Source organism: Methylobacterium nonmethylotrophicum, assembly GCF_004745635.1.
Lineage (GTDB): Bacteria > Pseudomonadota > Alphaproteobacteria > Rhizobiales > Beijerinckiaceae > Methylobacterium > Methylobacterium nonmethylotrophicum.
Genome location: NZ_SRLB01000039.1, coordinates 1 through 57671, shown reverse-complemented (window position 1 = coordinate 57671; position 57671 = coordinate 1). Strand labels below are relative to the sequence as shown.

The following is a 57671-nucleotide window of genomic DNA, read 5'->3' as shown; positions in this document are numbered from 1 at the left end:
CATCTGGCCGGGAGGCTGGCCGTAGGACCCGCCGCGCGGCGGGCCGCCGAGGAACTGGTCGAGCAGGCGCTTGGCGTCGAACATCGGCGGGCTCCTCTTGCGTTGGCAATCGGAGATGGTGTGGCCCGCCGCTCCCGCAAGGGCAGGACGGATACGGCGACGCCGAAAATTTTTCTTCCGCTCTCAAGTCAAGCGCCTTCCCCTCTCCCGTGTGGGAGAGGGGTCAGGGGTAAGGATGGCGACGGTTCCAAGAAAAGCGCCGAACATCGCGCTGTCAGCGGGACGGGTCAGGACATGCCTAAACCGTCGCCACCCTCACCCCTACCACTCTCCCACACCGGAGAGGGGATCCCGCGACTTCCTGGTCTCGGGGCTCGTCAGGCAGACATCGTCACCCCGGCCGCCGCTCCGCCCCGGCCCAGCGCCGGCGCGCGCTCCAGGCGTAGCGGGCGTCGCCCTCGAGAAGGTGCAGGTGGTCCTGCAGCCGGTTGCGCTCGAGCCAGGCGAGCGCCGCCTCGAGCTCCTCGGCGGTCATGGCGGCCCGGCTCTTGTTGTTGAAGAGGCGCTTGAGCACCGCGTTGTAGCGGTGGGGCAGGGGCCCGCCGCGGGGCAGGCGCAGCTCGGCCTCGTCCTCCACCGCCTGCGCCGTCACCATGGCGGCGACCCGGGCGCGCAGGGCCCGCTCGACCCGCGAGGGCGGGACCGGTGCGGGCTCCGCCGCGTCCGCTTGGGGCCCCAGTCGCGCCATCGCGACGGCGGGGCCGGGCCGCAGCATGGCGTAGCGCAGGCCCAGGGCATTGCTCTCGAGCGGGACGATCCCCTCGTCGGTCTCGCGCGCCAGCGGCGTCGGCTCGGGCGAGGCGGCGCCGACCGGGCGCTTGCGCGGCCGCGTCGCCGTCGCCTGCTCGGTCTCGATCCGGGCCCGGAAACGGGCGAAGAGCGGGTCGTCCGGGTGGAAGACCAGGGCGTGCTGGTCGGCATAGTCGCCCGCATGCGGGTCGACGCGGGTCGCCCGGGCGATCATCTGCTCGAGCCAGGGCCGGGAGCGGATGTGGGTGAGGGCCGCCACGACCGCGACCTCGGGAGCGTCGAGCCCCTCATAGGCCATCGCCACCGTCACCAGCACGGCGGGCTCGGGCGTCAGCCGGAAGGCGGCGAGCGCCGCGTGGGCGTCGGCTTCCGCCGAGGTGGCGATGCGCACGTCCCGTTGGGCCTGCTCCTCGGGCATCCAGGCCTGCAGCATGGCGTGGTAGCTCTGGGCGCTCGCCTGGTCGGGCGCGACGACCAGGAGCTTGCCGAGGCCCCGCACGGCTTGCGCCGGCCCGAGGCCGAGGCGGCGGCGCCGCTCCGCCCGCAGGCGGCGGGTGGCGTGGAAGGCCTCGCGCAGGAGGTCGCGGGCAAAGCCCGTGCGCAGCGCCGTGAACAGGGCCGGCCGGGTGGTGGCGCTGGGCCCCGGGCCCGAGAGCCGGTGCGGGCCGACCCGGGCCTGGCCGGCCGTCCGCCCGCCCTCGAGCCAGCTCGCCTCGCCGTCGAGAGCGCCGAAATTCACCGGCAGCACCGCCTTCTCGGCGAGCGCCTCGGCGCGGGAATAGCCGATCACCGCCCAGCCCGGCGCCTCGATGTCCGGCACCGGTGCACCCTCGACCGTGCGGTAGGGCAGCCACAGGATGCGCCGCCCGTCCGCCCGCTCGAGGGTGCCGGAGAGGAGCAGGCGCAGGCGCGCCTCGCGGAACAGCGGCAGCAGGGCCCGGCTCCACGACGCTGCTTCGTTCGCCGCCCCGTCCGCCTCCCCGTCGGCGAGGGCCGGCAGGTGGTGCACCTCGTCGACGACGAGGAGCGTGCGGTGGCGGCGCATTTCGGACAAGTGCAGGGCGGGCGCCGCCGCCACCGCCTGGTAGGTGGTGACGTAGCCGGACAGCCCCCGGCTCGGGTCGGGCGCGTTGTCGGCCGCCCGCACCGCGAGGGCGTGGCCGAAAGCCGCCCGCCAGGCCGGATCGGCGAAGGCCTCCTCGGCCTGGAGGCGCAAGGAGTCCCGCGGCACGACCCAGACCACCCGGTCGACGAGGCCCGCGCCGATCAGCTTCGAGGCGGCGATGACGGGCAGCAGCGACTTGCCGCCCCCCGGCGTCACCGCCGCCAGGATGTCGGCGATGCCCGACGCCTCGCCGCGGGCGAGCGCGGCCACGAGCTCGAACAGGCTGCGCTGGTGGCTGCGCAGGGGACGGGACGGAGCGCTCACGCGGAAAAGGAGTCGCGAACCATGGCCGGACCATGCCGGAGCCCGGCCCGGTTGTGAATCCCGGGGACGGCCCGGAATTCGCGCGTTCCCCACAGGGATCCTCTTCCGGGGGACTTGACGATCCGGGCCGGCCCCCGAGGCGGCGCCGACGGACCGGTCCGGAGTCCTGGCCCGCGGCTTGCCGCTCAGCCGACTTGCGTCGGCAGGCCACACGGTAACGACGCTGGGAGTTTTACCGCGGCATTGTCCTTTCCCACCCACGCCTTCATCCTGAGGCGACCGGCGATCTTCGATCGCTCGGCCTCGAAGGAGACCTCCAGGGATCGCGAGGTTTCTGGAACCCTCCTTCGAGGTCAGCCGATCTCTGATCGACTGACACCTCAGGATGAGGTTTGCGGCTAGGAGACATGAAAGCCTGCGGCCTTCATGCCGTGCCGTGCAGCGTGGGCGGGCCAGCGCTTCGTCCGCTTGGGCTTTTTGTCGTGTCGCGGGGTTTTATCCCAAAACCGGCGGCCACTTTTGCGAACCCTGCTCAGCGCCGCACCCGGCGGCGGCTGGCCTCCTCCGCCGAGGCGGTCTCCTGCGCCCGCAGCCGGTCGACGAAGATCGTCGCGGCCCGGGCGATGTGCTGGCGCGAGAGCCGGTCGGCGGCCTCAGCTTCGCCCGCCGCCACCGCTTCGAGGATCGCCGCGTGCTCCTCCCAGATGCGGTGCGGCATCGCCTCGTCCTCCCGCAGCACCTCGCCCATGATCCGCTGCAGGTGGTTGAAGTGGGGCGCGGCCGTCTCGACGATGATCGGGTTCTCGGCGATCTCGCCGAGGAAGCGGTGGAAGGCGATGTCGGCGGCGATCAGCTGCGCGACCGACCCGTCCCGCACCGCCTCGCGCCCCGCTGCGACGAGGGCCGGACCCTCACGCCCGGCGCGGGCCGCATTGCGCTCGGCGGCGAGCCGGCTCGTCAGCCCCTCCAGCACGCCGCGCACCTCGTACAGGTTCCGGACGAACGAAGCCTCGAGCGGCGCCACCACCAGCCCGCGGCGGGGCGCGTCGCGCACGATGCCGTGGTTGCGCAGGAGCAGGAGCGCCTGCTGCACCGGCTGTCGCGACACCCCGTAGGCGTCGGCCAGCTCGTCCTGGATCAGCCGGGTGTTGGGCGGCAGCCGCCCCTCGGTGATCTCGCTGAAGATCGCGCCGTAGACCTGCTCGACGAGCCGGTGGCGCGTCAGGCTGCGGCTGTCCGTCTGGCCGGCCATGGCCGGGTCCCCCTCACGCAGAACTCTCGACAGAGATGTTGCGCAAACCGGACACCCGTGCAATACCGAATTCCAAATTCGAATTCCGAATTCTATAGCCGCAGCGGCGGGACGGACCCGGATCGACGGCGCCGGGATTCTCTGAGGGAGGAACGCCATGATGGGTCTTCACCGGCGGCACCTGCTCGCCACCGGCCTCGGTGCAACGACCGCGCTCGCCGCCGGTGCCTTCCCGCGTCCGGCCCTGGCGCAGGGGCAGAAGCTCACTTTCAAGCTCGGCACCGACCTGCCGGTCCCGCACCCGCTGAACGTCCGCCTCAAGGAGGCGATCGCGGCGATCGCCAAGGACACCAACGGCGCGGTCGAGATCAGCCTCTTCCCGTCGAACCAGCTCGGCAGCGACTCGGACATGCTGTCCCAGATCCGCTCCGGGGCGCTGGAGCTCGCGACCTTCCCCGGCACCGTCGTGTCGACCCTCGTGCCGGCGACCTCGCTCACCGGCATCGGCTTCGCCTTCACGAGCTACGACAAGGTCTGGGCCGCGATGGACGGCGAGGTCGGCGGCTACATTCGCCGGGCGATCGAGAAGGCGAACCTCGTTCCCTTCGAGACGACCTGGGACAACGGCTTCCGCCAGATCACCACCAGCACCAAGCCGATCCGGACGCCCGACGACCTCAAGAACTTCAAGATCCGCGTGCCGGTGGTGCCGCTCTGGGTCTCGATGTTCTCGGCGCTCGGCGCCGCCCCGGTCAGCATCCCGCTGAGCGAGGCCTATTCGGCGCTGCAGACGAAGATCGCCGACGGGCAGGAGAACCCGCTGGCGCTGATCAACTTCGCCAAGTTCTACGAGGTGCAGAAGTTCTGCTCGCTCACCAACCACGCCTGGGACGGGTTCTGGATGATGGCGAGCGGCCGGGTCTGGCGCGGCGTGCCGGCCGACGTGAAGGTAATCCTGGAGAAGCACCTCAACGCCGCGGCGTTGAAGGAGCGCGATGACATCGCCCAGGCCAACCGCGACACCCAGAAGGAGCTGGAGGGCAGGGGGCTCACCTTCAACGCCGTCGACCCCAACGCCTTCCAGGCCGCGCTCAAGGCGACGAAGTTCTACGGCCAGTGGCGCGAGAAGTTCGGGCCGGAGGCCTGGGCGCTGGTGCAGAAATATGCCGGGGATATCGGCTGAGGGGCCGAGCCGCAGTCGTTACGGCCGGTTCCGGCAGTCTCCGCCATCCTACCCTCGACCTCATCCTGAGGTGCTGGCGATCGAAGATCGCTCGTCAGTGGGCCTCGAAGGAGGGCTCCCGGGATCGCACAGACATCTGGAGCCCTCCTTCGAGGCCCGGCGATCGATGATCGCGTGCGATCTCCGATCGCCGGTCACCTCAGGATGAGGTCGCGGGTGGAATGGACCGTTCGAAGATCGACACGCACGCCTGAGCAGGACGAAAGCAGCGAGGACCGCCACGATGAGGGATGTGCTCACGCCCGGGCAGATGCTCGCCGTCCAGGCCCGCCTGCAGCCCGACCGGATCGGCGCGCGCGACCTCGAGCGCGCGATGACGTTCCGCCAGTGGAACGCCCGCGCCTGCCGCCTCGCCAACGGCCTGCTCGGCCTCGGCCTGCGGAAAGGCGACCGGGTGGCGGTGCTGGCCTACAACTGCGTCGAGTGGCTGGAACTCTATCCGGCCATGGCGAAGGCCGGCCTCGTCGCGGTGCCGATCAACTTCCGGCTGGTCGGGCCGGAGGTGCGCTACATCCTGGAGGATGCGGAGGTCTCAGGCCTCATCCTCCAGGACGAGCTGGCCGGCACGATCGAGGAGATCCGCGCCGACCTGCCGATCGCGGAATCGCGGGTGGTGTGGTTCGGGCAGGCATCCTGCCCGGCCGGCTTCTCGTCCTACGAGGACCTGATCGCCAAGGCCCGCGAGGACGAGCCCGGGATCGCCGTCGATCCGGCGGATCCCTGGATGCTGATGTACACCTCGGGCACGACCGGCAAGCCGAAGGGAGCGATCCGCAGCCACCGCGGCGCCGCCATGCTGTCGCTCGTCACCGAGATCGAGCTCGGCATCCACCGGCGCGATACGGCGCTGCTGGTCATGCCGATGTGCCACGCCAACTCGCTCTACTTCTTCGGCGCCTTCAGCTATTGCGGCGGCGTCACCTCCGTCTACTCGCGCAAGAGCTTCGACCCGGAGCATTGCGTGCGGGCGCTCGCCGAGGGCGGCGCCAGCTTCACGTCCCTCGTGCCGACCCATTACGCGATGATGTTGGGTCTGAGCCGGGACGCGCTGGCGCGCCACGACCTCACCCGCATCACCCGCCTGATGATCTCCTCGGCCCCGGCCCGGCCCGACACGAAGCGGGCGGTGATGGAGCTGTTTCCCAATTCCGGGCTCTACGAGCTCTACGGCGCCACCGAGGTCGGCTGGGCGACGATGCTGCACCCGCCCGAGCAGTTCACCAAGCTCGGCTCGGTGGGCCGCGAATGCGTCGGCTCGGCGCCGATCCGGCTGCTCGACGAGGCCGGCAACGAGGTGCCGGACGGCGAGGCCGGCGAGCTGTTCTGCTCGAACCCCTACCTGTTCGACGGCTACTGGAAGCTGCCTGAGAAGACGAAGGAGGCCTTCCGCGGCGAGTACTGCACCGTCGGCGACATGGCCCGGCGCGACCAGGACGGCTTCATCCACCTCGTCGACCGCAAGAGCAACATGATCATCTCCGGCGGCGAGAACATCTATCCCTCCGAGGTCGAGGCCGTGCTCGGCGGCCACCCGGCGGTGCACGACGTCGCGGTCGTCGGCCTGCCGGACGAAACCTGGGGCGAGCGCGTCCACGCGGTGATCGTGCTGCGCGACGGCGCCTCGGCCACCGAGGCCGAGATCCTCGGCTGGTGCAAGGACCGGCTCGCCGGCTTCAAGCGCCCGCGCACGATCTCCTTCATGGCCGACGCGGCGATGCCCCGCACCGCGACGGGCAAGAACCTGCACCGCAAGCTGAAGGAGCGGCTGGTGCGGGGGGAGGGGTAGTGGGCGTCGTCTGCTGACGCATTCCCACGATTGTGAGGCGTGGGATCCCCTCTCCCACTCGGGAGAGGGGAGAGACGCCGCGAAGGCGCGAATGACAACACAGGGAGGAAAACCCCATGAGCCAGCCGGCCGACACCGTCCAGGACCTCAACGCGGATTCGCACTCCTGCGCCGCCTGGATCGCCCGGTTCCTGAAGGCCCGGGGCGTCGACCGGGTGTTCGGGCTCCAGGGCGGCCATATCCAGCCGATCTGGGACCATTGCGCCCGCCTCGGCATCCGCATCATCGACGTGCGCGACGAGGGTGCCGCCGTCCACATGGCCCACGCCCATGCCGAGCTGACGGGGGAGCTCGGCGTCTGCATGGCGACGGCCGGGCCCGGCGTCACCAACTGCGTCACCGGCATCGCCAACGCCTCGCTCGCCCGCGTCCCCGTGCTGCTGATCGGCGGCTGCACCTCGCGGCCGCAGGCCAATCTCGGCCCGCTCCAGGACATCCCCCACGTCGACATCCTGCGGCCGGTCACGCGCCAGTCGCGCACGGCCCGGGTCGCCGACCAGGTGATCCGCGAGCTCGACGAGGCGGTGGCCCGCGCCATGGGCGATCTGGCTGAGCCCGGCCCGGTCTATGTCGAGATCCCGACCGACGTGCTGCGCGCCCACGTGCCGCCGCAGCTGGTGCTCGACGACTGGATGCGCCCCAAGGCGCCCCGTGTCCTGCCGCCCGATCCGGCCGCGGTGGCGCAGGCTGTCGACGTGCTCTGGGGCGCCAGGCGCCCGCTGGTGGTGAGCGGCCGCGGCGCCAGGACCGCGGGGCCCGCGCTGGTGCGCCTCCTCGACGCGCTCGGCGCGGTCTACCTCGACACCCAGGAGAGCCGCGGCCTCGTGCCGCCCGAGCATCCCTCCACCGTCGGCGCCATGCGGGCCGCGGCGATGACCGAGGCCGACGTGGTCCTGATGATCGGGCGCAAGCTCGACTACCAGCTCGGCTACGGCTCGCCGGCGGTGTTTCCGAATGCCCGCTTCGTGCGCATCGCCGACACCGCCGGCGAACTCGTCGACAACCGCCGCGGCGAGCCGGAGCTGCTCGCCACCCCGGCGCTCGCCCTGTCGGCGATCGTCGACACCGCCGGCAACCGGGCTCCCGCCCTCGACACGGCCTGGGCCAAGGGCCTGAGGGAACGTCACCGCCAGCGCTCGACCGGGGGCAAGGTCCAGCAGACGGGAGCCGACGGCCGCGTCCACCCGGCGGCGATCTTCGACGCGATCCGCAAGGTCGCGGCGCCGAACTACATCGCGGTGGCCGACGGCGGCGACCTCCTGAGCTTCGCCCGGGTCGGCCTCGAGGCGCGGACCTACATGGATGCGGGCGCCTTCGGCTGCCTCGGCGTCGGCGTGCCCTACGCCACCGCGGCCTCGCTGGCCTATCCGGACCGGCAGGTGATCTGCGTCACCGGCGACGGCGCCTTCGGCATCAACGCCATGGAGATCGACACGGCGGTCCGCCACGGCGCCAAGCCCGTCATCATCGTGTCGAACAACGCCGCCTGGAACATCGAGCGCTACGACCAGGAGTTCAATTACGGCGGCCGCGTCGTCGGGACCCTGCTGGCCGATTCCGACTACGCCGCGATGGCGCGGGCACTCGGCGCCCACGGCGAGCGGGTCGAGCGCCCCGAGGACCTTCCGGCGGCGATCGAGCGGGCCCTGGCCAACGCCCCGGCGCTCATCGACGTCACCACCTCGCAGGCGGCGGTGTCGTCGGATGCCCGAAAGGGCCTTGGCTTCGTGCCCGATTACCAGCCGCTCACCGCGTGGGACGACGCGGAGCGCAAGCGGCGGGGCGAGCAGGTGGCGTAGCCCGTCTTGGCGTAGCCCGTCTTGCGCCGCTTGCTTCGACAGAGCCTGCTCGACGGGTGCGGACCGATCCGAGACCCACGGGGTCGATCCGGAGCCGCGCGGCGACGCCCGGAAGCCAGAGGCGCGGGTGTTCCAGAACCGAGCGGGCGCCGCTGCGCCCGGTTCTCGCGGACCCGGGTCGTTCGGCATCCGGATTCCGCGGATCGGTAGCGCCACCCTGCGTCCGGCGGACGTCGGGACGCCCCCGGGCGACCTCGTCGCGCTGCTCCTGGCCGCACGGCAGGCGGCATTCGGGGGAGGACGGGCGCAGGAGCTGCTCGGCGTCACGGCCAATTAGTTGGTATGCCTACCAACTTGACACGATGCCAAGACTCCGCAAGCATCGCCGAAGAGCCCGCAGCAAGCGGCGCCGTTCCGGGAAGGAAACCCCATGATCGCCCTGTCGGCCGAGCCGCGCCCGCCTGCGCGGCGTCCTGCCACCCGGTGCCGGAGGGAGGCGTCGGCATGACCCGGACCGGCCCCGCCGCCGATATCGGCGAGATCCTCGATACCGGGCCGTGGACGGCCGTGCAGAAGACCGCTGCGCTGCTCGCCGCCCTGTCGATCGTCATGGACGGGTTCGACGGCCAGCTCATCGGCTTCGCCATTCCCGTGCTGATCCGGGAATGGGGCATCACCCGGGGCGATTTCGCCCCGGCGCTCGCGGCCGGCCTCGTCGGCATGGGGATCGGCAGCGCCTGTGCGGGCCTGTTCGCCGACCGGTTCGGCCGGCGCTGGGCGGTGATCGGCAGCGTGCTGCTCTTCGGGCTGTCGACCTGCGCCATCGGGCTGTCCGGCAACCTGTGGGAGATCGGGATCCTGCGCTTCGTCGCCGGGCTCGGCATCGGCGGCGCCCTGCCGAGCGCCACCACGATGACGGCGGAATTCACCCCGGCGCGGCGGCGCACGCTCGCCATCACGGCGACCATCGTGTGCGTGCCCCTCGGCGGCATGCTGGCGGGGCTGTTCGCCGGCCATGTCCTGCCGGCCTTCGGCTGGCGCGCCTTGTTCTTCCTCGGCGGCCTGCTGCCGGTCGTGCTCGGGCTGGTGCTGATCGTGGCGCTGCCCGAATCGCCCCGCTACCTCGTGCGCCGGCCCGGGCGCTGGCCCGAGCTGGTGCGCCTCCTCGGCCGCATGGCACGCCCGACGCCCGCCGGCACGGCCTTCACCGATGCGCGCGAGCAGCGCGTCGAGACCCGCGAGGGCGTCGCCGCCCTGTTCGAGCGGGGGCGGGCCCGCGACACCCTGGCGCTGTGGTTCGCGTTCTTCCTCAACCTGCTCGCCGTGTACAGCGCCTTCAGCTGGCTGCCGACGATGCTGGTCGCCGAGGGGCTCGACGTCGGCGTCGCCGGGTCGGGGCTCACCGCCTACAACCTCGGCGGCGTCTTCGGCGCGCTCCTCTGCGCGGTCGCGATCACCCGCCTCGGCTCGCGCGGGCCGCTGCTGGCCTGCTGCATCGGCGGTGCCGCGACGGCCTTCGCCCTGATGGCGGTGGACATCCGGCAGGCGACCGGGCTGCTGATCGCCGGCTTCGCCCTGCAGGGGTTCTTCGCCAACGCGACGCAATCGACGATGTACGCCGTCTGCGCCCACGTCTATCCGACCGCGGTGCGGGCGACCGGCACCGCCGCCGCCCTGGCCTTCGGCCGTCTCGGGGCGATCCTGAGCGCCTTCGCGGGCGCCGCCATCATCACGGCGGGGGGAGCGGCCGGCTACCTGGTGATGCTCGGCCTCGCCATGGCGGGCGTCGCGGTCGCCCTCGCGGTGGTCGGCCGGCACATCCCTGCGGCGCCCCGGGCGTCGGACGCGGTCGGGGCCCGGAGCGCGGTGGCCGGGTCGTGAGGGCGAACGCGGTGGAGCGGGCCGGTTCCGGTTTGGCGACGGCGACGCCGGCGGGTATGGCCGGGACGAGAACGGGACGGCCCCTGCCGTCCCCGCCGTCCCGCGCCGGATCTCCCCCGATGTCGAAGCCAGACGCCGCCCCCGACGACGCGCGCCCCGACGAGGCGGCGCCCTGTGCGGAGGTTCCGGCCGACGGCCCGGTCCGCCTCGGCTGGCTCGGCGACGCGATCGGCTACAACCTGCGCCTCGCTCAGGATGCCTCGTTCCAGGCCTTCAGCGCGCTCGCCGGCGAGACCGGCCTGCGCCCCGGCCGCTACGCCCTGATGCAGCTCATCGGCGACAACCCGGGCATCGGCCAGACGGCGCTCAGCGCCGCGGTCGGCCGGGACAAGAGCACGCTCACGCCGCTGTTGAACGACCTCGAGCGCCGCGGCCTGATCGCCCGCGCGCCGGATCCGCACGACCGGCGCGGCCGCCGCATCGCCCTGACCGCGGCCGGCCGGGCGAAGCTCGCTCAGCTCGCCGCCTGCGCGGCCCGGCACGACGCCCGGCTGAATGCCGTGTTCGCGCCCGACGAGCGGGCGCAGTTCCTGAACCACCTCAAGCGGCTGACCGAAGCCCTGACCCGCGACGCGTCTCCGGTGGCGCCTTCCCGGCCGGCGGACGAGGACTGACAGCCGAGGACCGAGACCATGTACACGACGAGCAGCGCCTTCCTCGATGCCCTGGTGGAGGCGAACGTCTCCTTCGTCTTCGCCAATGTCGGCAGCGACCATCCGGCCCTGATCGAGGCGATCGCCGAGGCGCGGGCCGCCGGGCGACGTATCCCCGAGATCGTCACCTGCCCCAACGAGATGGTCGGCATGAGCGCCGCCCACGGCTACTGGCAGGCGAGCGGCGAGCCGCAGGCGGTCGTGGTCCATGTCGAGTGCGGCACCCAGGCCCTGGCCGGCGCCGTGCACAACGCCGCCAAGGGCCGCGCGCCGGTGATCGTCTTCGCCGGCGCCTCGCCGTTCACGCAGGAGGGCGAGCTGAAGGGCAGCCGCAACGAGTTCATCCAGTGGATCCAGGACGTCCACGACCAGCGCGGCCTCGTGCGCGGCTACATGAAGTACGATGCCGAGATCCGCACGGGGAAGAACGTCAAGGACCTGGTCCACCGGGCGCTGCAATTCGCCAGGTCCGACCCGAAGGGCCCGGTCTACCTGATGGGCGCCCGCGAGGTGATGGAGGAGGCGGTGGAGCGCAAGCCGGACACCTCGGCGTCCTGGCGTCCGATCGCGCCGGGCGCCTTGAGCGAGCCGGGGCTGCGGCAGATCGCGACCGCCCTCGCGGCCGCGCGCCGGCCGCTCCTCGTCACCTCCTTCGCCGGCCGCAACCCGGAGGCGGTGGCGCCGCTCGCGGCGCTCTGCCGGCGCATCGGCATGGGGGTGCTGGAATCGGTGCCGAACGCGCTGAATTATCCCCACACCGATCCGCTCTACCAGGGCAACCAGTGGAATCATCCGCGCCAGAACCCGGTGCTGGCGGAGGCCGACGCGATCCTGGTGGTCGACAGCGACGTGCCGTGGATCCCGACCGTGTCGAGGCCGGCCGACGGGGCCCGGGTCTTCCACATCGACGTCGATCCGCTGAAGAGCCAGATGCCGCTCTGGCACATCCCGGCCGAGGGGGTTTTTGCCGCCGATGCCGCGACCGCGCTCGCCCAGCTGGATGCCTGGTTCGCCGCCAGCCCGGTCGATCCCGCCGTCGTGGCGGAACGGGCTGCCCATTACGCAAGCCTGCACGAGGCGCGCGCGCGAGACCTGCGCGAGCGGGAGGCCATTCCGCCGGGGGGGGCGGTGACGGCCGAGCACCTGCTCGCCCGCCTGCGGGCGCTGGCGGGCGAGGACGCCCTGTTCGTCAACGAGGGCATCTCGCACTACCACACCGTGTTCGACCACCTGGCGCCGGAGCGGCCGGGCTCGATCCTCACCAGCGGCGGCGGCTCGCTCGGCTGGAACGGCGGCGCGGCGATCGGCGTCAAGCTCGCGCGGCCCGACCGCACCGTCGTGGCCCTGACGGGGGACGGCTCCTACATGTTCACCGTCCCGTCCTCGGTGCACTGGATGGCGCGGCGCTACCGGACGCCGTTCGTGCAGGTCATCTTCAACAACCGCGGCTGGAAGTCGCCGAAGCTGTCGACCCTCGCGGTCCATCCCGACGGCTACGCGGCCCGGGCCAACCACCTCGACACCTCGTTCGAGCCGGCACCGGATTATGTCGGGATCGCCGCGGCGGCGGGCGGGGCCTGGGGACGCCTGGTCCGGACGGCGGAGGAGGTGGACGAGGCTCTCGCCGAGGCGCTGCGGGTCGTGCGCGAGGAGGGACGGTGCGCCGTGCTCGACGTCATCCTGCCCCACCATTGAGGGGATGGGCGCCCCCGTCCGGCTCAGGCGCCGCCGGCGCTCGCGGTTCCGACGCGCCTCGCGCTCTCGCCCGACCGCGCGCCGCAGCGAGTCGACGAGCTTCGGCAGGACGGGCGTGCCCGCCCGGACCGCCTCGCGCGCCGCGATGCCGAGATCGGCGGGCCGGTCCAGGGGAGGCTGGGCCGGGCGCGACGGCAGGCCCGTGACGCCCTCGCCCCCAGATGCGACCCATGCGACGCTGGTCACTCCCGGGGGTGCCGTCAGAACCGGCCGGCCAGGGTCAGCCGCACGGCGGTGGGCTCGACCGGATGGATGTGCCGGCCGGCGCTGCCGGCGGCTTCCCCGGGCAGGCGGGACGCGTAAAAGTAGGCGATCTGGTCGGCCCGGGCATTCGTCAGGTTCAGCACGTCGAGGGACAGGCTGGTGCCGGTGTCGAAGGCGTAGCCGATCCGGCCGTTCAGCAACGCGGTTGGCTTCGAGCGCACCGAATCGTCCTCGATCAGCGGCCGCGGGCCGAAATAGCGGAAGCGCAACGCGCCGAACCAGCCCCGGCCCTCGCCGAAGGTGAGGCCCGCCGACGCGATGCTGGTCGGCGCCTCGGGGATCCGCCGGCCGATCGGATCGCGGTCGGAGAAGCGCGCATTGGTGATCGTCAGGTCGCCCTCGAGGCGCAGCCAGGGCGTCACCGCGTAGTGATTGCTCCACTCGATGCCGAAGCGGCGGGTCGGCCGGCTCGGCTCGGTGGTGCCGGTATCGCCCTGGAACAGGGTCTCGGAGGCGAAGTCGAGCCGGAACAGGGCGAGGCTGGTCTCCAGCCCGGCGACGGAGCGGTTGCGGATCCCGACCTCGTAGCCGGTCGAGGGCACCAGGAACGGCGCGCGGCTGACGGTGAACAACGGGCTTGCCGGGTCGACCGTCGCGGTGACGCCGCGGGCATCGTTCGAGTGGAAGCCGCCGCCGTAATTCAGGTATATCTCGGTGTCGGCGAAGGGCCCGAACACCGCGCCGAGCTTCGGGGTGACGATGCCGTCGCGGGCGCGCCCCGAATTCGCCGGCGTGTCGGAGCGGACGTCGGCCGTGTAGCCGTCGGCCCGGACGCCGAGGCTGGTGCGCAGCCAGTCGGTCCAGCGCACCCGGTTCTCGTAGTAGAAGGCCGCGCTCGCCTCCAGCACCCGGTCGTCGAGCACCGTCGAGCGGTAGCGCCGCGCCGTGGTGTTGAACAGGCCGACCCGGATGGCGTCGGTGCGGGTCTGGACGCCGACCTCGTTCTCCATCGGCAGCCCGAACAGGTCGCCCTGGATGACCCGTGAGATCTCGCCGCCGCCGAGCACGCGCGCGTCGCGCTGGCGGAACTGGTCGCCGGTGACAGGGTCGTTGAGGACATAGGTAAAATCGTTCCAGAGGTTCATCCGGTAGCGGATCACGTAGGCCGAGGCCCGGGTGATCCCGCCCGCATCCGACTGGCTCCAGCGCCCCGAGAGCGAGAACCGGCCGGTCTCGCCGCCATCGGTCGGATCAAGCGTCCCGTAGCGGCCGATGATCCCCTCCGCCACCGCCCGCTCCGGGATCTGGTTGGTGGCGTTCCACTTCGCCCAGTAGGCCATGCCGGTGACGGCGAAGCCGTCGGTGGCGGTGCCCTGGCTGTAGCGGGCGACGCCGTTGAGCTTGCGCAGGGCATCGGGCACGACCCAGGGCCCGTCATAGGCCTGCGCCTCGCCGGCGACGAGCAGGGTGCCGGCGCCGAGCGGCACCGAGGCGGCCGAGAGCCCGCGCCGGAAGCCGAAGCGGCCGAGGGTGGTGAGCGCGATGTTGCGGTCGAGCTTGTCGAGGTAGTCGATCCGCACCGATCCCGCGGAGGCGAAGTCGCCGTCGCGGACGAAATACGGTCCCTTGTGGAACGCGACCGCGCCGACGAGTTCGGGGATCAGGAAGTTGAGGTCGGCGTAGCCCTGGCCGTGGGCGTGGGTGCGCATGTTGACCGGCATGCCGTCGACCAGGATGGCGATGTCGGTGCCGTGGTCGAGGTTGAAGCCGCGCAGGAAGAACTGGTTGGCTTTGCCCTCGCCGGAATGCTGGGTGACGATCAGGCCCGGCACCGCCTCCAGCACCTCGCCCGGGCGGGTGACCGGGCGGCTGTTGGCCTCCGCGCCGCCGATGATGCCGGCGCTCGCCGCCTCGACCGGCCGGAGCCCGCCGCCGATGCCCGCGACGCCGCCCGGATAGCCGGCGCTCGCGGCCGCGCCCGGCGGGGCGGTCACCTCGATCTCGTCGAGGCGGATCTCGCCCTGGGCGAGGACCGGGGCAGGCAGGCCGAATGCGGCGACGGCCGCGAGGAGCGACGACCGGGAGACGGCGGGCAGGGGAGGAACCTCGCGGCGGTCGCCCCGGGGCGCCGCGCGGCCCCGGGCGGGTGGAGGAGGGGATCGCCGGTGGCTGCTCAGGCCGCCTCGTCGCGCTTGCCGAGCCGCTTGTCGAGGTAGGTCTCGACCGTCTGGGTCAGCTCGTCGACCTTGCCGTCGAAGAAGTGGTTGGCGCCCTCGACGATCTGGTGCTCGATGACGACGCCCTTCTGGGTCTTCACCTTCTCGATCACCGGCATCACCTCGCGGGCCGGCGCGACCCGGTCCTCGGAGCCGTGCACGAACAGGCCCGAGGAGGGGCAGGGGGCCAGGAAGCTGAAATCGTAGCGGTTGGCCATCGCGGCGATCGAGATGAAGCCCTCGATCTCCGGGCGGCGCATCAGCAACTGCATGCCGATCCACGAGCCGAACGACACGCCGGCGATCCAGCAGGCGCGGGCCTCCGGGTTGACCGCCTGCACCCAGTCGAGGGCGGCGGCCGCGTCCGACAGCTCGCCGACGCCGTGATCGAAGGAGCCCTGGCTGCGTCCGACGCCCCGGAAGTTGAACCGCAGGGCCGCGAAGCCGCGATTCGCGAACGTATAAAACAGGTTGTAGACGATCTGGTTGTTCATCGTGCCGCCGAATTGCGGGTGCGGGTGCAGCACGATGGCGATCGGGGCGCCCTTCTGCTTCGGCGCCTGGTAGCGCCCCTCCAGCCGACCGGCCGGACCGGCGAAGATGACCTCGGGCATGAACGAACCTCTTTAGCCTTCAAGGGTGCGTGAGCGCGGCACAGGAACGGACGTTTGAGCGCGGGGCCGAACCTTGACTCGGGTCCCGTCTCCCATAAAAGCACCCTTAGAACCGTTCTAGGTCACTAGAACAATTCTAAACTACGTGGTGCCGCAGTCCCGGGTCCAGTGCCGGCGGGCACGTACCATCTGATTACGCGTGTCCCGGGCGGGCCTTAGCACGGCACCCAGGGGGAAAGGCAAAGGAATTCAGCGCATGGAGCGCGCGCGCGCCTATCTCGACCATAACGCGACCTCGGCCCTGCGGCCGGAGGTGGCGGAGGCCGTCCTGCGCGCGCTCGTCGAGCTTCCGGGCAACCCGTCCTCGGTCCACCGCGAGGGACGGGCGGCCCGTGCCGCCGTCGAGGCGGCGCGCGCGCCGGTCGCGGCCCTCGCCGGGGCGGCAGCGTCGCGGGTGGTGTTCACCAGCGGCGGCACCGAGGCGGCGAACGCCGTCCTGTCGGGCGCGCTGCGCCGGCGCGGGGTGCCGGCCCCGACCCGGCTGCTGATCGGCGCGACCGAGCACCCGTGCTGCCTGCAAGGGCACGGCTTCCCGGCGGAGGCGACGGAGATCCTGCCGGTCGACGGCGACGGGGTTCTGCGGCTCGACGTGCTGGAGGCCCGGCTCTCAGGCCTCGCCGCGCGGGGGGGCACCGCCCTGGTCTCGATCCAGGCCGCCAACAACGAGACCGGCGTGGTCCAGCCTCTTTCGAGGGTTGCGGCGTTCACATGCCAGTACGGCGCCCTGCTCCACAGCGACGCCGTCCAGGCGGCTGGACGGGTTTCGATCGCGCGCAATATCACAGGAATCGACGCGCTGACGCTGTCGGGCCACAAGCTCGGAGCACCGAAGGGCGTCGGCGCCATCGTGCTCGGGGAGGACGCGACCCTGGAGCCCGGCCTCATCCGTGGCGGCGGGCAGGAGGCGCGCCTGCGGGCCGGGACCGAGAACGTGGCGGGCATCGTCGGGTTCGGCGTCGCTGCGGAGGCCGCGCTCGCCGCCCTGCCGGCGGAGGCCCTTCGCCTCGGGGCCCTGCGTGACGCGATCGAGGCGGGCGTGCGGGCCCGGGCGCCGGACGCCGTGGTGTTCGGGGCGGGGGCCGAGCGCCTGCCGAACACCCTGTGTTTCGCGGTGCCGGGGCTCAAGGCCGAGACGGCCCTGATCGCCCTCGACCTCGACGGGATCGCGGTGTCGTCCGGGGCGGCCTGCGCCTCGGGCAAGGTTTCGCGCTCCGGCGTGCTCGCGGCGATGGGGGTCGATCCGGCCCTGTCCGCGGGGGCGCTGCGCGTGAGTTTGGGGTGGAACAGCCGGGAAGAGGACGGGGAAAGGTTCCTCGCGGCCTTCGATCGGCTGGTTTCGTCCCTATATAAGCGCCGGGAGCGGGCGGCGTGAAGGCGCGCCCGGCCCCGGCCGTGTCATCACCTCGCGGCCCTTGAAGCCGTCAGCGGTAGGAGACGGGTATGCCTGCAGTGCAGGAGACGGTCGATCGCGTCCGTGCCATCGACGTCGATCAGTACAAATACGGTTTCGAGACCACGATCGAGATGGAGAAGTCCGAGAAGGGCCTCTCCGAGGACGTGATCCGCTTCATCTCGGCCAAGAAGGACGAGCCCGAGTGGATGCTCGAGTGGCGCCTCGACGCCTATCGGCGCTGGCTGACCATGAAGGAGCCGAACTGGGCGCGGGTCTCCTACGACAAGATCAACTACGACGAGCTGTACTATTACGCCGCGCCGAAGCGCAAGGCGGCGCAGTCGCTCGACGAGATCGACCCCGAGATCCTGAAGACCTACGAGAAGCTCGGCATCCCGCTGCGCGAGGTCGAGGTGCTGGAGGGCATCGCCCCCGAGCGCCGCGTCGCGGTGGATGCGGTGTTCGACTCGGTCTCGGTCGCCACAACCTTCAAGGCCGAGCTGGCCAAGGCCGGCGTCATCTTCATGCCGATCTCGGAGGCGGTGCGCGAGCATCCCGACCTGGTGAAGAAGTACCTCGGCTCGGTCGTGCCCGTCACCGACAACTACTTCGCGACGCTGAACTCGGCGGTGTTCTCCGACGGCTCGTTCGTCTACATCCCGCCGGGCGTGCGCTGCCCGATGGAGCTGTCGACCTATTTCCGGATCAACGAGCGCGATACCGGCCAGTTCGAGCGCACGCTGATCATCGCCGACAAGGGCTCCTACGTCTCGTACCTCGAGGGCTGCACCGCCCCGCGGCGCGATGACAACCAGCTCCACGCCGCGGTGGTCGAGCTCGTCGCCCTCGACGATGCCGAGATCAAGTACTCGACGGTGCAGAACTGGTACCCGGGCGACGCGGAAGGCCGCGGCGGCATCTACAACTTCGTGACCAAGCGCGGCGATTGCCGCGGCGTGAACTCGAAGATCTCGTGGACGCAGGTCGAGACCGGTTCGGCGATTACCTGGAAGTACCCGTCCTGCATCCTGCGCGGCGACAACTCCCGCGGCGAGTTCTACTCGATCGCGGTGTCGAACGGCATGCAGCAGGTCGATTCCGGCACCAAGATGATCCACCTCGGCAAGAACACGACGAGCCGGATCATCTCGAAGGGCATCTCCGCCGGCCGGTCGCAGAACACCTACCGGGGCCTCGTCTCGGCGCACAAGAAGGCCAAGGGCGCGCGCAACTTCACCAATTGCGATTCGCTCCTCATCGGCGACCAGTGCGGCGCGCACACGGTGCCCTACATCGAGTCGAAGAATGCCTCGGCTGTGTTCGAGCACGAGGCCACGACGTCGAAGATCTCCGAGGACCAGAAGTTCTACTGCCAGCAGCGCGGCCTCTCCGAGGAGGAGGCGACCGCGCTGATCGTCAACGGCTTCGTCCGCGACGTGCTGCAGCAGCTGCCGATGGAGTTCGCCGTCGAGGCCCAGAAGCTGATCTCGATCAGCCTGGAAGGCTCGGTGGGCTGACGCCATGGCCGAGCCAGACAACATCGTGCTCGAACATTTGCGGGCGATCCGAAGCGACATCTCCGGCATCAAGGACGACATGCGCGGCCTGCGGGCCGAGATGACGTCCATTCGCCAGCACCTCGCGGGCGTCGTGACGCTGCAGGAATTCGATCACGGCGACATCGCTGCGATCAAGCATCGGCTCGAACGCATCGAACGGCGGCTCGAACTCGTCGACTAATCCGATTTCAAAAACATTCCGACCGGCGGTCATCCCGCAGGATGACCGCGTGGTCCGATAGGACTCATCACCATGCTCGAGATCAAGAACCTGGTCGTCAACATCGAGGACAAGCGCATCCTCAACGGCCTCAGCCTGACCGTCAACGACGGCGAGGTCGCCGCCATCATGGGGCCGAACGGCTCCGGCAAGTCGACCCTGTCCTACGTCATCGCCGGCAAGGAGGATTACGAGGTCCTCGACGGCGAGATCCTGCTCGACGGCGAGAACATCCTGGAGATGGAGGCGGATGCCCGCGCGGCGGCCGGCATCTTCCTGGCCTTTCAGTACCCGCTGGAGATCCCGGGCGTCGGCACCATGACCTTCCTCAAGGCGGCGATGAACGCCCAGCGCAAGACCCGCGGCGAGGAGGAACTGACCACCCCCGACTTCATGCGCCAGGTCTTCGCGGCGGCCGACAAGCTCGAGATCAACCGCGAGATGCTCAAGCGCGCCCTCAATGTCGGATTCTCCGGCGGCGAGAAGAAGCGCATGGAGATCCTGCAGATGGCGCTCCTGTCGCCGCGCTTCTGCGTCCTCGACGAGACCGATTCCGGCCTCGACATCGACGCGCTGCGCATCGTCTCGGAGGGCGTGAATGCCCTGCGGGCGAAAGATCGCAGCTTCCTGGTCATCACCCACTACCAGCGCCTGCTCAACCACATCGTGCCCGACACCGTGCACGTGATGGCGCAGGGCCGGGTGGTGAAGTCCGGCGGCAAGGAGCTCGCCCTCGAGCTCGAGGCCTCGGGCTACGCCGAGTACCGTGCGAGCGAGGCCGCGTGACCATGGCCGACGTCACGACCCTCCGCACCGCCGCCGAGACCGGGCTCTCGAAGCTGTTCGAGGTCCAGCGGCTCAAGCTCCCCGGGGCGGCCATCGCCCGCGAGGAGGCGTTCCGCTACTTCGAGGCGGCGGGCCTGCCGCATCGCCGCGTCGAGGCGTTCAAGTACACCGACCTGCGCGCCGCTCTCCGCGAGGCCGCGCCGCCGGCCGACGCCCCCGACGCGGAGACCGCCCGCAACGCCGTCAAGACCGCCCGGGGCTTCGCCGGAATCGAGGCAGCGCGCCTCACCTTCGTCAACGGTCACCTCGTCGCGGCCCTCTCCGACCTCGCCGGCCTGCCCGAGGGCCTGGAGGTGGTGCCGTTCGCGCGTGCGATGGCCGAGGGGCACCCGCTCCTCGACCATCTGGCGCCGGTCGAGCAGACCCGCGAGAACCCGATCTACCAGCTCAACGCCGCCTTCATGGCGGATGGGGCGGTGATCCGGGTCGCCGACGGCGCCAGGATCGAGCGGGCCCTGCACCTGCGCTTCGTCGGCACCGGCTCCGCGCCGTTCTCGACCGCGACCCGCGTGCTCGTCGTCGCCGGCGACGACGCCGAGGTCACGATCCTCGAGAGCCACGAGGGCCCGGACGGGATCGCCTACCAGCCCAACGACGTCCTCGACGTCGTGGTCAGCGACCGCGCCCGCGTGCTGCACAGCCGGCTCAACCTCGAGGGCGACGCCGCCATCGCGCTCTCGACCGTCTCGGCCCGCCTCGGCGCCGGCTCGCATATCGAGACCGTCAACGTGGTGACCGGGGCGGTGCTGTCGCGCCACCAGCTCTACCTGCACTTCGCAGGGGACGATGCGACCGCCACCGTCAACGGCGCCGCGATGATCCGCGACGGCCAGCTCGCCGACTCGACCCTGCTCGCCGACCACGCCGCCCTCGGCGGCGTCAGCCGCGAGCAGTTCAAGACGGTGATCGACGGCGACGCCACCGGCGTGTTCCAGGGCAAGATCATCGTCCGCCAGGTCGCCCAGAAGACCGACGGCAAGATGAAGTCCGACTGCCTCCTCCTCACCGACGAGGGGCAGATGATGAACAAGCCGGAGCTGGAGATCTTCGCCGATGACGTGGCCTGCGGCCACGGCGCGACCTGCGGCGCCCCGGACGACGACCTGCTGTTCTACCTGATGGCCCGCGGCCTGCCGCGGGCGCAGGCCGAGAGCCTGCTGGTCCAGGCCTTCCTGGGCGAGGCGATCGAGGCGGTGACCCACGCGGGCGCCCGCGAGGCGATGATCGCCGAGATCGAGGCCTGGCTGTCCCGCCGCGGCTGAACCAACGCACGGTCGGGCCGGCCCGCGGGCCGGCCCCTCTCTCACGCCCTGCACGAGAGCCCGCCATGAACGCACCCGTCCTTCAGACCCCCTACGACGTCGAGGCGATCCGGGCGCAATTCCCGATCCTGTCGCAGCAGGTCTACGGCAAGCCGCTGGTCTACCTCGACAACGCCGCCTCGGCGCAGAAGCCGCGGGCGGTGATCGACGCGATGTCGGGCGCGATGGAGACGGCCTACGCCAACGTTCATCGCGGCCTGCACTTCATGGCGAACGCCGCCACGGAGGGGTTCGAGGGCGCCCGCGAGACGACGCGCCAGTTCCTCAACGCCCGCTCCACCGACGAGATCGTCTTCACCCGCAACGCCACCGAGGCCTATAACCTGGTCGCGACCTGCATGGGCTGGGCCGGGCTGATCGGCGAGGGTGACGAGATCATCCTGTCGATCATGGAGCACCATTCCAACATCGTGCCCTGGCACTTCCTGCGCGAGCGCCGTGGCGCCGTGCTGAAATTCGCCCCCGTCGACGACGAGGGCAACTTCCTGGTCGACGACTTCGAGAAGCTGTTCTCGCCCAAGACCAAGATGGTGGCGATCAGCCACATGTCGAACGTGCTCGGCACGGTCACGCCGGCCGAGGAGATCGTGCGCATCGCCCACGCGCACGGCGTGCCGGTGCTGCTCGACGGGGCGCAGAGCGCGGTGCACCAGGCGATCGACGTCCAGGCCCTCGATTGCGACTTCTTCGTCTTCACCGGTCACAAGGTCTACGGCCCGACCGGCATCGGCGTGCTCTACGGCAAGAAGGAGTGGCTGGAGCGCCTCCCGCCCTACCAGGGCGGCGGCGAGATGATCGAGATCGTCGAGGAGGAGCGCATCACCTACAACGCGCCCCCGCACCGCTTCGAGGCCGGCACCCCGGCGATCGTCGAGGCGGTCGGGCTCGGGGCGGCGCTCGAATTCATGATGAGCCTCGGCCGCGAGCGCATCGCCGCCCACGAGGCGCACCTTCTCGCCTACGCGCAGGAGCGCCTGCGCGGCATGAACAGCCTCAGGATCATCGGCACGGCGCGCCACAAGGGTGCGGTGATCTCCTTCGAGATGAAGGGGGCGCACGCCCACGACGTCGCGACCGTCATCGACCGCCAGGGCGTCGCGGTGCGGGCCGGCACCCACTGCGCCATGCCGCTGCTGAAGCGCTTCGGCACCACATCGACCTGTCGCGCCTCGTTCGGCCTGTATAATACGACGGCGGAGATCGATGCCCTCGTCTCCGCCCTGACCCGGGCCGAGCGGATGTTCGCGTGAGGAACCGCGCATGACCGACACCCCAGCCGCCGCAAGCGGCGCGAATACCCCGCAACGGAATGCCCAAGTGAACGCCTCGGCGATCCCGCCGGAGGAGATGGACCGCCTGACCGACGGCATCGTGGCGGCGCTCAAATCCGTCTACGACCCGGAGATCCCGGCCGACATCTACGAGCTCGGCCTGATCTACCGGGTCGACATCGCCGACGACCGCAACGTCGCGATCGACATGACCCTGACCGCCCCGGGCTGCCCGGTGGCCGGCGAGATGCCGGGCTGGGTCGAGAACGCCGTCTCGGCGGTGCCGGGCGTCGCCGGCTGCAGCGTCACGATGGTGTTCGATCCGCCGTGGGACCAGAGCCGGATGTCCGACGAGGCCCGCATCGCGCTCGACATGTGGTGAGCCGGGTCAGCGCATCGCGTCGGTGATGCGCGACGGGAAGGTGAGTCCGTCGCAGATCTCCGCGAGCGCGAGCCGCGCGCCGATCTCGGGCAGCGCGATGACGGCCTCCAGCCCCTCGAACAGCTCCGGTTGCCAGGCCTCGTCCGCTCGACGGTAGAGCAGGGCGACCGGCGCCACGGTCTCGAGGAGCAGGATGTACCGGAGGGTCGGGTGGCGCTTGTACTCTTCGAGCTTCACGGTCCGGTCGACGGCGGTGGTGGAGGGTGAGGCCACCTCGACGACGAGACGCGACTCGCGGGCCTCGTGCGTATCGTAGACCAGCTCGCCGCACTCGACCGTGACGTCGGGCCGCCGGATGGTCGTGATGCTGGTGCGCAGCGAAACGTCGTCCGTGGTCGGCCGGCAGCGGGAGCCGCGCAGCTGATTGCCGAGGCTGACGATGACGTTCACCGTCACCCGGTCGTGCTGGACGCTGGCTCCGGTCATCATCCGGTGTTTCGGCACCGGAACGCCGTCGACGAGTTCGAACGGCTCGTCCTGGTGCTCCTGCCAGGCAAAGAACTCTTCCGGCGTCATCCTCCTTCGTGCCGCGTCCGCTATCGCCGTCTCCGCCACGAAGCCCTCATCCCATCCTATCACGTCCCGCCGGTGGACCGCAGGCAACGGGATGCTTATCTTCGCATCGTAACGTCACGCCTCAACCGCCCGGGCCTTGAACCCGGCCGTCGGAGAGAGTTTTGAACATGGCACCAAGCTTCAAGGTGATGTCGCTGACCGACGCCGCCGCCGCGCGGATCAAGGGCATCATGGCCGACGCCGAGCGCCCGATCGCGGGCCTGCGCGTCGGGGTCAAGAACGGCGGCTGCGCCGGGATGAGCTACACGATGGAATACGCCGAGGACCGGAAGCCCGGCGAGGACGTGGTCGAGGACAAGGGCGTGCGCGTCTTCATCGACCCGAAGGCGGTGCTGTTCCTGCTCGGCACCGAGATGGATTTCCAGACCACGAAGCTGGCGTCGCAGTTCGTGTTCAACAATCCGAACCAGACCTCGGCCTGCGGCTGCGGCGAATCGGTCGCGATCACGCCCGCCGACCCGGCCTCGCTGACGGGTGCCCACGCCTGACGGGCAGCGCGCCGGCCCCGTGTTCAGGCATGGGGCCGGCATCAGGCGACGTCGTTGACCATTTCGGCCGGCACGCTGTCGTCGACGACCTGGTTGCGGCCGGCGCGCTTGGCCGTGAACATGCAGTGGTCGGACCGCTCCAGCAGCGACACGGCCGTGTCGCCGCGCCGGTAGGTGGCGAGGCCGATCGACACCGTGATGCGTCCCAGGCTCTCACCGGTCGACCGCTTGACCAGCTCTCGGCCCATCACGCTGGTGCGGACCTTCTCGGACACCTCCCGCGCTTCGTCCCGGCCGCAATCGGGCAGGATGATGCCGAACTCCTCGCCGCCGAATCGCGCGATGGTGGTGCGCGGCTCGACGCATTCGCGCATGGTCATCGCCACAAGCCGCAGCACCTGGTCGCCCGTGAGGTGGCCGTAGAGGTCGTTGAACCGCTTGAAGTGATCGATGTCGAGCACGACGAGGCAGAGCGGCTGGCCCTGCACCGCGGCGTGGTCGACGGCCTTGCGCAGCATCTCCTCGAAGTGCTTGCGGTTGCCGATGCCGGTGAGGGGATCGGTCAGGGATTCGACCCGTACGGCTTCCAGGGTCTCGCGCAGGGTCTCGATCTCGTTGCGGCTCTCGCGCATCCGCGCCTCGAGGGTGCGGTTGTTCGCGGCAACGTCGCGGGTGGTGACGACGAGCGACGAGACGATCTCCCGCACCCGGGCGCGGTTGACCGCCGGACCCGCCAGATCCTGGCTGAAGGCCTGGAGCGAGGCACCATAGCGTGCCGTGGAGCCGAGCGCGGCGTCGAGCATCTCCATGATCTGCTCGATCTCGGTGAGCACGCCCGCGCTCGCCCGCTCGGTCTCGGTCGAGAGCCGGCGGCCGTCGATATAGGTCTCGAAGAGGAGGTCGACGCTGTTGTCGGTCAGGGCGCCTTGCTCGGCGGTGATCCGCTTGATCGCCTCGTTCAGCTGGGCATTCAGCCCGGCAACGTAGGTGTACCAGACGGCGTAGCCGCGCGGCGTGGCCGGCGACCGGTACGCCTTCATCAACTCCATCGCCCGCTGACCGAACAGGAAGCTCCGATCTAGCTCGGCGCTGCTCAGGTCAGGCATCGAACGTCTCCGCGCTGGGCGTCGGCTTCGTGCCGGCGCCTGCCTCCACCTCTAAGGTCGGTCCGTGGAGAAGCAGTTAAAGCGTGGCCGCGCGAGGCGCTGACAAATGTGGAATTTGCGGTCTACTCGCTCTCGCGGCGCTTCTTCAACACAACCGGCCGTAGCAGGAACGCCGGGACATGCGCGCCCATGCCGATCTCGGCCTCGGGCATCGCGTCGTCGTCCCGGGAGCGGCCGCGGTCGGCGCGCCGGGCGGCGGGCCGCCCGCCCGAGGGACGCCGATCGTCCGAAGGGGGTCGGTCATCGTGAGGACGCGGCGATGCCTCGCCGTTGTGGCGCGGGGAGGGGGTCTCCTCCGGGCGCGCGCCGCGGGCACGGCGACGGCGGGTCTCGTCACGACGACTCTCGTCGCGGCTCCCGTCGTCCCGGCGGCCGTCCTCCCGGCGCGCCTCGCCGCGGCGGCCGCGAACGCTCCGGCCGCGCCGCTCCGGCTCGCCCGCCTCGTCCTCCGGCAGGCTCGCGAGGTCGCCGTCGGCCCAGGCGATCGGCTGACCGATCAGGGTCTCGATCGCCGCGAGCGATTTCTCGTCGCCCCGGCCGACCAGGGTGAAGGCGGCTCCGCTGCGACCCGCCCGGCCGGTGCGCCCGATGCGGTGGACGTAGTCCTCGGCGTGGTGCGGCACGTCGAAGTTGAAGACGTGGCTCACCGCCGGGATGTCGAGGCCGCGGGCCGCGACGTCGCTGGCGACGAGCAGCGGCACCTCGCCGGAACGGAAGGCGTCGAGCGCCGCCATGCGGGCGCGCTGGTCCATGTCGCCGTGCAGGGCCGCGACGTTGAAGCCGTGGTTCGACAGCGACTTCTGCAGCTGCGCGACGTCGCGCTTGCGGTTGCAGAAAATGAGGCCGTTGTTGAGCTCCTCGGCGCCGCGGATCAGCTTGCGCAGGGTCTTGCGCTTCTGGTGCCCTTCCGCGCCGGTCGCGACCAGCCGCTGGGTGATCGTCGAGGCCGTGGAGGCCGGGCGCGCCACCTCGATGCGGACCGGATTGTGCAGGAAGTCGTCGGCGAGGCGCTGGATCTCCGGCGGCATCGTCGCCGAGAAGAACAGGGTCTGGCGGGTGAACGGCACCAGCTTCACGATCCGCTCGATGTCGGGGATGAACCCCATGTCGAGCATCCGGTCGGCCTCGTCGATGACGAGGAGCTCGACGCCGGTGAGGAGCAGCTTGCCGCGCTCGAAATGGTCGAGCAGCCGCCCGGGCGTCGCGATCAGCACGTCGACGCCGCGGGTGATCTTGAGGTCCTGGTCGGCGAACGAGACGCCGCCGATCAGCAGCGCGACGTTGAGCTTGTGGTTCGTGCCGTACCGCTCGAAGTTTTCCACGACCTGTGCGGCGAGCTCGCGGGTCGGCTCGAGGACCAGCGTGCGCGGCATGCGGGCCCGGGCGCGGCCCTGCTCGAGCAGGGTGAGCATCGGCAGCGTGAAGGCCGCCGTCTTGCCGGTGCCGGTCTGGGCGACGCCCAGCACGTCGCGCCGGGCGAGCACGTGCGGAATGGCCTGGGCTTGGATCGGGGTCGGCGCCGTGTAGCCCGCGGCCTCGACGGCCTGCTGAACCTTCTCGCTTAAACCCAGTTCGGCGAATGACATCCTGAAGAGAACCGTTGCGCGCGGGCGGATCGGGCGGGCGCGTAAGACACCGTCGCGGCAACGGCCGGGGGGCAAAGTCGTTTCGAAGCCCGTTCGCGCCGGCTGAACCGGGGCGGGACGTTCACGCCATTGCTCCGTCGCGTCGGGCACGCGACCGCCCGGAGGACACGCCCGATGCGGGCCCATTTGTCAAGTGCTGTCCGGGATTTGTCGGGGGGCAAGGCAGGGTCGGCCGCCCCGCGACCGCCGCTGCCGGGCCCGGAAAGGCCGGGTCACGGGCGCGGGGCCGCGGCGCAGGGATCGAGCCGGGTGCGCGCCGCGCTCCCGGCAATCGACCCGGTGGTCTCGGGCTCGGCCGCGCCGCGCAGGGCCGCGGTCGGGCCCGGGCCGGTGCCGGACGGCGTGCTGCGCGAGGCGAGATAGTGGGTGGTCGCCAGAGAGGCCGCGACGGCGATCAGGGCGAGTCTCCAGGTGCGCTGGAGAACGGAGAGCGGCGCCTTCTCGCGCCCTGACAGCGGCATCTCGGTTCCTCGACGGACGGTGCAGGCTTGAGGTGTGGGGCCTCATGGTTAATGCCAAGTGACCGATTTCGCTCGTTTTTTTTCGCTGGCGGTCGCGGAGGATTCACGGTTCGTTGACGGGTGGAGGGGTAAACCCAGGCCTCGTTGCAGGAATGCGACAGACCGGGTGACCGACCGGGGATAGAAGCGCGCCGGCTCTCGCCAATCAGGACCAGTCAGAGAATGAAGAAGATCCTCCTCGCCTCCGTGGCCCTCGTCGGCCTGTCCGCGGCTGCCTCGGCCGCCGACCTGCCGCGCCGTGCGGCCCCGCCGCCGGTCTTCACGCCGGTGCCGGTCTTCACCTGGACGGGCTTCTACGCCGGCTTCAACGCCGGCTACGGCTTCAACACCGCCGACACCCGCGCCCCGACCGTCGTCGGCGTGCCGGCGGGTTACGGCATCTTCGTCACCTCCGCCGCTCCGGTCGTGCCGGCCAACGGCGTGGTGGCCTTCGGCAACCGCAACAGCAACGACGGCTTCGTCGGCGGCGGCCAGATCGGCTACAACTACCAGTTCACCCCGGGCTCGGGCGTGGTCGTGGGCATCGAGGCCGACGCCCAGTACGTCGACTTCGGCCGCAACCGCAACCGCTTCGCCTTCGCCACCGTGCCGGGCGGCAGCGTCGCGCCGGGCGCCCTGGTGTTCAACCCGAACGGCATCTCGGGCCTGGACTTCTTCGGCACCGTGCGCGGCCGCCTCGGCTACGCCTGGGACCGCACCCTCGTCTACGCCACCGGCGGCTTCGCCTACGGCTCGGGCGGCGGTCGCGACTTCGGCCTGCCCAACAGCTCGCGCGACGACTTCCAGACCGGCTGGGTGGTCGGCGGCGGCGTCGAGTACGCCCTGCCCACCGACTCGTTCCTGAACTTCTTCCGTTCGTCGGCCGTGACCGTGAAGGTCGAAGGCCTGTACGTGAACCTGGACCAGGGCAACCGCAACAACGGCGTGTTCGCGCAGAACGCGGCCGGCGGCCAGGTCTCGGTGTTCTCGCCGGGCGTGGTGTCGGTCGGCCCGGCCAACCTGTACCGTCGCGAGACCGAGTTCGCGGTCGTGCGCGCCGGCCTGAACTACAAGTTCGGCGGCTTCTAAGACCTGACGATCCCTCACGGCGAGGGAGAAGAGCCCGGCCTCACGGCCGGGCTCTTCGCGTGACGGGGCCATGTTCGGCACCGTCCCGGGCGACAGCGATCAACGCAAAAAAGGCCCAGCCGCTCGCGCGGCTGGGCCTTTCGCCTTGAGTTTACGCAGGGGACGGTTGGCGCCGTCCCCGGATCCACGCGCCCCTCAGATGTCGAGTTCGATCTCGTCGGCGAAGACCGCCCGCTCGGAGATGAAGGCGAAGCGCGCTTCGGGCTTGTTGCCCATCAGGCGCTCGACCGTGTCGCCGGTCTCGGCCTTGGCCTCCTCCACCACCTCGACCCGCAGCAGCGTGCGCTTCTTGGGGTCCATGGTGGTTTCCTTCAGCTGGCCGGGCATCATCTCGCCGAGGCCCTTGAAGCGGCCGATCTCGACCTTGCCCGACTTGAACGTGGTCTTGAGCAGCTGCTCCTTGTGGCGGTCGTCGCGGGCATAGGCGCTCTTCGCCCCTTGCGTGAGACGGTAGAGCGGCGGCACCGCCAGGTAGAGGTGGCCGCCCTCGATCAGCTTCGGCATCTGCCGGTAGAAGAAGGTGATGAGCAGCGAGGCGATGTGGGCGCCGTCGACGTCGGCGTCGGTCATGATGATGACCTTCTCGTAGCGAAGGTCGTCGTGCCGGTACTGGTTGCCGATGCCGCAGCCGAGCGCCTGGATCAGGTCGGAGAGGAGCTGGTTCGCCCCGAGCTTGTCCCGGCTCGCCGAGGCGACGTTGAGGATCTTGCCGCGCAAGGGCAGGATCGCCTGGGTGGCGCGGTCCCTCGCCTGCTTGGCCGAGCCGCCGGCCGAGTCGCCCTCGACGATGAAGATCTCCGACCCCGCGGCACCGGCCTTCGAGCAATCGGCGAGCTTGCCCGGCAGGCGCAGCTTGCGGGTCGCGGTCTTGCGGGCGACCTCCTTCTCCTGGCGCCGGCGCAGGCGCTCCTCGGCCCGGTCGATCACCCAGTCGAGGAGCTTGTTGGCCTGGGCCGGGGAGGCGGCGAGCCAATGGTCGAAGGCGTCGCGCATCGCCGCCTCGACGATGCGGGAGGCCTCGAGCGTCGCCAGCTTGTCCTTGGTCTGACCCTGGAACTCGGGCTCGCGGATGAAGACCGACAGCATCGCCGCGCAGGTCGCCATCACGTCCTCGGCCGTGACCGCCTGCATCCGCTTGACCTGGCCGACCCGCTCGGCGTGGTCGCGCAAGGCCCGCAGCAGCGCCACCCGCATCCCGCTCTCGTGGGTGCCGCCCTCGGGCGTCGGGATGGTGTTGCAGTAGGAGGACGAGAAGCCGTCGTCGTTGGCCAGCCACGCCACCGCCCATTCGAGGGAGCCGTGGCTGCCGGGCTTGGTGATCTTGCCGGAAAAGACGCCGTCGGCGACGAGCTCCTTGCCGTCGATCTCGCGCGCGAGATAGTCCTTCAGGCCGGCCGGGAAGCGGTGCACGGCCTCGGCCGGCACGTTCTCGACGCCCTCCAGAAGGCTCGGCGCGCAGCGCCAGCGGATCTCGACGCCGCCGAACAGGTAGGCCTTCGAGCGCGCCATCTTGAACAGGCGGCGCGGGTCGAACCGGTGCTCGCCGAAGATCTCGGCGTCCGGGTGAAACCGCACCCTGGTGCCGCGACGGTTCTGCACCCGTCCGACGGTCTCGATCGCACCTTGCGCATGGCCGCGGGAGAAGGTCTGGCGGTAGAGCGTCTGGTTGCGGGCGACCTCGACCTCGAGGAGGTCCGACAGCGCGTTCACCACCGAGATGCCGACCCCGTGCAGGCCGCCGGAGGTCTCGTAGACCTTCGAGTCGAACTTGCCGCCGGCATGCAGCGTGGTCATGATGACCTCGAGCGCCGACTTGCCGGGAAATTTCGGGTGCGGGTCGACCGGGATGCCGCGGCCGTTATCGGTCACGACGAGGCAGCCGTTCTCCTCCAGCTCCACCTCGATGAAGCTGGCATGGCCCGCCACCGCCTCGTCCATGGCGTTGTCGATCACCTCGGCGAAGAGGTGGTGCAGGGCCTTCTCGTCGGTGCCGCCGATATACATGCCGGGCCGGCGCCGCACCGGCTCCAGCCCCTCCAGCACCTCGATCGCCGAGGCGTCGTAGCCGGCCTCCGCGGCTTGCGCGGGCAGCGGCACGGCGACGGGCTTCAGCCGTTTGAGCGGGTCCTTGAGGGTCGGCTCCCCGGGCGGCTTGCCCCCCGGTCCGAACAGGTCTCGTGCGGCCTCGCTCACGCGACGGCCTCGCGGTGGGGGAAGGGCTCTGGCAGCATTCGAGGTCATCCTCTCCCTATACCGGAACAAATGCGGAACAAAAAGGGGGTTCGGGCGGCTTCCGGGTGTGGCGAACGGGCATGGGCGGTCGGCGGCGCCGACTCGCCGCGCAGCAGAACCCGTACCAGAGTCACCGAGACGTAAACAAATTCCCTTAAAGCCCCGTGACGAGGCCGGGTCCTCCGGAACCTCGGCAGTGACCGCCCGTTGTCGAAGCGGCCGCTCCTGATGCCGAGTGGGAGGCCCGCGCCGCAGGAGCGTTCCGACGATGAAAGCCGTCAACCGCCACGCCCGCCACCTCTCGCTGGCCCGCGCCGAGCAGGCCGCCGGCCAGGCCTTCGGCTTCGCCGAGGAGAGCGTCGAGGCGGTGACGGCGGGGTTCGGGCGCATGGCGGTGACCGCCGGCGGGGCCGCCTTCGCGGTGGCGTTCGCCGCGACCCTCGCCTGGGCGCTCTGAACGGCGCGGCACGCACAACGGCTCTCTCGACGGCATCGACCCACCGGCTCCAGGCGGGGGTGGACGCGCCTTTGCTCGCGCCTCGACCGGGGTTTCGCAGCGCGGAACCTGGCCACGTCGACCGAATTTCCTGAGCGGCGCCCCACGCCGTACCCAGACCCACGCTTTCGAAGGATGGTGGCCCGATGCGGCGCGCCCACAGCATGCCATTCGGTGCGGAGATCGGACCGGAGGGCGTGCGATTCGCTCTCTGGGCGCCGACCGCGAAGCGGGTCGCCCTGGTTCTCCAAGGCACTGAGAAGGATCCGGGATCCGAGCATGATCTGCCCGACCAGGGCGAGGGCTGGCGACGCGTCACCGTGCCGGGCGTGCGCGCCGGGGCGGCTTACGGGTACCGGATCGACGGCGACCTCGTGGTGCCCGACCCGGCCTCCCGCTTCCAGCCGGAGGACGTCTCGGGTCTGAGCCAGGTCGTCGACCCCGCCGCCTTCGCGTGGACCGATCAGGCCTGGGCCGGCCGGCCGTTCGAGGAGACGGTGATCTACGAGTGCCATGTCGGCACCGCGACGCCGGAGGGCACCTACGCGGCTCTGGCCGGCAAGCTCGAGGCCCTGCGCGACCTCGGCGTCACCGCGATCGAGCTCCTGCCGCTGGCCGACTTCAAGGGAAGCCGCAACTGGGGCTATGACGGCGTGCTGCCCTACGCGCCCGATTCGGCCTACGGCACGCCCGACGACCTGCGCCGCCTCGTCGACCGGGCCCATTCCCTCGGCCTGATGGTCTTCCTCGACGTCGTCTACAATCACTTCGGCCCGGCCGGAAACTACCTTCACGCCTACGCCAAGACCTTCTTCACCGAGCGCCACCAGACGCCGTGGGGCGCCGGCATCAACTTCGACGGCCAGACCAGCGGTCAGGTGGTGCGGGACTTCTTCGTCCACAACGCCCTGTACTGGCTGGAAGAGTTCCACGTCGACGGCCTGCGGTTCGACGCCGTCCATGCGATCCTCGACGACTCCGAAAAACACTTCCTCGGCGAGCTGGCCGAGCGCATCCGCGGGGCGTGTCCCGACCGACCGGTCCACCTGATGCTCGAGAACGAGGCCAACCAGGCCTCCTGGCTGGAGCGGGACGAGGCCGGCCAGCCGCGATTCCACAGCGCGCAATGGGCCGACGACACCCATCATGGCTGGCACATCCTGCTGACGGGCGAGGATGCCGGCTATTACGAGAGCTTCTCCGACAAGCCTGCCGCCCACCTCGCCCGCAGCCTGGCCGAGGGCTTCGCCTACCAGGGCGAGCCGTTCAAGACCCTCGACAACCATCCCCGCGGCGAGCCTTCCGGCCACCTGCCGCCGTCCGCCTTCGTCGCCTTCCTGCAGAACCATGACCAAGTCGGCAACCGGGCGCTGGGCGAGCGCCTGAGCCACCTCGCGGACCCCGACAGGCTGGCGCTCGCCCGGGCCGGGCTGCTGCTCAGCCCGCAGATCCCGATGCTGTGGATGGGCGAGGAATGGTCGGCCTCGACCCCGTTCCTGTTCTTCGTCGATTTCGCCCCCGACGAGGCGTTGAACAAGGCGGTGCGCGATGGCCGCCGGCGCGAGTTCAAGAGCTTCGCGGCCTTCGCCGACGAGGAGAAGGCGAAGACGATTCCCGATCCGACCGCCGAGGAGACGTTCCGGCGCTCGACGCTCGACTGGGCGGAAGCCGCCCGCTCGCCCCACCGCGAGGTCCTGGCCGACACGACCGCGCTCCTTCACCTCCGCCAGCGCGAGGTGGTGCCGCTGACGAAGACCGCGTGGCAGGGCGGGCGCTATTCGCTGCCGCGGCCGGACGTGATCGACGTGACCTGGGCCTATGCCGGCGGCACCTTGCGCTTCGTCGGCGCGTTCGGCGGCGAGCCGCACGACATCGGCCAGGCGCCCGGCCGCGTCATCTGGCGTTCGCCGTCCGTGTCGCAGGACGAGCCTGGTTCCCTGATCCTGCCCGCCTGGTCGGGCGTCTTCCTGAAAGAGGTGGTTTGAGATGGCCGTGACCGAGGACGTCGTCGCGCGGCTCGCCGATGAGGCGGGGATCGCCGCGGACTACACCGACGCCTTCGGCCAGCGCGTCGAGACCCCGCTCGACGTGCGCCGGGGGCTGCTCGCCGCCCTCGGGCTTCCCGCCGGCAGCGAGGAGGAGGCGCGGGCGAGCCTCGCCCGCATCCATGCGCTCCGCCACGGCCTCGTGCCGCCCCTTGTCCCGGTCGAGGCGCGCCGCGCCGCGCGGGTGCCGGTCCGGCCCGGCGAGGCCTCCGGCACGGTGAGCTGGCGGATCGTCGACGAGCGGGGCGCCGCCCGGGACGGACGCGTCGCCGTCGCGGGCGAGGGCGAGGGCGCGGCGATCGATCTGCCGCCCCTCACCCCCGGCTACCACCGCCTCACCGTCACCCTCGGCGAGAAGCGCGCCGAGGCGACGGTGATCGCCGCGCCCCAGCGCTGCTGGCGCCCGCGGGCGCTCGGCGACGAGGGCGCCCGGGACTGGGGCCTCGCCGCGCAGCTCTACGGCCTGCGCTCGGAGACCAATCTCGGCATCGGCACCTACGCGGATGCCGGCCGGGCCGCGGCGGATGCCGGCGCGAAGGGCGCCGCGTTCCTGGGGTTGAGCCCGGTCCACGCCCTGTTCGCGACCGACCGGCACAAGGTCTCGCCCTATTCGCCGTCCTCGCGCCTGTTCCTCGAGACCCTCTACATCGATCCGGCCTCGCTTCCGGGCCTTGCCGGCAGCCGGGCCGAGCGCCTGCTCGAGGACGCCGCCCCCGAGATCGCGCGCCTGCGCGACGCCTCCCTCGTCGACCATGCCGGAATCTGGCAGGTGCTGAGCCCGGTGCTCGAAGCGCTGTGGCAGGATTCGCCCGCCCGGGCCGGGCGCGACACCGAGTTCCTGGCGTTCCGCGCCGCGGGCGGTGAGAACCTGGAGGCGCACGCCACCTTCGAGGCCCTGTCCGAACATTTTTCGGGACAGGGCGCCCACTGGCTCGGCGACTGGCCGGAGGCCTACCGCCGCAACGGCACCCCGGAGGTCTCGCGCTTCGCGGCCGGGCACGAGGAGCGCGTCGCCTACCATGCCTGGCTGCAATTCCTCGCCGACCGGCAGCTCGCCCGCGCCGCCGCGCAGGGCCTCGCCTCGGGGATGCGGCTCGGGCTCTACCGCGACCTCGCGGTGGGCGCCGATCGCGGCGGCTCGGAGATCTGGTCGCATCCGGAGCGGTTCGCCGCCGGTCTGTCGATCGGCGCGCCGCCCGACATCCTGGCGCCGAACGGCCAGGATTGGGGCCTGCCGCCCTTCGATCCGCTGGAACTGGAGCGCGACGGCCTCGCGGCGTTCCGGGCCCTCGTCCAGGCCAACATGCGCCATGCCGGCGCGATCCGGATCGACCACGCCTTCCAGCTCGCGCGGCTCTTCCTGATCCCGGTCGGACAGGGCGCCAAGGGCGGCGCCTACGTGGCGATGCCGTTCGACGCGATGCTGGCGGTCCTGCGCCTGGAGAGCCACCGGGCGAAGTGCCTGGTGATCGCCGAGGACCTCGGCACGGCGCCGGCGGGCTTCTCCGACGCGCTGATGCAGGCCGGCATCCTGAGCTACCGCATCCTGTCCTTCGAGCGGGGGGAGGGCGGCGTGTTCAAGCGCCCGGCCGAGTACCCCCGCGACGCGCTCTGCGCCATCACCACCCACGACCTGCCGACCTTCGTCGGCTGGTGGCGCGGGGTCGACACGGAACTCCGCCAGTCCCTCGGCCTCTACGACGCCGAGCGGGCCGGGGCCGAGCGCGAGGAGCGGGTGCACGAGCGCCGGCGCCTGGCCGAGGCGCTGAACCAGGAAGGCCTGATCGCGACGAACGAGGTTCCGGGCGAGCCGCCCTTCGAGGCCGCGGTGCGCTTCCTCGCCCGCGCGCCCTCGGTGCTGACGGCGGTGCAGTACGAGGACATCCTCGGCGAGGTGAGCCAGGCCAACATGCCGGGCGTCACCGAGGGCTACCCGAACTGGCGCCGCAAGCTCGACCGCGACCTCGCGGCGATCGCGGCCCCGGGCGGACCGCTCGCCAAGCTCGCCTCGTCGCTCTCCTCCGAGGCGCGCGGGCCGCGCTCGGGCGCGGCGCGCCTCGCCTCGCCGCCGCCGCGGGCGACCTACCGGCTGCAGTTCCACAAGGACTTCACCTTCGACCACGCGGCGAAGATCATTCCGTACCTGGCGAAGCTCGGCATCAGCCACGTCTACGCCTCGCCGATCCACAAGGCGCGGCCGGGCTCGATGCACGGCTACGACATCGTCGACCATCGCGAGATCAACCCGGAGCTCGGCGGCGAGGAGGCCTTCGTCCGCTTCAGCGACACGCTGAAAGCGCACGGGCTCAAGTTCCTGCTCGACATCGTGCCCAACCACATGGGCGTCGGCGGCGCCGACAACCCGTGGTGGCTCTCGGTGCTCGAATGGGGGGCGCTGTCGCCGGCGGCCGACGCGTTCGACATCGACTGGGGGCGGCTCGGGGCCCGCAACAAGCTCGTCGTGCCCTTCCTCGGCGACCGCTACGGCGAGGCGCTGGAGAAGGGCGACCTGAAGCTCGCCTTCGATCCCGAGGAGGGCTCCCTCAGCGTCTGGCACTTCGAGCACCGCTTCCCGGTCAACCCGCTGAGCTACCCGATCGTCCTCGACCGGGCGCTGGCCGCCCTGCCGGTGGTCGGCGACGAGGCGTCGGCGGAAGTCCTGTCGATCTCCGAGCGCCTGCGCCGGATGGGCGACGAGACCCATCACGAGCGCCTCGCCGCCTTCCCGGAGGAGACGGAGGGGCTGAAGCGGCGCCTCGCCCACGCGGTCTCCGCCTCGTCCGAGCTGAAGGGAGCGATCGACCGGGCGGTGACCCTCGTTAACGGCTTCAAGGGCCATCCCGACAGCTTCGGGGCGCTGCACCGCATCCTGGAGGCCCAGGCCTACCGCCTCGCCCATTGGCGGGTCGCGGCGAGCGACATCAACTACCGCCGCTTCTTCGACGTGAACTCGCTCGCCGGCCTCAAGGTCGAGGACCGGCGGGTGTTCGAGGGCGCCCACGCGATGCTCTTCCGGCAGATCCGCGAGGGGCGGATCGACGGGCTGCGCATCGACCACATCGACGGCCTCGCCGATCCGGCCGGCTACGCGCGGGCGCTCCAGGCGGCTTTGGGCCCCGGCTTCTACATCGTGGTGGAGAAGATCCTGGAGCCCGGCGAGAAGCTTCGCCCGTGGCCGATCGCCGGCACCACCGGCTACGACGTGCTCAACCAGATCGACGGGCTGTTCGTCGACCAGGGCCAGCGCGACGCGGTAGCGAGGCTCTATGCCGGCGCGACCGGCATGGACGAGCCCTATGGCTGGCTCCTGCGCCACGTGAAGGGCGAGATCCTGGAGACGAGCTTCGCCAGCGAGCTGGAGGTGCTGACCTCGGACCTCAAGCAGATCGCCGATGCCGACCGGCGCACCCGCGACTTCTCGGTCAATGCCCTGCGCCAGGCCCTGTCCGAGATCATCGCCCGGTTCCCCGTCTATCGCAGCTACCTGCCCCAGGAGCTCGACGAGAACGAGATCGAGGCGGAGGACCTGAAGCTCATCGGCGACACGGTGCGCAAGGCCAAGCGCCGCTCCAGCCTGCCCGACCGGTCGGTGCACGATTTCGCCGAACGCGTCCTCCTCGGGCGGCTCGACACAGAAGGGCCGGGCCGGCCCGACCCGGAGGCGGTGCGCCGCTTCCGCCGCCGCTTCCAGCAGCTCACCGGCCCGGTGATGGCGAAAAGCCTGGAGGACACGCTGTTCTACCGCTTCGTCGAGCTGCTGGCGCTCAACGAGGTCGGAGGCGATCCCGGCGAGTACGGGCTGACGGCGGAGCACTTCCACGCGCTCCAGGCCGCCCGCGCCCGCGACTGGCCGAACGCGATGATCACCACGGCGACGCACGACACCAAGCGCGGCGAGGATGCGCGCACCCGGCTGCTGGCGCTCTCCGAGATCCCCGACGAGTGGGCGGAGGCCTGGGCCCTCTGGGGCCGGCTCGTCGCCCCGCATCTCTCCGAGGTGGAGGGCGAGGCGGCGCCGGACGCCAACGACCAGTGGATGTTCCTGCAGGCGATCCTCGGCGCCTGGCCGCTGGAGCTGCTGACGCCCGATCCCGACCCGACGGACGTCGAGGCCTTTCGCAAGCGCCTCGGCGCCTATGCAGAGAAGGCGATGCGCGAGGGCAAGCGCCGGTCGAGCTGGGTCAATGTCGACGAGGCCTATGAGGGCGCGGTCGCCAGGCTCTTCGACGTCCTGATCGCGCCGGGCTCGGACTTCCTGCGCGAATTCCGTCCCTTCGCCGAGCGCCTGGCGCGGGCCGGCATGGTGACGGGCCTCGCCCGCTCGGCGCTGAAATGCACCCTGCCGGGCCTGCCCGACATCTACCAGGGCACGGAGTTCTGGGACTTCTCCTTCGTCGATCCCGACAACCGCCGCCCGGTCGACTACGCCGAGCGCGAGGCCGCCCTCGGGCAGGACGCGTCCCTGGAGGACCTGCTGGCGTCCTGGCCGGACGGGCGGATCAAGCAGCGGGTCCTGGCCCGGCTGCTCGCCGACCGCGCCGCGCATCCGGGCTTCTACGCCGAGGCCGACTACGCGCCGGTGGCGGCGGAGGGAGAGGGGGCGGAGCGCGTCATCGCCTTCCTGCGACAGGACGCGACCGCGGGCTCCGAGGCCGGCGACCTCCTCGTCGCGGTGCCCCGCCGCGTCGCCCGGCCGGGCGATCTCGCCGGGTCCTTCGCCGGCACCGCGCTGCCGGTGCCGGAGGGCAGCGTCTGGCGCGACCTGGTGACGGGCGAGGCGATCCGCGCCGAGGGCGGGCGCCTGCCGGTCGAGCGACTCTTCGCGCGTCTGCCCCTGGCGGTTCTGCGCCACTCCGCCAGTTGAGACCCCGGGCTCGCCCGCACCCCGAGGGTGCGGGCGAGCCCGCCTGAGATGATCGAGAAAGAGCAGGCAGGATCGGGCCGATGAACGTACCCCGCACCAGCACCAAGCCGGCGAAGCGCACCCGCGAGGTGACGCCGCTGCCGGCCACCCTGGCGCCGCTGGCGGCCGGACCGCGGATCTACAACCTGTTCCCCCTCCTGGTCGGCCGGGTCTCGGCCTGGACCGCGGAGCTGCCGCGCATCGCCGAGCTCGGCTTCGACTGGGTCTACCTCAATCCGTTCCACGAGACCGGCGGCTCGCGCTCGCTCTACGCCGTCGCCGATCCTGACCGCCTCGACGAGCGCCTGCGCGACCTCGACGGCACGCCGGACGACGAGCAGATCCGCCGCTTCTGCGCGGCGGCGGCCGGGCACGGCCTCAAGATCATGACCGACCTGGTGGTGAACCACGCCGCCAATGACGGGAAGCTCGCCCACGAGCGCCCGGAGCTGTTCGTGCGCGACGCCTCCGGCGCGCCGGTGAGCCCGCACGCGGTCGATCCGGACGATCCCAGCAAGATCACCGTCTGGGGCGACCTCGCCGAGTTCGACTACGTCGAGGCCGGCCCGCGCACGGCGCTGACCGAGCTGTGGAACGGCTACATCGCGCGGCTCCAGGGCCTCGGGGTCGCGGGGTTCCGATGCGACGCCGCCTACAAGGTGCCGCCGGACGTCTGGCGCAGCCTGATCGGCGCCGCCAAGGACCGCGATCACGCCGCCCTCTTCGCCGCCGAGACCCTGGGCTGCACCTTCGAGGAGGCGCGGGCGACGGCGGAAGCCGGGTTCGACTACCTGTTCAACTCCTTCGCCTGGTGGGACCTGAAGGCACCCTGGGCCCTCGAGCAATACGAGCGCCTGCGCATCCTGGCGCCCTCGATCGCCTTCCCGGAGAACCACGACATGCCGCGCCTCGCGGCCGCCCTCCCGGGCGGGCCCGAGGCGGTGGCGAACGAGCTGAAGACCCGCTACGCGCTCGCCGCCTTCTTCTCCGCCGGCGTGCTGATGCCGGTCGGCTACGAGTGGGGCTACGCGAAGGCGCTCCACGTGGTGGACACCACCCCGGAGAGCCGCGAGCACCACACCGGCATCGACATCTCGGGCTACATCGCGGCGGTCAACCGCCTGCGCGCCGACCTGCCGGCGGCCAATGTCGAGGGCGCGCAGTGGCGCCTCTCGGCCCCGGACGCCGCTTACGTGGCGCTGATGCGGATCGATACCGGCCATCCCGGCTCGGCCGAGAACGCCGTGATCGTGCTCCACAACCCGACCGACCGCCCCGTCGCGGTCGATCCGGCGCCGCTGATCGCCGGCACCGGCGGCGAGTTCGGGCCGTTCCAGGACCTGACCCCGGAGGTCGCGCCGCTGGTCTTCCGGGCCGACCAGTCGGTCAGCCTGGAGCCTCGCACCGTCCGCATCCTCGCCGCCCGCCGCATCGGCGCCGTGCGCCGGCCGCGCCGCTCGACCCCGAACGGCGAGGGGCGGGTGATCATCGAGGCCGTGAGCCCGGAGATCGACGGCGGCCGCTCGGCGATCAAGCGCGTCGTCGGCGACCAGGTCCATGTCGAGGCGGACATCTTCACCGACGGGCACGACGTCATCAACGCCGCTGTCCTCTCACGGCTCGCCGGCGAGACCGAGTGGCGCCGCGACCCGATGCTGTTCGTCGACAACGACCGCTGGCACGGCCATTTCCCGCTCACCCGGAACGCCCGCTACGAGTACACGGTCGAGGCGTGGCGCGACGACTTCTCGTCCTGGCTGCGAGGTCTGGAGAAGAAGCGCAATGCCGGTGTCGACGTGCGGCTCGAGACGCAGGAAGGCGTCGGCCTCGTCCGGCGCGCCGCTTCCCTGGCGGAGGGCAGCGACGCCGCCGCGCTGAACGCCCTCGTGGCGGCTCTCGAAGCCGACGAGCCCGGATCCGCCGCCCAGCTCCACCGCCTTCTGGAGCAGACGGCGCTGATCCACCGCAACTCGGAGCGGGCGAACCTCTCGCGCTACCCCGTGGTGCTGGAGGTGGTGGCCGACCGCTTGGCGGCCCGGTTCTCGGCCTGGTACGAGATCTTCCCGCGCTCGCAATCCGGCGACCCGAGCCGCCACGGCACCTTCGACGACGTCATCGCCCGGCTGCCCGAGATCCGCGAGCTCGGCTTCGACGTGCTCTACTTCACGCCGATCCACCCGATCGGCCGCACCAACCGCAAGGGCAAGAACAACTCGCTGAAGGCCAAGGAGGGCGATGTCGGCTCGGTCTACGCCGTCGGCGCGGAGGAGGGCGGCCACGAGGCGGTGCATCCCGAGCTCGGCACCCTCGACGACTTCCGGCGCCTGGTGGCGGCGAGCCACGCCCACGGCATGGAGGTGGCGCTCGACTTCGCGATCCAGTGCTCGCCGGACCATCCCTGGATCAAGCAGCACCCGGAATGGTTCGACTGGCGGCCCGACGGCAGCATCAAGTTCGCCGAGAACCCGCCGAAGAAGTACGAGGACATCGTCAACGTCGATTTCTACCGCGAGGGCGCGCTGCCGTCCCTGTGGGTGGAGCTGCGCGACATCGTCGTCGGCTGGGTCGAGCTGGGTGTGAAGATCTTCCGGGTCGACAACCCGCACACCAAGCCGATCCCGTTCTGGGAATGGATGATCCGCGACGTCAACGACCGCTACCCGGACGTGCTCTTCCTCGCCGAGGCCTTCACCCGGCCCAAGATGATGAAGAAGCTCGCCAAGGCCGGCTTCCAGCAGAGCTACACGTACTTCACCTGGCGCAACACCAAGGACGAGCTGGCCGCCTATTCGACGGAGCTGGCCGGCGAGATGGGCGAGTATTATCGCCCGAACTTCTTCGCCAACACACCGGACATCAACCCGGTCTTCCTCCAGACCAGCGGCCGCCCGGGCTTCATCATCCGCGGCACGCTGGCCGCGACGCTGTCGAGCGTCTACGGAATCTATAACGGCTTCGAACTGTGCGACGCCGCGCCGGTGCCCGGCAAGGAGGAGTACCTCGACTCCGAGAAGTACGAGCTGAAGGCCTGGGACTATTACCGCCCCGGCAACATCCGCGACCACATCATCGCGCTCAACCGCATCCGCCGCGAGAACCCGGCCCTGTGGGATTTCCGGAACGTAGTCTTCACCCCGGCCTGGAACGACCAGATCCTGGCTTACCTGCGGATGACCCCGTCCGGCGACAACGCGGTGTTCTGCATGGTCAACCTCGACCCGCGCAGCCGCCAGGAATGCACCTACGAGGTGCCGCTCTGGCAATTCGGGCTGCCGGACGACGGCGCCGTCGAGGTCGAGGACCTGCTCCAGGGCTACAGGTTCGAGCTGCGCGGCAAGACCCACCGCATCGCCCTCGATCCGGCCGAGCGCTCGGTGGTGATCTGGCGGCTGCGCCGCCCCGACCGGCTTGCGGCGGCCGGCGGCGCGTGGCAGCACGGGGGCGCCTCGTAGAGCTCTCCCGGTGCGGGCGGTCCGCCCGCCCGCACCGGCGGGCTTCGAGGCCCCGAACTCTTCCCCGGCGCCCCGCGTTGAAGCTCAAGCACCGCGACAGCCGCCAGCCCGGCGCCACGACCCGATCGAATGAGGCTTTGACGCGATGATCGATCGCAGCGATCCGCAATGGTACCGTGACGCCATCATCTACCAGGTCCACGTCAAGTCCTTCTTCGACGCGAACAACGACGGCATCGGCGATTTCGACGGCCTGACCGCGAAGCTGGACTACATCCGCGACCTCGGCGTCACGGCGATCTGGGTGATGCCGTTCTATCCCTCGCCGCTGCGGGACGACGGCTACGACATCGCGGATTACCGCGACATCAACGCCTCCTACGGCACGATGGACCAGTTCCGCACCTTCGTGCACGAGGCGCACGAGCGGGGCCTTAGGGTCATCACCGAGCTCGTCATCAACCACACCTCGGACCAGCATCCCTGGTTCCAGCGCGCCCGCACCGCTCCCAAGGACTCGGAGTGGCGCAACTTCTACGTCTGGTCGGACACCGACGAGAAGTACACCGACACCCGCATCATCTTCCTCGACACCGAGGCCTCGAACTGGACCTGGGACCCGGTCGCCAAGGCGTATTACTGGCACCGGTTCTACTCGCACCAGCCCGACCTGAACTTCGACAACCCGCAGGTGCTCGAGGCGGTGATCGAGGTGATGCGCTACTGGCTCGACATGGGCGTCGACGGGCTTCGCCTCGACGCGATCCCGTACCTGATCGAGCGCGACGGCACCAATTGCGAGAACCTGCCCGAGACCCACACGGTCATCAAGAAGATCCGCGCCGCCCTCGATGCCGGCTATCCCGACCGCATGCTGCTCGCCGAGGCCAACCAGTGGCCGGAGGAGACCGCGCAGTATTTCGGCGACGGCGACGAATGCCACATGGCGTTCCACTTCCCGCTGATGCCGCGGATGTACATGGCGATCGCGCAGGAGGACCGGCACCCGATCACCGACATCATGCGGCAGACGCCGGAGATCCCGGAGGGCTGCCAGTGGGCGATCTTCCTGCGCAACCATGACGAGCTGACGCTCGAGATGGTGACCGACAAGGAGCGCGACTACCTCTGGACCTTCTACGCCGCCGACCGGCGCGCCCGCATCAATCTCGGCATCCGCCGCCGCCTCGCGCCGCTGCTCGAGAACGACCGGCGCAAGATCGAGCTGATGAAGTTCCTGGTCCTCTCGATGCCCGGCACCCCGGTGCTGTATTACGGCGACGAGATCGGGATGGGCGACAACATCTATCTCGGCGACCGCGACGGCGTGCGCACCCCGATGCAGTGGTCGCCCGACCGCAACGGCGGCTTCTCGCGCTCCGACCCGGCCCGCCTGTTCCTGCCGACGATCCAGGACCCGATCTACGGCTTCGACGCCGTCAACGTCGAGGCCCAGGCCCGCGCGCCGACGAGCCTGCTCAACTGGACCCGGCGGATGATCGCGATCCGCAACAACCACGTCTCGCTCGGGCGCGGCACCTTACGGTTCCTGTATCCCGACAACCGCAAGGTCCTGGCCTGGATCCGCGAGCACGACAACGAGCGCGTGCTCTGCGTTGCCAACCTGTCGCGGGCGCCCCAGGCGGTGCAGCTCGACCTGTCGGACCTGCGCACGGCGGTGCCGGTGGAGCTGACCGGCGGCACCTCGTTCCCGCCGATCGGCGACCTGCCGTACCTGCTCACCATGCCGGCCTACGGCTTCTACTGGTTCTCGCTCTCCACCGCGCATGCCGGCGCGATGGGTCCGGCGCCTGAGGCGCCGGAATTGTTCACGCTCGTCCTCACCGGCGGCGTCGAGACCCTGATCCGGGGCCGCGAGCGCCAGGCCTTCGAGCGCACGGTCGCGCCGCGCTTCATCGGCTCGCGGCGCTGGTTCGGCGCCAAGGGCTCGCGCATCCGCGGGGTGGAGGTCGTCGACAGCGCGATCCTGCCGCGGCTCGAGGGCTCGAACGGCTTCCTGCTGCCGCGCCTCGCGGTCTCGCTCGGCAACGGCGAGACCCAGGACTACTTCGTGCCGCTTGCCGTCGACGAGGGCCGCGAGGACGAGTCGCTGATGGACCACGCGGTCGCCCGGGTGCGCCGCGGCCCCCGGATGGGCCTCCTCTACGGCGCCGCCTCCTCGCCCGACTTCGCCCTCGCGATCGTCGACGCGATCCGCCACAACCGCGAGATCGCCTCCGAGAAGGGCCGCATCCGGTTCCAGGCGACCTCCCTGTTCGACCCCGAGCTGGAGCTCGACCCGGCCGATATCCGCCGGCTCTCGGCGGAGCAGAGCAACACCTCGATCGCCTTCGGCTCGCGGGCGATGCTCAAGCTCCTGCGCCGGCTGCAGCCCGGCGTGCATCCGGAGATCGAGGTCGGCCGCTTCCTCACCGAGCAGGCGGGCTTCAGGAACACGCCGGCCCTCCTCGGCGTGGTCGAGCATGTCGGGCCGGACGGCGCGACGACGGCGCTCGGCCTGCTCCAGGCCTTCGTGCGCAACCAAGGCGACGCGTGGACCCTGATGCTCGAATACCTGCGGCGCGACCTCGACGCGATCGTGCTGGTGCCCGAGAGCGAGGCTCCGGCGCCCGCCGACGCCTTCGCCACGCACCTGCGCTGGGCCGGCCTCCTGGGCCAGCGCACCGCCGAGATGCACCGGGCGCTCGCGACCGAGACCGATGACCGGGCCTTCGCGGCCGAGCCGTTCACGGCCGACGACCTCGCGGCGCTCGCCGCCGACACGCGGCGCCAGGCCGAGAAGGCGCTCAGGGCCTGCGGGGCCCTCGGCTTCACGGCGCCGGAGAGCGCGCAGGAGGCGGCGGCCGCGATCGTCGCCGCCAAGGCGGAGATCGAGGCGCTGATCGCGTCCCTGAGCCGGGGCGAGCCGGCGGGCGCCCACCGCACCCGCATCCACGGCGACTACCATCTCGGCCAGGTCCTGGCCTCGCAGGACGACCTCATCATCGTCGACTTCGAGGGCGAGCCGTCGCGGCCGGTCGACGAGCGGCGGGCGAAGACGACGCCGCTGCGCGACGTCGCCGGCATCCTGCGCTCGCTCGCCTATGGCGGCGAGACCGTGACCCGCGAGGTCTCCTCGCGCTTCGCCGAGGCCGGCGAGCGGGCGAAGGCCGCCGTCGCGGCCTGGCGCGAGATGGTGAGCGGCGCCTTCCTGGAGGCCTACGCCGCCACGGTGCGGGGCAGCCGTGCCGCCGTCACCGACGAAGGCACGCATGACCGCCTGCTGCGCCTCTGCCTGCTGCAGAAGGCGCTCTACGAGATCGATTACGAGGCCAACAACCGCCCGGACTGGATCGAGATCCCGGCCCGCGGCGTGCTGGCCATCCTGGCCGACCAGAAAGGTGCGTGACCCATGGACGACGAGACCAGCGCCCGGAAGGCGGCCGCTCGCCGGCGCCAGACCGACCGCAGCCCCGACGCGAGCGTGACCGAGACCGTGACGACATCCGGCGAGAAGGCCGGCAAGTCCGGCGGCAAGGCGGCGCTCAAGGTCAAGGCCGCCCTGGTGGTGCCGGTCACGGCAGGCGCCAAGTCGGCGACTGACTCGGCCACGCACTCGGGCAAGGGCGCGGGCAAGAAGGACGGCGGCGTCAAGAAGGCGGACAAGAAGGCGCAGGCCGCCGCCAAGGCGGCGATTCCCCGCAAGCCCGGCAAGCCGGTCTCCCTGCGGGTCGCCGCCATGCAGGCCGCGGCCTCGCCCCGCGTCTCGGGCCCCGTGCCGAACCGGCCCGCCCGGCCGCCGGTGCCGGGTCGCGCCTACGCGGTCCATCCCGACGCCGTCGAGGCGATCATGCGGGCCGAGCACGGCGACCCGTTCTCGGTGCTCGGCCCCCACGAGACCGGCGAGGGGCAGTGGGAGGTGCGCGCGGTGCTGCCCGAGGCCCGCGCCGCCACGGTGGTGATCGACGACACCCGCGTGCCGATGGAGCGGCGCCACCCGGCCGGCTTCTTCGTCGCGACCTTCGCCCACCCGCAGCGGCCCGACTACCGCATCGCGGTTGAGGGCTGGGACAACACCGAGCGCACCCGGCGCGACCCCTACGAGTACGGCGCCACCCTGACGCAACAGGAGATCGGACTCCTGCGCGACGTCGGCAACGACGCCGTGCACCGGGTGCTGGGTGCGCAGGCGGTCGAGATCGGCGGCACGCCGGGCTTCCGCTTCGCGGTCTGGGCCCCCAACGCGCGCCGCGTCTCCGTGGTCGGCGACTTCAACGACTGGGACGGCCGGCGCCACCCGATGCGGCTGTGGCAGGATGGCGGCGTCTGGGAGCTGTTCATCCCCGAGTTGAAGAAGGGCGGCCACTACAAGTTCGAGATCCGGGGCCCCGACGGCGCGCTCCTGCCGCTCAAGGCCGATCCGGTCGCCTTCGCGGCGCAGCAGCCGCCCGAGACCGCCTCGCGCCTCGAGGGCCTGCCGTCGCCGGCCTGGCGCGACCAGGCCTGGATGCAGAGCCGCAACGCCCTCGACCACCGCCACGGCCCGATCTCGATCTACGAGGTCCATCTCGGCTCCTGGGCCAGGGTGCCGGAGGAGGGCAACCGCTACCTCACCTATCGCGAGCTCGCCGCGCGCCTGATTCCCTACGCCAAGGAGATGGGCTTCACCCATATCGAGCTCCTGCCGATCACCGAGCACCCGTTCGACGGGTCCTGGGGCTACCAGCCGGTCTCGCTCTACGCGCCGACCAGCCGCTTCGGCTCGCCGGAAGACTTTTCGGAGTTCGTCAACGCCGCGCACGAGGCCGGCATCGGCATCCTGCTCGACTGGGTGCCGGGCCACTTCCCCCTCGACGCCCACGGCCTCGGCCAGTTCGACGGCACCCACCTCTACGAGCACGCCGACCCGCGCCAGGGCTTCCACCAGGACTGGGGCACCTACATCTACAATTTCGGGCGCACCGAGGTCTCGGCCTTCCTGGCCTCCAACGCCCGCTTCTGGCTCGAGCACTACCACCTCGACGGCCTCAGGGTCGATGCGGTGGCGTCCATGCTCTATCTGGATTACTCGCGCCGGGCCGGCGAGTGGATCCCGAACCAGTACGGCGGCAACGAGAACCTCGACGCGATCAACTTCCTGCGCAAGACCAACGAGGCGACCTACAGCCATGCCCCCGGCACGATGACGGTGGCGGAGGAATCGACCTCCTGGCCGGGCGTCTCGCACCCGACCTATACCGGCGGCCTCGGCTTCGGCTTCAAGTGGAACATGGGGTGGATGCACGACACCCTGCGCTTCATCTCGAAGGAGCCGATCCACCGGCGCTACCACCACCACGACCTGACCTTCGGGCTGCTCTACGCCTTCTCGGAGAACTTCATCCTGCCCCTGTCCCACGACGAGGTGGTGCACGGCAAAGGCTCGCTGCTCGGCAAGATGCCGGGCGACCGCTGGCAGAAATTCGCGAACCTGCGCGCCTATTTCGGCTTCATGTGGGGGCATCCCGGCAAGAAGCTGCTGTTCATGGGCGGCGAGTTCGGCCAGGAGCGGGAGTGGAACCACAACCAGAGCCTCGACTGGCACCTGCTTGAGGATCCGTTCCATGCTGGCCTCAAGGCGCTGGTGCGCGACCTCAACCACCTCTACGTCTCGACGCCCGCCTTGTACGCGCGCGACACGGAGGCCGCCGGCTTCCAGTGGCTGGTGGCGGACGATGCCGAGAACAACGTCATCGCCTGGGCCCGCAAGGGCCGCGAGCCGGGCGAAATCGCGATCGTCGTGTCGAACTTCACCCCCGTGGTGCGTCACGGCTACCGCATCGGCGTACCGATGGGCGGGCACTACCGCGAGGCGTTCAACTCGGATGCCGAGGGCTATGGCGGCAGCAATGTCGGCAATTACGGCGGGGTCGACGCGGTGGCGGACGCCTCGCACGGGCAGGACCACTCCCTGACCCTGTCGCTGCCGCCGCTCGCCACCCTGATCCTGGTGCGGCAGGGGTGACGACGTGAGAAGACAATCAAGATTGTGATGCCGGATCCCCTCTCCCACGCGGGAGAGGGGATCCGGCACCTCTCTTGCCAAACGCCGCGCTCACCAAAAAAATACACACCTCACCGAGATGTTGACGGACGTCGACATCATCGCAGCATCTTCGGCCAGAAGCGCTTAACCGAGAAACTGGAAGTCGCTTCGGCCCCCCGGTCCCGGTCTGCTATGCACGACATGGCGATCGGGAAAGGGACGTTCATCCCATGCTGACGGCGTTGTCCAAGCAGTTGATGCCGCCATGGATGCAGTCCATGGCGCGGCGAGCCAAGTTGGAACGCTCGCTCAAGACCTTCGAGCGGCGGGTGGTGACGCATCGCTTCGGCGGGATCGCCCTCACGGTCAGCCTCTGCGATCCGGTCGCTGAGGAATGGTACGATCACGATTCGGGCAGCCTCGCCGAGATCACGTTCTTCAAGGAGAGCGGGGCGCTGAAGGACGGCGCCGTGGTCTTCGACCTCGGCGCCCACCAGGGCGTCGTCGCCCTGCAACTCGCCACCCATGTCGGGCCGACCGGCCGGGTCGTGGCCCTGGAGGCCAATCCGCACAACGCGCGCGTCGCGAACGAGAACGTCGCCCTCAACGGCGCCCGCAACCTGACGATCCTGCATGCGGCCGCGGCGAGCCAGGACGGCACGCTCGAATTCAACGAGAGCCTGAACGGCCAGGTCGACGGCGGCGCCGGCACCCATGGCAAGATCCGGGTGACCTGCCGCTCGATCGACAGCCTGGTTCAGGATTTCGGCACGCCGGACATCGTCTACGTCGACGTCGAGGGCTTCGAGTGTGCCGTGCTGGAGGGCGCCGGCGCGTCGCGGGACCGGATCCCGAACTGGTTCGTCGAGGTCCATGGCGGGGCCGGACTGGAGAAGTTCGGCGGTTCGGTCGACACGCTGCTCGGCTACTTCCCGGCCGACCGGTTCAAGCGCCATTTCTGCCGCTCGGACGAGGGGCCGTTCCTCCCCCTGAGCGAGACCGGCTCGCTCGAAGGCACGCGCTGGTTCTTCATCGCGACGCGGATCTGACGTGCTCGCGCTCCGGCTTGCGCCGCAGCGCCCCGCTTGCGATGCCTGGGCCTCCCGTCCCGTCCGGTGAGACTCACAGCATGACCGTCACGCCCCTGCCCGACACGATGCCGCCGGTGAGCCGCGAGGCGGCCGGGGTGCTGCCGAGCGGCATCGGCGAACTCGTGGCCTACGGCTTCGACCGGCCGGGCCTGATCCCGCTCTGGGTCGGGGAGGGCGACCGGCCGACGCCGGCCTTCATCGCCGAGGCGGCGCAAAGGGCCCTTCGCGACGGCGCCACCTTCTACACCCGCATGCTCGGCATCCCGGCTCTGCGCGAGGCCCTGGCGGAGTACGTCTCGCGGCTCTACGGCGATCCGGTCGGCCCCGAGCGCTTCTTCGTGACGGTCGGCGGCATGCATGCCTTCCACACGGCGATCCGCCTCAGTGCCGAGCCCGGCGACGAGGTGGTGCTGCCGACCCCGACCTGGTCGAACTTCTTCGGCGCGGTCGCGATGCAGGGCGCGCGGCCCGTCCCGGTCCCGATGCAGTTCGACGCGAACGCCGGCTGGAGCCTCGACATCGCGCGGATCGCCGCCGCGATCACGCCCCGCACCCGGGCGATCGTGCTCAACACCCCGGCGAACCCGACCGGCTGGGTCGCGACCCGGGCCGACCTCGAGGCGGTGCTGGCCATCGCCCGGCGGCACCGGCTCTGGATCATCGCCGACGAGATCTACGGCCGGTTCTGCTTCGATCCGGCGCACGAGGCCTTGGGCCGGGCGCCCTCGATCCGAGACGTGTGGCAGCCCGAGGACCGCGACCGGGTGCTGTTCGTCCAGACCTTCTCCAAGAACTGGGCGATGACCGGCTGGCGGGTCGGCTGGCTCGAAGGACCGGAATCGATCGGCCGGATCGTCGACGGCCTCGTGCTCTACGGCACGTCCGGCGTCGCCACCTTCCTGCAGCACGCCGCCGTCACGGCGATCCGGGACGGCGAGGCACTCGTGGCCGAGCAGGTCGCGCAGGCCCGCGCCGGCCGCGACATCGTCAGCGGCGCGCTCGGCGCCGTACCGGGCGTCGAGCTGCCGGCCCCGCCCGGCGCCTTCTACGCCTTTCCGCGGGTGCCGGCCGAGCCGGACGACCGGCGGCTCGCCAAGCGCCTCGTCGACGAGGCGAATGTCGGCCTCGCCCCCGGTTCGGCCTTCGGCCCCGGCGGCGAGGGTTTCCTGCGGCTGTGCTTCGCCCGCTCCGCCGCCGATCTCACCGAGGCGATGCGCCGGATGGTGCCGGTGCTGACCCCGGGCCGCTAAGCAGGTTTCGCAGAAGTGGCCGCCGATCTTGCGATAAAGACCTGCGGCAAAACAGAAACCTCAGCGGACGAAGCGTTGGCCTGTCAGCGCCAGTCAGCTCAGATCACCGGCAGCCCGCGCTGCTTGGCCTCCTCGGCCGGCTCGACGTGGATCGCCACGACGGCGCCCTCCACCGCCCCCTCGATGGCGGATTCGAGCCGGTCGCAGATGGCGTGGGACTCGGCCACCGTCATCTCGCCCGGCACGACGAGGTGGAAGTCGATGAAGGTGGCCTGGCCCGCGTGGCGGGTGCGCACGTCGTGGGCCTCCAGCGCGCCCGCGCCGTGCTCGGAGATCAGCCGGCGGATCTGCGCCACCATCTCGGCCGGGGCGGCCTGGTCCATCAGGCCGTTGACCGAATCCCGCACCATGCCCCAGCCCGACCACAGGATGTTGAGCGCGACCAGGACGGCGATCACCGGATCGAGCACCAGCCAGCCGGTGAGGGTGGCGAGGCCGAGGCCGAGGAGCACGCCGCCCGAGGTGACCACGTCGGCGAGCACGTGCTTGCCGTCGGCCACCAGGGCCGGCGAGCGCCAGTCCCGGCCGCGCCGCATCAGCATCACGCCCCAGACCAGGTTGATCACGGTGGCGACGCCGTTCACGGCGACGCCGACCAGCGGCGCATCGATGGGCTTCAGGTCCTGGAGGGCGCCGTAGGCGTCGCGCAGGATCATCACGGCGGCCACGATGATCAGCGCCCCCTCGATCACCGCCGAGAAATACTCGGCCTTGTGGTGGCCGTAGGGATGCTCCTGGTCGGCGGGCTGGGCGGCGACCCGCAGGGCGACGAAGGCCGTCATCGCCGCCACCACGTTGATGATGCTCTCGAGCGCGTCGGAATAGAGCGCGAGGCTGCCGGTGATCCACCAGGCGCCGAACTTGAGCCCGAGCACCAGGAGCCCGAGCCCGGCGCTGGCGAGGGCGGCGGCTTGCGCACGTTCCATGACGGTCTTCCGAGAGACGAGGTCGTGCCGCGCGCGAGGAGCCGCAGCCGCGGCGCTGCGCCGCCCCCTTAAGGCGGCGCGCCGCGGAAGGCCACGGCACAGGTCATAGCCCGGGCTAAGAGGTCGGGTGCGGGCTATTCCGTTGGGGAAGATCTCGGTCGGATCAGGTGGTGGCGGGCCGGGCGGTCGTGCCCCTCGCCTGCTCGCGCAGGCGGCTCACCTGGGCCCGCGCCCGGGCTGCCGCCGCCTTGCTGGCGTAGCGGCGCTGCATGAATCCGAAACGGGCCGAGGCTGCGAGCGTCTCGAGCCGCTCGGCCTCGCATTCCCACCAGACGACGAGCTCGGCATCGAGGGTCGGATGGCTGGCCATGACGGGGGACTCCGCGACGATCGTAAGACGCCGCACCAGATGGGGCGCCGGGGCGCGGCGCGCCATGCCCTCTCGATCATGCCCTCTCGATCATGCCCTCTCGATCCTGGCCCCTCGACCATGCCCGCCTGATGCCATGCCCCATTGATCCGGCGGCGGATTCCTGGCTGAAGGGCGCCCATGCGCGTGGACCTGTTCGATTTCGACCTGCCGGAGGACCGCATCGCGCTCCGGCCCGCGGTGCCGCGGGATGCAAGCCGCCTGATGCTGCTCCACCCCGGCTCACCGCCCGAGGACCGCATCGTACGCGAGCTGCCGGGCCTGCTGCGGCCCGGCGACGTGCTGGTGTTCAACGACACCCGGGTGATCCCGGCCCGCCTGCACGGCCTGCGCCACCGCCCCGAGGGCGGCGCGGTGCGGATCGAGTCGATGCTTCACCTCCGGGAAAGCCCGGATCGCTGGCGCGCCTTCGCGCGCCCGGCCAAGCGCCTGCGGGTCGGCGACCGGGTCAGCTTCGGCCAGGCCGGCGAGGGCGGCACGTGCGCGCTCACCCGCCTCGACGCCACGGTCGTGGCGCGCGGGGAGGGGGGCGAGACGACCTTCGCCTTCGATCTCGCGGGGCCCGCCCTCGACGAGGCGGTGGCGGCCTTGGGCGAACTGCCGCTGCCCCCCTACATCGCCGCCAAGCGCCCGACCGACGCGCAGGACGCGGCCGACTACCAGACCGTCTATGCCCGCGAGCCCGGCGCCGTGGCGGCGCCGACCGCCGGCCTGCACTTCACGCCCGAGCTTCTGCGGGCCTGCGCCGCCGCCGGCCTGGCGCAAGTGCGGGTGACGCTCCATGTCGGCGCCGGCACCTTCCTGCCGGTGAAGGCCGACGACACCGACGGGCACCGCATGCACGCCGAGGTCGGCGAGATCGCGCCGGAGGCCGCCGAGGCCCTGAACCGGGCACGGGCCAATGGCGGACGCATCGTCGCCGTCGGCACCACGGCGTTGCGGCTCCTCGAGAGCGCGGCCGATCCCGACGGCACGATCCGGCCCTGGACCGGGGCCACCGACATCTTCATCACCCCGGGCTACCGCTTCCGCACGGTCGACGTGCTGATGACCAACTTCCACCTGCCGCGCTCGACGCTGTTCATGCTGGTATCGGCCTTCGCCGGCCTGGAGCCGATGCGGGCGGCCTACGCGGCGGCGATCGCGCGGGGCTACCGGTTCTACTCCTACGGCGATGCCAGCCTGCTCTTCCGGGCGGAGACGCGATGACCGACCAGTTCAGCTTCACGGTCGCGGCGACCGACGGGTCCGCCCGCACCGGCGAGATCCGGATGCCGCGGGGTGTCATCCGCACCCCGGCCTTCATGCCGGTGGGCACCGCCGGCACAGTCAAGGCGATGTATCCCGAGCAGGTGAAGGCACTCGGCGCCGACGTGGTGCTGGGCAACACCTACCACCTGATGCTGCGCCCCGGCGCGGAGCGGGTGGCACGGCTCGGCGGGCTGCACGCGATGATGCAGTGGCCCTACCCGATCCTGACCGATTCCGGCGGCTTCCAGGTCATGTCGCTGGCGGGCCTGCGCAAGCTCGACGAGACGGGCGTGCGGTTCCAGTCGCATCTCGACGGCTCGACGCATCTCCTCAGCCCCGAGCGCTCGATCGCGATCCAGGGCCTGCTCGGCGCCGACATCCAGATGCAGCTCGACGAGTGCGTGCGCCTGCCCGCCCCCGAATCGGCGATCGAGAGCGCGATGCGTCTGTCGCTCCGCTGGGCCGAGCGCTGCCGCATCGCCTTCGGCGACCAGCCCGGACGGGCGATGTTCGGCATCGTCCAGGGCGGAGACATCCCGGGCCTGCGGGTCGAGAGCGCGAAGGCGCTGGTCGAGCTCGACCTCAAGGGCTACGCCATCGGTGGGCTTGCGGTCGGCGAGCCGCAGGCGACGATGCTGGCGATGATCGAGACCGTCGAGCCGCACCTGCCGACGGAGAAGCCGCGCTACCTGATGGGGGTCGGCACGCCCGACGACATCGTGCAGGCGGTAAGCCGCGGCATCGACATGTTCGACTGCGTGATGCCGACCCGGGCCGGCCGCCACGGCATGGTCTATACCCGCCACGGCCGCCTCAACCTGCGCAACGCGCGCTTCGCCGAGGACAACGCCCCGCTCGACCCGGAATCGACCTGCCCGGCGGCGAATCTTTACACCAAGGCCTACCTGCACCACCTCGTCCGCGCCGGCGAGATCCTGGGCATGATGCTGCTGACGTGGAACAACCTGTCCTACTACCAGGATCTCATGGCGGGCCTGCGCCGCGCCATCGCGGCCGGGCGCTTATCCGACTTCATCGGCGAGACCCGCGAGGGCTGGGAGAAGGCGGAGCGCGACCGGGCGGCGTGACGGATCAACGCTCCGGCCGACGCGGCGCGGCGAGCACCCGGTAGAACCCGTCCGGGTCGTCGCGGCCCTCGTCCACCGCCCGCCTCAGGGCGGCCACCACCCGGCCGGCGATCGGCAGGCGGTAATGCAGGGCATCCCAGTAGTTGGTGTCGTCCCGCGTCACCGCCGAGGGAATGCGGAAATCGACCAGCGTGGCGCCGTGCCGGCGGGCGATCGCCGCCACCCGCGCCTTGCAGGCCGCTTCCCGTGCCGCGGCGGGGCTGCCCGGCCGCGGCTGTGCCGCGACGTTCACCGGCATGAAGGCGACGAGCTTCAGGCCATCGGCGGGCACGAGGCCGAGGAGCGCGTCGAGCCAGGCGAGCGCCGGCGTGGCGGGATCCGCCTCGGGCGCTCCCTCCGGGACGGGCGCGTCGCCGTGGATATGCGCCGCCGCGCGGGCGGCGTCGTAGCGCGAGTCCGGCGGCGTGAAGATCTCGTAGCCGTCCTGGCGGATCCGCACCGGCATCCGCCCGAGACGATGGAGCAGCACCCGGCCAGCGACCTGCACGCTCTGCAGGTTCCACTGATGGAGGAAGGCGATCGTGCCGGGCGTCGCCTCGTAGAGCCAGGGTGGGAAGGCCCGGAAGGTGAGCCGCCTCACGTCGGCGTCGGCCTCGCACCATGGTCCATCAATCCCGAACAGCACGGACTTGGCCGGTGCCCGCGTGAGAAAGAGGCGGGCGAGCTGCATCTGCTCCCAGGGTGTCGCCGCGTTCATCGCCAGATTGGCGAAATGCCCGCCGAAGGCCCGACCGAGGGCGTCCGGGTCGAGGAGGCGGGCGGTCGAGGTGCCGAACACCGCGGAGTCGTAAGCCCCGCCGCGCACCACCTGCGGGTACATGAACCGCTGGTTCAGATCCATGATCGGCCCCGGCGCCCGACCCGGCGCGGCCCGCAATCCGTAAGGGTCCAGCGCGGCCACGAAGGCGAGAACCAGAAGGCCCACGACCGCCGCCGCGCCGAGGAGGAGACCGGCGAAGCGGCGCCAGGGGTCAGGGCCGGAGCCTCGGCCGGACGCGGCAGGTGTTGCAGAATCGGTCGACATCGGGCCGCGCGGCTGTGGGCCGCCCTGGTCTCCCGGTTGACCCGGCCGCGTCAACCCCCTATGTCCGCGACTGCTCCGAACAGGACAGGGCCGGCCTACCAGCGCCGTGCCGTCATCCCCAGGAGCGGGCGCGTAGCTCAGCTGGTAGAGCAACGGACTTTTAATCTGTAGGTCCTGGGTTCGAGTCCCAGCGCGCTCACCAGAACCAACAAGAATGGCAAGGCCTTATCCGATCTGGCCGCTGGCCCGGTCCGACCGGTGGTTCCGCGATCGGCCGGCCCGTCTCCGAATGCCACGCGGACGACCCCGCCCCGGCCCGGTCTTCCGGTCGGTCCGGCGGACGGTATCGGCCTCTACTGTCCCGATCGTCACGCAGCGAAACGCTCGAGCGCTGCACGGCGTTCGTCGGCCGCGTCGGAACTCAGGCCCGCCATCTCGGGTGGGACATGCAGCAGCTCCTCGGGCTCACGTCCAGGTTCGATCATCATCACGATCGGCCCATGCCCAAGTCAGATACACGAATCATCGTCGATCAGCCGCTCGAGTGAAAGCGCTCTTGTTTAACATGATTGAGCTTCTGGTTCGAACTTGTTGCTCACTCGCCATACATCTTTTTAAGACAAGAAAGATTCCAATTTGATCTATCCAGGAAAAAATCATCAATATCTCCATGTTTTTTCATGTTTTCGATGTGTGATACAAAATATCCGCTCTTCTCGAACAAATCCTCATAAGAAATCACATAGCGATTTGACAAAAACTTTAGTATGTTTCCGGCTTCATTGTCAGAGAACGGCTTTATCGTGTCAAGGTGAATTACGTCTTGACCGGAGATGCCAGAAAACATGGTTCCCTTTTCCGAGACGACCCTTTTGCCAGTTAAAGCTGCGGACAGCGCAACTTTCGAACCTATAGTAATAACTGCGTCAACGCACTCTAAGAACGCCTCCGAACTAAACTGCTTGAGCTCGTCCGGAATTGTAAAAATATTTGAAAAATCGGAACTCAATCGCGAATCAAGCTCCGAACACCTGCCCATATCAGGATGGTACGTAGCAACCGCAATCCAATCTGACGGCAATTTATGGAGGGTCCGCATCATGAACGACGTTGTGGAAGCCCCTCCGGCGGCGCCGGAAACAATAATGCTATTGTGCGGCTGGTTTGCTATCAAGGCAACGTTTTTTCCCTGCCTCTTTCTGTCTATCCATTCTTTAAAATATGCAGATGCGTCGCTCTTTTGTGGCATGCGATGATTGTACATCCCAAATAACTCTAATATATTGGATGTATACTTACTATCGTAGTTGATAATGTCAGAAATTCGCCGATTGAGGATCGAGCGCACCTGATGACTATTGTGCTCGAAGTAAAAATTATCTTTCCCGTTCCATCTTGGCAACGGCCCCCGCTCGCAAAATAATACAAGCTTATCATTAGAGAATTTCTCGAGTGTCGAATTTTGCGTGAAGCATACAATTACATCAGGCGCAAACTCTCTCTCGATGTCTTGAAATATCTTGTCGACGGTATAAACAGGCTCTCCGCCAAAGAACAGATTTTTTGCATAGAGATTAAAGTCGAAATTAAATTGCTCAAGTATATCAACTTCATTTACTAATTTTCGATAGGTTGATATTTGTCCACCGTATGATAACCATCGGTTATACTCCCGGAAAAGACTTTCGTTTGTAGCGATTCCAAATTTTATATTATCGAACTGATTAGCATTGATTATGCAGCGAATAATATTCATGATTGGACTAAAAAATAAATGATTATCCTGAAATGAAACTGGCTCTACATAAAACAAAATATTCACCTCATCCTCCATATGTTTACATTTACAGGATGAAATCTATGCTAATTTATTTCCGAGTATTTTTCTAATATTACCTAACGATATTAGTAAATTAATCATTTAGGAGTTGCACATTCATTCGTTATTTTGTCATTACATACCGCACTGCATAATAATTGCTCAAATATATATCTTGATTGATCGATTATTGCCAGGCAATTACATTTAAATACAATAAGTGACGGTTTAAAAAGCAGCGACACTGAAGATATTTGACATGATAATGCATTATGCTTACCTTTTTGATGTCGCGAGAGGGGTGGAGATCTCTGCTAGATCCGAATCCCCTGGGGCAACCAAGGAATCAGAAATCCATTCGTTGCGCAATAGGCCGTTTTGTTGTCACTTGATCTTGTCGCCGTGGGTGACGTACCGGACGGATGGTCGTCGGCGACTGTCTGAGGGATTGGAGCTGCAATGATCAACCCCGACCCTGAGCGAACCCCGGTTGACCGACGAGATGATGGCCCTGCCTGGGTGCAAACGCCTGCTGCCCCTCATCCCGGCCGGTCTCGTCGTCGATCAGGTCGACCTCGCGCCTGACCAGATGATCATCCGCACCGCTCCCCGTTCAGCCGCCACCCGGAGTGCGGGGATCCCTCGACTCGATCCCATGCGCGCCATGTCCGCATCCTGGCGGATCGTCCCTGGCAAGGCCGACGGGTCGTCGGTGCGGTCCGGACGCGACGATGGCACTGCCCCGCAGCCATCCCGCAGCACCATCTCCGGCCTCGTGCTTAGTGGCGCGGCCGGCGTTCGCCTGGCGGCAGGAACTGGCCGCCCGCCAGCGCCGATATGCTCCTGCGCCTCGTGCGAGGTCGCGTGCCCGCTATGAACGGGGACCGACTTTCATGTCCGCTTGGGCACCGGCCGCTGGCTGCATCCCATCGCGCCGGGGTGAGGAGGTGATCATTGTGTCGTTCGACGAAGCGTAAGCGCTCGGTGACGGCCGCCTTGTGCCTGTAGTGCTTTGCTCTGGATACAGTCACTGGCGTCAGATTGATCAGCCCCCACGAGGTGGCCCGAGTGGAATGTTAGTGGACCGTGGGCCTTTCCACCACGGGTAGCTTGGCCGGC

General features: G+C 69.9%; 39 protein-coding genes and 1 tRNA gene (1 of these 40 running past the window's edge). 26 read left to right on the top strand and 14 right to left on the bottom strand.

The genetic code is table 11. From position 1 onward, the window contains the following. The 3 genes from EU555_RS31175 to EU555_RS31165 all read right to left on the bottom strand — a co-directional run. A protein-coding gene (locus EU555_RS31175) for a tellurite resistance TerB family protein (protein WP_135419225.1) crosses the window boundary here: on the bottom strand, window positions 1-84 show its 5' portion. It extends 732 nt beyond the left edge of the window; the window shows 84 of its 816 coding nt (coding positions 1-84); it begins with the start codon at window positions 82-84; the stop codon falls past the left edge of the window. A gap of 307 nt (window positions 85-391) precedes the next feature. Next, complete coding sequence (locus EU555_RS31170; protein ID WP_135419224.1) at window positions 392-2239, bottom strand: DEAD/DEAH box helicase; 1848 nt, start codon at window positions 2237-2239, stop codon at window positions 392-394. A gap of 532 nt (window positions 2240-2771) precedes the next feature. Beyond that, window positions 2772-3491: a GntR family transcriptional regulator gene (locus EU555_RS31165; protein WP_135419223.1), complete on the bottom strand. Its 720-nt coding sequence runs from the start codon at window positions 3489-3491 to the stop codon at window positions 2772-2774. A gap of 157 nt (window positions 3492-3648) precedes the next feature. Here EU555_RS31165 and EU555_RS31160 point away from each other — a divergent pair, with 157 nt between their 5' ends. The 6 genes from EU555_RS31160 to EU555_RS31135 all read left to right on the top strand — a co-directional run bounded on the left by EU555_RS31160 (window position 3649) and on the right by EU555_RS31135 (window position 12668). Further along, entirely contained in the window at window positions 3649-4674 is a 1026-nt protein-coding gene (locus tag EU555_RS31160) for a TRAP transporter substrate-binding protein (protein ID WP_135419222.1), read from the top strand. A gap of 283 nt (window positions 4675-4957) precedes the next feature. After that, entirely contained in the window at window positions 4958-6520 is a 1563-nt protein-coding gene (locus EU555_RS31155; RefSeq protein ID WP_135419221.1) for a class I adenylate-forming enzyme family protein, read from the top strand. A 116-nt stretch (window positions 6521-6636) separates the two neighbouring features. Continuing rightward, a complete protein-coding gene (locus tag EU555_RS31150; protein WP_135419220.1) occupies window positions 6637-8379 on the top strand; it encodes a thiamine pyrophosphate-binding protein in 1743 nt (580 codons plus the stop codon). Window positions 8380-8883: 504 nt separating this feature from the next. After that, complete coding sequence (locus tag EU555_RS31145) at window positions 8884-10260, top strand: MFS transporter (protein ID WP_135419219.1); 1377 nt, start codon at window positions 8884-8886, stop codon at window positions 10258-10260. Between the two features lie 119 nt (window positions 10261-10379). Beyond that, the gene (locus tag EU555_RS31140) at window positions 10380-10934 is read left to right on the top strand and encodes a MarR family winged helix-turn-helix transcriptional regulator (RefSeq protein ID WP_135419218.1); all 555 of its coding nucleotides are present in this window, start codon (window positions 10380-10382) and stop codon (window positions 10932-10934) included. A gap of 18 nt (window positions 10935-10952) precedes the next feature. Next, a complete protein-coding gene (locus EU555_RS31135; protein WP_135419217.1) occupies window positions 10953-12668 on the top strand; it encodes a thiamine pyrophosphate-requiring protein in 1716 nt (571 codons plus the stop codon). 260 nt (window positions 12669-12928) lie between these two features. Here the strand turns inward: EU555_RS31135 and EU555_RS31130 are convergent, their stop codons facing one another. Together EU555_RS31130 and EU555_RS31125 are read right to left on the bottom strand one after the other, a co-directional pair. Then, the gene (locus EU555_RS31130) at window positions 12929-14926 is read right to left on the bottom strand and encodes a TonB-dependent receptor (protein ID WP_245524580.1); all 1998 of its coding nucleotides are present in this window, start codon (window positions 14924-14926) and stop codon (window positions 12929-12931) included. A 179-nt stretch (window positions 14927-15105) separates the two neighbouring features. Next, window positions 15106-15762, bottom strand: a complete 657-nt coding sequence (locus EU555_RS31125) for an alpha/beta hydrolase (RefSeq protein WP_135419216.1) — start codon at window positions 15760-15762, stop codon at window positions 15106-15108. 256 nt (window positions 15763-16018) lie between these two features. Between EU555_RS31125 and EU555_RS31120 the strand changes: the two genes are divergently transcribed. From EU555_RS31120 to EU555_RS31090, 7 genes are all read left to right on the top strand, one after another. Further along, on the top strand, window positions 16019-17194 hold the full coding sequence (locus EU555_RS31120; protein WP_135419215.1) for a cysteine desulfurase family protein: 1176 nt from the start codon (window positions 16019-16021) through the stop codon (window positions 17192-17194). 68 nt (window positions 17195-17262) lie between these two features. Next, window positions 17263-18732 (top strand): Fe-S cluster assembly protein SufB, encoded by a 1470-nt coding sequence (gene sufB, locus EU555_RS31115; RefSeq protein WP_135419214.1) that lies wholly within the window; start codon window positions 17263-17265, stop codon window positions 18730-18732. A 4-nt stretch (window positions 18733-18736) separates the two neighbouring features. After that, a complete protein-coding gene (locus EU555_RS31110; RefSeq protein ID WP_135419213.1) occupies window positions 18737-18955 on the top strand; it encodes a hypothetical protein in 219 nt (72 codons plus the stop codon). A 72-nt stretch (window positions 18956-19027) separates the two neighbouring features. Then, entirely contained in the window at window positions 19028-19780 is a 753-nt protein-coding gene (gene sufC, locus EU555_RS31105; RefSeq protein WP_135419212.1) for a Fe-S cluster assembly ATPase SufC, read from the top strand. 2 nt (window positions 19781-19782) lie between these two features. After that, complete coding sequence (locus EU555_RS31100; protein WP_135419211.1) at window positions 19783-21102, top strand: SufB/SufD family protein; 1320 nt, start codon at window positions 19783-19785, stop codon at window positions 21100-21102. Window positions 21103-21167: 65 nt separating this feature from the next. Next, complete coding sequence (locus EU555_RS31095) at window positions 21168-22412, top strand: cysteine desulfurase (RefSeq protein ID WP_135419210.1); 1245 nt, start codon at window positions 21168-21170, stop codon at window positions 22410-22412. A gap of 97 nt (window positions 22413-22509) precedes the next feature. Next, window positions 22510-22815, top strand: a complete 306-nt coding sequence (locus EU555_RS31090) for an SUF system Fe-S cluster assembly protein (RefSeq protein WP_232388549.1) — start codon at window positions 22510-22512, stop codon at window positions 22813-22815. Between the two features lie 6 nt (window positions 22816-22821). On the opposite strand, the gene EU555_RS31085 is transcribed toward EU555_RS31090, so the two are convergent. Then, complete coding sequence (locus EU555_RS31085) at window positions 22822-23391, bottom strand: Uma2 family endonuclease (RefSeq protein ID WP_135419208.1); 570 nt, start codon at window positions 23389-23391, stop codon at window positions 22822-22824. 167 nt (window positions 23392-23558) lie between these two features. Between EU555_RS31085 and sufA the strand changes: the two genes are divergently transcribed. After that, window positions 23559-23939, top strand: a complete 381-nt coding sequence (sufA, locus tag EU555_RS31080) for a Fe-S cluster assembly scaffold SufA (protein WP_135419207.1) — start codon at window positions 23559-23561, stop codon at window positions 23937-23939. A gap of 41 nt (window positions 23940-23980) precedes the next feature. Here the strand turns inward: sufA and EU555_RS31075 are convergent, their stop codons facing one another. The 3 genes from EU555_RS31075 to EU555_RS31065 form a co-directional block, all read right to left on the bottom strand. Next, window positions 23981-25045, bottom strand: a complete 1065-nt coding sequence (locus EU555_RS31075; protein WP_135419206.1) for a GGDEF domain-containing protein — start codon at window positions 25043-25045, stop codon at window positions 23981-23983. 122 nt (window positions 25046-25167) lie between these two features. Further along, window positions 25168-26691 (bottom strand): DEAD/DEAH box helicase, encoded by a 1524-nt coding sequence (locus EU555_RS31070; RefSeq protein WP_135419205.1) that lies wholly within the window; start codon window positions 26689-26691, stop codon window positions 25168-25170. A 272-nt stretch (window positions 26692-26963) separates the two neighbouring features. Continuing rightward, window positions 26964-27212 (bottom strand): hypothetical protein, encoded by a 249-nt coding sequence (locus EU555_RS31065; RefSeq protein ID WP_135419204.1) that lies wholly within the window; start codon window positions 27210-27212, stop codon window positions 26964-26966. 222 nt (window positions 27213-27434) lie between these two features. Here EU555_RS31065 and EU555_RS31060 point away from each other — a divergent pair, with 222 nt between their 5' ends. Beyond that, window positions 27435-28340 (top strand): outer membrane protein, encoded by a 906-nt coding sequence (locus tag EU555_RS31060; RefSeq protein ID WP_135419203.1) that lies wholly within the window; start codon window positions 27435-27437, stop codon window positions 28338-28340. Between the two features lie 195 nt (window positions 28341-28535). Here EU555_RS31060 and parE read toward each other — a convergent pair whose 3' ends face one another. Beyond that, window positions 28536-30593, bottom strand: coding sequence for a DNA topoisomerase IV subunit B (gene parE, locus EU555_RS31055; RefSeq protein ID WP_135419202.1), 2058 nt, complete (start codon window positions 30591-30593; stop codon window positions 28536-28538). Window positions 30594-30900: 307 nt separating this feature from the next. On the opposite strand from parE, the gene EU555_RS31050 reads away from it, so the two are divergent. From EU555_RS31050 to EU555_RS31015, 8 genes are all read left to right on the top strand, one after another. Then, a complete protein-coding gene (locus tag EU555_RS31050; RefSeq protein ID WP_135419201.1) occupies window positions 30901-31089 on the top strand; it encodes a hypothetical protein in 189 nt (62 codons plus the stop codon). A 185-nt stretch (window positions 31090-31274) separates the two neighbouring features. Beyond that, the gene (treZ, locus tag EU555_RS31045) at window positions 31275-33113 is read left to right on the top strand and encodes a malto-oligosyltrehalose trehalohydrolase (protein WP_135419200.1); all 1839 of its coding nucleotides are present in this window, start codon (window positions 31275-31277) and stop codon (window positions 33111-33113) included. A gap of 1 nt (window position 33114) precedes the next feature. Continuing rightward, on the top strand, window positions 33115-38037 hold the full coding sequence (locus tag EU555_RS31040; RefSeq protein ID WP_135419199.1) for a malto-oligosyltrehalose synthase: 4923 nt from the start codon (window positions 33115-33117) through the stop codon (window positions 38035-38037). An 80-nt stretch (window positions 38038-38117) separates the two neighbouring features. After that, window positions 38118-41528, top strand: coding sequence for a maltotransferase domain-containing protein (locus EU555_RS31035; protein ID WP_135419198.1), 3411 nt, complete (start codon window positions 38118-38120; stop codon window positions 41526-41528). Between the two features lie 145 nt (window positions 41529-41673). Beyond that, window positions 41674-44937 (top strand): maltose alpha-D-glucosyltransferase, encoded by a 3264-nt coding sequence (gene treS / locus EU555_RS31030; protein ID WP_135419197.1) that lies wholly within the window; start codon window positions 41674-41676, stop codon window positions 44935-44937. 441 nt (window positions 44938-45378) lie between these two features. Continuing rightward, complete coding sequence (gene glgB, locus EU555_RS31025) at window positions 45379-47532, top strand: 1,4-alpha-glucan branching protein GlgB (RefSeq protein WP_245524581.1); 2154 nt, start codon at window positions 45379-45381, stop codon at window positions 47530-47532. 299 nt (window positions 47533-47831) lie between these two features. Continuing rightward, window positions 47832-48602, top strand: a complete 771-nt coding sequence (locus EU555_RS31020; RefSeq protein ID WP_167858721.1) for an FkbM family methyltransferase — start codon at window positions 47832-47834, stop codon at window positions 48600-48602. A gap of 80 nt (window positions 48603-48682) precedes the next feature. Next, window positions 48683-49894 (top strand): pyridoxal phosphate-dependent aminotransferase, encoded by a 1212-nt coding sequence (locus EU555_RS31015; protein WP_135419195.1) that lies wholly within the window; start codon window positions 48683-48685, stop codon window positions 49892-49894. A 98-nt stretch (window positions 49895-49992) separates the two neighbouring features. Here the strand turns inward: EU555_RS31015 and EU555_RS31010 are convergent, their stop codons facing one another. Then, window positions 49993-50880 (bottom strand): cation diffusion facilitator family transporter, encoded by an 888-nt coding sequence (locus EU555_RS31010; RefSeq protein ID WP_135419194.1) that lies wholly within the window; start codon window positions 50878-50880, stop codon window positions 49993-49995. 163 nt (window positions 50881-51043) lie between these two features. Further along, window positions 51044-51250 (bottom strand): hypothetical protein, encoded by a 207-nt coding sequence (locus tag EU555_RS31005; RefSeq protein ID WP_135419193.1) that lies wholly within the window; start codon window positions 51248-51250, stop codon window positions 51044-51046. 180 nt (window positions 51251-51430) lie between these two features. Between EU555_RS31005 and queA the strand changes: the two genes are divergently transcribed. Together queA and tgt are read left to right on the top strand one after the other, a co-directional pair. Continuing rightward, a complete protein-coding gene (gene queA / locus EU555_RS31000) occupies window positions 51431-52519 on the top strand; it encodes a tRNA preQ1(34) S-adenosylmethionine ribosyltransferase-isomerase QueA (RefSeq protein WP_135419192.1) in 1089 nt (362 codons plus the stop codon). Further along, a complete protein-coding gene (tgt, locus tag EU555_RS30995) occupies window positions 52516-53649 on the top strand; it encodes a tRNA guanosine(34) transglycosylase Tgt (protein WP_135419191.1) in 1134 nt (377 codons plus the stop codon). The genes queA and tgt overlap by 4 nt, the downstream gene beginning before the upstream one ends. Window positions 53650-53653: 4 nt before the next feature. Here tgt and EU555_RS30990 read toward each other — a convergent pair whose 3' ends face one another. Beyond that, the gene (locus tag EU555_RS30990) at window positions 53654-54634 is read right to left on the bottom strand and encodes a hypothetical protein (RefSeq protein WP_135419190.1); all 981 of its coding nucleotides are present in this window, start codon (window positions 54632-54634) and stop codon (window positions 53654-53656) included. Between the two features lie 225 nt (window positions 54635-54859). On the opposite strand from EU555_RS30990, the gene EU555_RS30985 reads away from it, so the two are divergent. Continuing rightward, window positions 54860-54935, top strand: a tRNA-Lys gene (locus EU555_RS30985). 393 nt (window positions 54936-55328) lie between these two features. On the opposite strand, the gene EU555_RS30980 is transcribed toward EU555_RS30985, so the two are convergent. Next, window positions 55329-56555, bottom strand: a complete 1227-nt coding sequence (locus EU555_RS30980) for a hypothetical protein (RefSeq protein ID WP_135419189.1) — start codon at window positions 56553-56555, stop codon at window positions 55329-55331. Window positions 56556-57671 lie beyond the last annotated feature (1116 nt).

What these genes read in the sequence shown, in the direction of transcription:
- EU555_RS31010 (WP_135419194.1), bottom strand. Translation starts at nt 50,880, where the DNA reads ATGGAACGTGCGCAAGCCGCCGCCCTCGCCAGCGCCGGGCTCGGGCTC.
- EU555_RS31150 (WP_135419220.1), top strand. Translation starts at nt 6,637, where the DNA reads ATGAGCCAGCCGGCCGACACCGTCCAGGACCTCAACGCGGATTCGCAC.
- queA (WP_135419192.1), top strand. Translation starts at nt 51,431, where the DNA reads ATGCGCGTGGACCTGTTCGATTTCGACCTGCCGGAGGACCGCATCGCG.
- treZ (WP_135419200.1), top strand. Translation starts at nt 31,275, where the DNA reads ATGCGGCGCGCCCACAGCATGCCATTCGGTGCGGAGATCGGACCGGAG.
- EU555_RS31065 (WP_135419204.1), bottom strand. Translation starts at nt 27,212, where the DNA reads ATGCCGCTGTCAGGGCGCGAGAAGGCGCCGCTCTCCGTTCTCCAGCGC.
- EU555_RS31070 (WP_135419205.1), bottom strand. Translation starts at nt 26,691, where the DNA reads ATGTCATTCGCCGAACTGGGTTTAAGCGAGAAGGTTCAGCAGGCCGTC.
- EU555_RS31050 (WP_135419201.1), top strand. Translation starts at nt 30,901, where the DNA reads ATGAAAGCCGTCAACCGCCACGCCCGCCACCTCTCGCTGGCCCGCGCC.
- EU555_RS31100 (WP_135419211.1), top strand. Translation starts at nt 19,783, where the DNA reads ATGGCCGACGTCACGACCCTCCGCACCGCCGCCGAGACCGGGCTCTCG.
- EU555_RS31155 (WP_135419221.1), top strand. Translation starts at nt 4,958, where the DNA reads ATGAGGGATGTGCTCACGCCCGGGCAGATGCTCGCCGTCCAGGCCCGC.
- EU555_RS31160 (WP_135419222.1), top strand. Translation starts at nt 3,649, where the DNA reads ATGATGGGTCTTCACCGGCGGCACCTGCTCGCCACCGGCCTCGGTGCA.
- EU555_RS31140 (WP_135419218.1), top strand. Translation starts at nt 10,380, where the DNA reads ATGTCGAAGCCAGACGCCGCCCCCGACGACGCGCGCCCCGACGAGGCG.
- sufC (WP_135419212.1), top strand. Translation starts at nt 19,028, where the DNA reads ATGCTCGAGATCAAGAACCTGGTCGTCAACATCGAGGACAAGCGCATC.
- EU555_RS31020 (WP_167858721.1), top strand. Translation starts at nt 47,832, where the DNA reads ATGGCGCGGCGAGCCAAGTTGGAACGCTCGCTCAAGACCTTCGAGCGG.
- EU555_RS31035 (WP_135419198.1), top strand. Translation starts at nt 38,118, where the DNA reads ATGAACGTACCCCGCACCAGCACCAAGCCGGCGAAGCGCACCCGCGAG.
- EU555_RS31120 (WP_135419215.1), top strand. Translation starts at nt 16,019, where the DNA reads ATGGAGCGCGCGCGCGCCTATCTCGACCATAACGCGACCTCGGCCCTG.
- EU555_RS31060 (WP_135419203.1), top strand. Translation starts at nt 27,435, where the DNA reads ATGAAGAAGATCCTCCTCGCCTCCGTGGCCCTCGTCGGCCTGTCCGCG.
- EU555_RS31015 (WP_135419195.1), top strand. Translation starts at nt 48,683, where the DNA reads ATGACCGTCACGCCCCTGCCCGACACGATGCCGCCGGTGAGCCGCGAG.
- EU555_RS31145 (WP_135419219.1), top strand. Translation starts at nt 8,884, where the DNA reads ATGACCCGGACCGGCCCCGCCGCCGATATCGGCGAGATCCTCGATACC.
- EU555_RS31095 (WP_135419210.1), top strand. Translation starts at nt 21,168, where the DNA reads ATGAACGCACCCGTCCTTCAGACCCCCTACGACGTCGAGGCGATCCGG.
- tgt (WP_135419191.1), top strand. Translation starts at nt 52,516, where the DNA reads ATGACCGACCAGTTCAGCTTCACGGTCGCGGCGACCGACGGGTCCGCC.
- EU555_RS31090 (WP_232388549.1), top strand. Translation starts at nt 22,510, where the DNA reads ATGGACCGCCTGACCGACGGCATCGTGGCGGCGCTCAAATCCGTCTAC.
- glgB (WP_245524581.1), top strand. Translation starts at nt 45,379, where the DNA reads ATGCGGGCCGAGCACGGCGACCCGTTCTCGGTGCTCGGCCCCCACGAG.
- sufA (WP_135419207.1), top strand. Translation starts at nt 23,559, where the DNA reads ATGGCACCAAGCTTCAAGGTGATGTCGCTGACCGACGCCGCCGCCGCG.
- EU555_RS31040 (WP_135419199.1), top strand. Translation starts at nt 33,115, where the DNA reads ATGGCCGTGACCGAGGACGTCGTCGCGCGGCTCGCCGATGAGGCGGGG.
- EU555_RS31005 (WP_135419193.1), bottom strand. Translation starts at nt 51,250, where the DNA reads ATGGCCAGCCATCCGACCCTCGATGCCGAGCTCGTCGTCTGGTGGGAA.
- EU555_RS31135 (WP_135419217.1), top strand. Translation starts at nt 10,953, where the DNA reads ATGTACACGACGAGCAGCGCCTTCCTCGATGCCCTGGTGGAGGCGAAC.
- sufB (WP_135419214.1), top strand. Translation starts at nt 17,263, where the DNA reads ATGCCTGCAGTGCAGGAGACGGTCGATCGCGTCCGTGCCATCGACGTC.
- treS (WP_135419197.1), top strand. Translation starts at nt 41,674, where the DNA reads ATGATCGATCGCAGCGATCCGCAATGGTACCGTGACGCCATCATCTAC.
- EU555_RS31085 (WP_135419208.1), bottom strand. Translation starts at nt 23,391, where the DNA reads ATGACGCCGGAAGAGTTCTTTGCCTGGCAGGAGCACCAGGACGAGCCG.
- EU555_RS31125 (WP_135419216.1), bottom strand. Translation starts at nt 15,762, where the DNA reads ATGCCCGAGGTCATCTTCGCCGGTCCGGCCGGTCGGCTGGAGGGGCGC.
- EU555_RS31165 (WP_135419223.1), bottom strand. Translation starts at nt 3,491, where the DNA reads ATGGCCGGCCAGACGGACAGCCGCAGCCTGACGCGCCACCGGCTCGTC.
- EU555_RS31110 (WP_135419213.1), top strand. Translation starts at nt 18,737, where the DNA reads ATGGCCGAGCCAGACAACATCGTGCTCGAACATTTGCGGGCGATCCGA.
- EU555_RS31075 (WP_135419206.1), bottom strand. Translation starts at nt 25,045, where the DNA reads ATGCCTGACCTGAGCAGCGCCGAGCTAGATCGGAGCTTCCTGTTCGGT.